Annotated in this window: 40 protein-coding genes and 4 pseudogenes (1 of these 44 only partly in view); 20 read left to right on the top strand and 24 right to left on the bottom strand. The window is 64.2% G+C overall.

Features of this window, described 5'->3' with window-relative positions; genetic code table 11:
• Positions 1–227, top strand: the 3' portion of a protein-coding gene (locus tag SB764_RS23720) for an MFS transporter (RefSeq protein WP_321892236.1). 1162 nt of this gene lie to the left of the window's left edge; only the last 227 of its 1389 coding nucleotides appear in the window; its start codon lies beyond the left edge, outside the window; the stop codon is at positions 225–227.
• Between the two features lie 119 nt (positions 228–346).
• Here the strand turns inward: SB764_RS23720 and SB764_RS23725 are convergent.
• Positions 347–591 (bottom strand): annotated as a pseudogene (locus tag SB764_RS23725) (helix-turn-helix domain-containing protein); the annotation flags it as partial.
• Positions 592–694: 103 nt separating this feature from the next.
• Here SB764_RS23725 and SB764_RS23730 point away from each other — a divergent pair.
• Positions 695–904 (top strand): annotated as a pseudogene (locus SB764_RS23730) (IS3 family transposase); the annotation flags it as partial.
• 35 nt (positions 905–939) lie between these two features.
• Here the strand turns inward: SB764_RS23730 and SB764_RS23735 are convergent.
• Both SB764_RS23735 and SB764_RS23740 read right to left on the bottom strand, forming a co-directional pair.
• Positions 940–1311 carry a BON domain-containing protein gene (locus tag SB764_RS23735; protein WP_183714966.1) on the bottom strand — a complete coding sequence of 124 codons (372 nt, stop codon included), beginning with the start codon at positions 1309–1311 and terminating at the stop codon, positions 940–942.
• A gap of 127 nt (positions 1312–1438) precedes the next feature.
• Entirely contained in the window at positions 1439–1603 is a 165-nt protein-coding gene (locus SB764_RS23740) for a hypothetical protein (protein WP_181440986.1), read from the bottom strand.
• A 207-nt stretch (positions 1604–1810) separates the two neighbouring features.
• Between SB764_RS23740 and SB764_RS23745 the strand changes: the two genes are divergently transcribed.
• The 5 genes from SB764_RS23745 to SB764_RS23765 all read left to right on the top strand — a co-directional run bounded on the left by SB764_RS23745 (position 1811) and on the right by SB764_RS23765 (position 8519).
• On the top strand, positions 1811–1939 hold the full coding sequence (locus SB764_RS23745) for a helix-turn-helix domain-containing protein (protein WP_181440985.1): 129 nt from the start codon (positions 1811–1813) through the stop codon (positions 1937–1939).
• A 166-nt stretch (positions 1940–2105) separates the two neighbouring features.
• Positions 2106–3086 (top strand): HlyD family secretion protein, encoded by a 981-nt coding sequence (locus SB764_RS23750; RefSeq protein ID WP_183714964.1) that lies wholly within the window; start codon positions 2106–2108, stop codon positions 3084–3086.
• Positions 3087–3089: 3 nt separating this feature from the next.
• Positions 3090–5894 (top strand): ribosome-associated ATPase/putative transporter RbbA, encoded by a 2805-nt coding sequence (gene rbbA / locus SB764_RS23755; protein WP_410865115.1) that lies wholly within the window; start codon positions 3090–3092, stop codon positions 5892–5894.
• Positions 5895–5897: 3 nt separating this feature from the next.
• A complete protein-coding gene (locus SB764_RS23760; protein ID WP_065058551.1) occupies positions 5898–7025 on the top strand; it encodes an ABC transporter permease in 1128 nt (375 codons plus the stop codon).
• A 39-nt stretch (positions 7026–7064) separates the two neighbouring features.
• Entirely contained in the window at positions 7065–8519 is a 1455-nt protein-coding gene (locus SB764_RS23765; RefSeq protein WP_410865117.1) for an efflux transporter outer membrane subunit, read from the top strand.
• A gap of 363 nt (positions 8520–8882) precedes the next feature.
• Here the strand turns inward: SB764_RS23765 and SB764_RS23770 are convergent.
• Together SB764_RS23770 and SB764_RS23775 are read right to left on the bottom strand one after the other, a co-directional pair.
• Positions 8883–9238: pseudogene (locus SB764_RS23770) on the bottom strand (IS3 family transposase); the annotation flags it as partial.
• 309 nt (positions 9239–9547) lie between these two features.
• The gene (locus SB764_RS23775; protein ID WP_065058554.1) at positions 9548–10717 is read right to left on the bottom strand and encodes a porin; all 1170 of its coding nucleotides are present in this window, start codon (positions 10715–10717) and stop codon (positions 9548–9550) included.
• 405 nt (positions 10718–11122) lie between these two features.
• Here SB764_RS23775 and SB764_RS23780 point away from each other — a divergent pair, with 405 nt between their 5' ends.
• The 6 genes from SB764_RS23780 to SB764_RS23805 all read left to right on the top strand — a co-directional run bounded on the left by SB764_RS23780 (position 11123) and on the right by SB764_RS23805 (position 16342).
• Positions 11123–11677, top strand: a complete 555-nt coding sequence (locus SB764_RS23780) for a hypothetical protein (RefSeq protein WP_176080083.1) — start codon at positions 11123–11125, stop codon at positions 11675–11677.
• 293 nt (positions 11678–11970) lie between these two features.
• On the top strand, positions 11971–12492 hold the full coding sequence (locus tag SB764_RS23785; protein WP_065058558.1) for a 2,4'-dihydroxyacetophenone dioxygenase family protein: 522 nt from the start codon (positions 11971–11973) through the stop codon (positions 12490–12492).
• On the top strand, positions 12489–13226 hold the full coding sequence (locus SB764_RS23790; protein WP_065058559.1) for an SDR family oxidoreductase: 738 nt from the start codon (positions 12489–12491) through the stop codon (positions 13224–13226). Before SB764_RS23785 ends, SB764_RS23790 begins: the two co-directional genes overlap by 4 nt.
• Positions 13227–13297: 71 nt before the next feature.
• Complete coding sequence (locus SB764_RS23795; RefSeq protein WP_065058560.1) at positions 13298–14599, top strand: MFS transporter; 1302 nt, start codon at positions 13298–13300, stop codon at positions 14597–14599.
• 46 nt (positions 14600–14645) lie between these two features.
• Positions 14646–15374 (top strand): SDR family NAD(P)-dependent oxidoreductase, encoded by a 729-nt coding sequence (locus tag SB764_RS23800; RefSeq protein ID WP_065058562.1) that lies wholly within the window; start codon positions 14646–14648, stop codon positions 15372–15374.
• Positions 15375–15514: 140 nt separating this feature from the next.
• Positions 15515–16342: an IclR family transcriptional regulator gene (locus SB764_RS23805; RefSeq protein WP_410865120.1), complete on the top strand. Its 828-nt coding sequence runs from the start codon at positions 15515–15517 to the stop codon at positions 16340–16342.
• A gap of 114 nt (positions 16343–16456) precedes the next feature.
• Here the strand turns inward: SB764_RS23805 and SB764_RS23810 are convergent, their stop codons facing one another.
• The 5 genes from SB764_RS23810 to SB764_RS23830 all read right to left on the bottom strand — a co-directional run bounded on the left by SB764_RS23810 (position 16457) and on the right by SB764_RS23830 (position 22063).
• Positions 16457–17797 carry an MFS transporter gene (locus tag SB764_RS23810; protein ID WP_110327359.1) on the bottom strand — a complete coding sequence of 447 codons (1341 nt, stop codon included), beginning with the start codon at positions 17795–17797 and terminating at the stop codon, positions 16457–16459.
• A gap of 103 nt (positions 17798–17900) precedes the next feature.
• A complete protein-coding gene (locus SB764_RS23815; protein WP_321901370.1) occupies positions 17901–18848 on the bottom strand; it encodes a sugar kinase in 948 nt (315 codons plus the stop codon).
• Positions 18835–19485 (bottom strand): RraA family protein, encoded by a 651-nt coding sequence (locus SB764_RS23820; RefSeq protein WP_065058568.1) that lies wholly within the window; start codon positions 19483–19485, stop codon positions 18835–18837. The genes SB764_RS23815 and SB764_RS23820 overlap by 14 nt, the downstream gene beginning before the upstream one ends.
• 134 nt (positions 19486–19619) lie before the next feature.
• Positions 19620–20624 carry a C-terminal binding protein gene (locus SB764_RS23825; protein WP_202035021.1) on the bottom strand — a complete coding sequence of 335 codons (1005 nt, stop codon included), beginning with the start codon at positions 20622–20624 and terminating at the stop codon, positions 19620–19622.
• Positions 20625–20791: 167 nt separating this feature from the next.
• Positions 20792–22063, bottom strand: a complete 1272-nt coding sequence (locus SB764_RS23830; RefSeq protein ID WP_244145650.1) for a major royal jelly family protein — start codon at positions 22061–22063, stop codon at positions 20792–20794.
• A gap of 274 nt (positions 22064–22337) precedes the next feature.
• Here SB764_RS23830 and SB764_RS23835 point away from each other — a divergent pair, with 274 nt between their 5' ends.
• The gene (locus SB764_RS23835; RefSeq protein ID WP_410865123.1) at positions 22338–23048 is read left to right on the top strand and encodes a GntR family transcriptional regulator; all 711 of its coding nucleotides are present in this window, start codon (positions 22338–22340) and stop codon (positions 23046–23048) included.
• Positions 23049–23256: 208 nt separating this feature from the next.
• On the opposite strand, the gene SB764_RS23840 is transcribed toward SB764_RS23835, so the two are convergent.
• The 11 genes from SB764_RS23840 to SB764_RS23890 all read right to left on the bottom strand — a co-directional run bounded on the left by SB764_RS23840 (position 23257) and on the right by SB764_RS23890 (position 32690).
• On the bottom strand, positions 23257–24225 hold the full coding sequence (locus SB764_RS23840) for a type II secretion system F family protein (protein WP_065058573.1): 969 nt from the start codon (positions 24223–24225) through the stop codon (positions 23257–23259).
• 74 nt (positions 24226–24299) lie between these two features.
• Entirely contained in the window at positions 24300–25268 is a 969-nt protein-coding gene (locus SB764_RS23845) for a type II secretion system F family protein (protein WP_183039771.1), read from the bottom strand.
• A 16-nt stretch (positions 25269–25284) separates the two neighbouring features.
• Positions 25285–26703 (bottom strand): CpaF family protein, encoded by a 1419-nt coding sequence (locus tag SB764_RS23850; RefSeq protein ID WP_410865126.1) that lies wholly within the window; start codon positions 26701–26703, stop codon positions 25285–25287.
• A gap of 12 nt (positions 26704–26715) precedes the next feature.
• Positions 26716–27924: a CpaE family protein gene (locus SB764_RS23855; RefSeq protein ID WP_176080089.1), complete on the bottom strand. Its 1209-nt coding sequence runs from the start codon at positions 27922–27924 to the stop codon at positions 26716–26718.
• 79 nt (positions 27925–28003) lie between these two features.
• Positions 28004–28300: a hypothetical protein gene (locus SB764_RS23860; protein ID WP_065058579.1), complete on the bottom strand. Its 297-nt coding sequence runs from the start codon at positions 28298–28300 to the stop codon at positions 28004–28006.
• 20 nt (positions 28301–28320) lie between these two features.
• Positions 28321–30156 carry a type II and III secretion system protein family protein gene (locus tag SB764_RS23865; protein WP_410865128.1) on the bottom strand — a complete coding sequence of 612 codons (1836 nt, stop codon included), beginning with the start codon at positions 30154–30156 and terminating at the stop codon, positions 28321–28323.
• Positions 30157–30269: 113 nt separating this feature from the next.
• Positions 30270–31118: a Flp pilus assembly protein CpaB gene (gene cpaB, locus SB764_RS23870; protein ID WP_065058582.1), complete on the bottom strand. Its 849-nt coding sequence runs from the start codon at positions 31116–31118 to the stop codon at positions 30270–30272.
• Positions 31119–31242: 124 nt separating this feature from the next.
• Positions 31243–31782 carry a prepilin peptidase gene (locus tag SB764_RS23875; RefSeq protein WP_408583063.1) on the bottom strand — a complete coding sequence of 180 codons (540 nt, stop codon included), beginning with the start codon at positions 31780–31782 and terminating at the stop codon, positions 31243–31245.
• Between the two features lie 214 nt (positions 31783–31996).
• Entirely contained in the window at positions 31997–32173 is a 177-nt protein-coding gene (locus SB764_RS23880; protein ID WP_074983745.1) for a Flp family type IVb pilin, read from the bottom strand.
• A gap of 82 nt (positions 32174–32255) precedes the next feature.
• A complete protein-coding gene (locus SB764_RS23885) occupies positions 32256–32432 on the bottom strand; it encodes a Flp family type IVb pilin (protein WP_074983745.1) in 177 nt (58 codons plus the stop codon).
• 81 nt (positions 32433–32513) lie between these two features.
• Positions 32514–32690: a Flp family type IVb pilin gene (locus tag SB764_RS23890; RefSeq protein ID WP_074983747.1), complete on the bottom strand. Its 177-nt coding sequence runs from the start codon at positions 32688–32690 to the stop codon at positions 32514–32516.
• 785 nt (positions 32691–33475) lie between these two features.
• Between SB764_RS23890 and SB764_RS23895 the strand changes: the two genes are divergently transcribed.
• The 3 genes from SB764_RS23895 to SB764_RS23905 all read left to right on the top strand — a co-directional run bounded on the left by SB764_RS23895 (position 33476) and on the right by SB764_RS23905 (position 36783).
• Positions 33476–34051 carry a TadE family protein gene (locus SB764_RS23895; protein WP_343665638.1) on the top strand — a complete coding sequence of 192 codons (576 nt, stop codon included), beginning with the start codon at positions 33476–33478 and terminating at the stop codon, positions 34049–34051.
• 34 nt (positions 34052–34085) lie between these two features.
• On the top strand, positions 34086–35261 hold the full coding sequence (locus tag SB764_RS23900; protein WP_176080091.1) for a pilus assembly protein TadG-related protein: 1176 nt from the start codon (positions 34086–34088) through the stop codon (positions 35259–35261).
• A 370-nt stretch (positions 35262–35631) separates the two neighbouring features.
• Positions 35632–36783: a porin gene (locus tag SB764_RS23905; protein ID WP_065058586.1), complete on the top strand. Its 1152-nt coding sequence runs from the start codon at positions 35632–35634 to the stop codon at positions 36781–36783.
• 66 nt (positions 36784–36849) lie between these two features.
• Here the strand turns inward: SB764_RS23905 and SB764_RS23910 are convergent, their stop codons facing one another.
• The 3 genes from SB764_RS23910 to SB764_RS23920 all read right to left on the bottom strand — a co-directional run bounded on the left by SB764_RS23910 (position 36850) and on the right by SB764_RS23920 (position 38404).
• Entirely contained in the window at positions 36850–37605 is a 756-nt protein-coding gene (locus SB764_RS23910; RefSeq protein ID WP_110327351.1) for a VacJ family lipoprotein, read from the bottom strand.
• Positions 37606–37720: 115 nt separating this feature from the next.
• On the bottom strand, positions 37721–38155 hold the full coding sequence (locus SB764_RS23915; RefSeq protein ID WP_065058588.1) for a DUF3331 domain-containing protein: 435 nt from the start codon (positions 38153–38155) through the stop codon (positions 37721–37723).
• 24 nt (positions 38156–38179) lie between these two features.
• Positions 38180–38404, bottom strand: a complete 225-nt coding sequence (locus SB764_RS23920; RefSeq protein ID WP_074983753.1) for a hypothetical protein — start codon at positions 38402–38404, stop codon at positions 38180–38182.
• A gap of 477 nt (positions 38405–38881) precedes the next feature.
• On the opposite strand from SB764_RS23920, the gene mqo reads away from it, so the two are divergent.
• The 3 genes and pseudogenes from mqo to SB764_RS23935 all read left to right on the top strand — a co-directional run.
• On the top strand, positions 38882–40531 hold the full coding sequence (mqo, locus tag SB764_RS23925; protein ID WP_080180493.1) for a malate dehydrogenase (quinone): 1650 nt from the start codon (positions 38882–38884) through the stop codon (positions 40529–40531).
• Positions 40532–40595: 64 nt separating this feature from the next.
• A complete protein-coding gene (locus SB764_RS23930) occupies positions 40596–40898 on the top strand; it encodes a DUF3579 domain-containing protein (RefSeq protein ID WP_065058617.1) in 303 nt (100 codons plus the stop codon).
• Positions 40899–40976: 78 nt separating this feature from the next.
• Positions 40977–41045: pseudogene (locus SB764_RS23935) on the top strand (succinate dehydrogenase, cytochrome b556 subunit); the annotation flags it as partial.

Genomic DNA, 41045 nt, shown 5'->3' on the forward strand with positions numbered 1-41045 from the left:
TGAACCTCGTCGTCATGCACGCGGCCCGCCCCGAGGACGCCAACCTCGCCGCCGCATCGCTCAATGCGAGCCGGCAGATCGGTTCGCTCGTCGGCGTCGCGATCGCATCGGTGATCCTGCATGCGTGCGTCGATCCGGGCCACGCCACCGCCGCCGGCTTCGCCGTCATCGCAGCAGCCTACGCGGGCGGCCTCGTCGTCGTGGCGAGAGCCATCGAGCGCGATTGAAATCACGTCGCCGGCACCGGCCGGCCCGCTTACCTTTCTTCTCCTGGCAGCGAGGGCATCATGATCACAGCGACTGGCCGAAAAGGCCTCATTCTGGCGCGCGGCTCCGGCACCTAGTGCTTTGCCGAGCGCCGCTCGCGATTCGGCCTTCGCGTATCCGCCAGAAGCCAAAGACGCAACGGCTCCATCATGAGTCGACAACGCTGCTGCTGTCTCGTTTCGGATACTTCGGCTCACCGATTGATGGAGGCTCACGCAACCATCGCCGTATGGTGTTGCGTGACAGGCCGGTACGCCGGGAGATGTCGCTCAGCGGGACGCCATCGCGGCAATGCATCCGCCGAACCTTTGCCAACATGCTCACCGTAATCACGCCGGTTCTCCTGCCTGGGCGTCCAGGCAGGTATTGAACATGTGGGTCAGTTTTCGATGCAAATTTCTAGCGCAAGTGGGTCAGTTTTGCACGCACCTCAACAGCGTGGGATAACGCTTCGACGGAGAGTTTCTTTAAGACGCTTAAAGTCGAAAGAATCTATCAGCTTCACTACGAAACAAGTGCCCAAGATCGCTTGGGCATCGTCGATTGGACCGAAGCCTGTTGCAATCGGCAACGCCTGCACACATCAATCGACTTCCATACGCCTGTCGACTGCGAGGCCGGATTGATCGCCGCATGACTTGCTGTACGTGGAAACGAGACAGGGTCACTCGATCAATGTCCGGCTTCGCGTATATGCAACATGTTAGTCAGCTTCACGACGCCCGGAACGGATTGGGCGACCTCGCCAGCCAGCTGGATCTGCGTTTCGTCCGGCAGCGAGCCCACCAACGAGACGTTGCCGCTCTTGGACAGCACATTAATCTGAGCCGTCTGCAAACCCTTCGTATGAGTGAGTGCTTCGCGAACCGCTCTCGCCAGCTTTCGGTCGGCTTGACGTTGAGCCTTGCGTTGGGCTTTCGTGAGGGACGCCGGTTGTGACGCAGCTTGCGGGGCTTGCGCACTGTTATCTTGAGCTTGCGCGTGGCTGCTCCAGGCAAAAACCGCAACCAGGCTTGCCGCACTGACTAAACCTCTGAGTTTCATTTTATGGTTCCTGCTCTTCTGAAATGACGTCGATGGTTTGCTGGCGCTACGCAAATTCGTGACGCGTCAATCGAACTACCGAATTCGATTTCCCTTTGAAAATCCCGCGATCAGCCAGAGAGATCATCTACGTGAGCGCCGACCGGATAAATGCGTGGCGCAGTAATTCACCTTTACGAAATCGCTGGCTATCCGTGCGGGCCACTTCGGCAATCGAACGATTCGGATCGTTCGATTCGGCAGCAACCGCTTGCAGAAACTCTTTCGCGACCGCGCAGGCGGCTTCCCCCATTGCTTGCGTACAGATTCCCGTCAAGGCTTTAGAGGCGAGACTCGAACGTGATTCACACCTGAACAGCGGCTTGTTGTGCAGACTATGCCATGAGCTGCGCTCGTCGCAGAGTCGCCGTTATCGTCTCCAGGCAGCATCCCGGCGCGCGGCGCGCGGGCGTCCTGTCGTGGGTCGAGCACGTGAGCGCGCAACCCGGCGGTGGCAAGGTTGACGATCGAAACGGTGAGCCGTGCGCTCAATGCGCTCGAAGCGGAAGGCGCGATTCCGGGCAGGGGCCCGCGCGCCATCGAACTCCTTGACGGCGGCACGCTGCGCGAGGCGGCGGGGCTGGTTTAGCTAGGCGGAGGGCGATCAATCGCACACCGAATGGCCATGCCTCTTGCGCCCTCTTGCGCCCTCTCGCGTCATAGCCGGCCATTCGCGCGCCGTGAAATCGGCGGCCAGCGTATATTCATGGCGCGAATGTCATGGGGCACATTCAACACGCTACGCAGGGTAGTTGATGAACAAGAAGCTTGTCTGGACGCTCGCAGCAGTCGCGAGTGTTGCGGCGATCGGTGCCGCCGTCGTCTGGCAGCGCAACCAGGGGCGGAGTCTACCTGATAACGTTGCGCAAGCGAACGGTCGGCTCGAACTCGCGCGCGTCGATGTGGCGGTGAAATACGGCGGCCGTATTGTCGACCTTCCGGTGCACGAGGGCGACGTGCTCGCAGCGGGCGCCGTCGTTGCCCGTCAGGACAACGACGAGCTGCGCGCCCAGCTCGACGCGGCGAAGGCCATCCGCGAACGCGCGGCGGACGCCGCGACCCGCGCCGCCGCCCAGCTCGACGCAAGCGGCGCTCAGGTGCGCCTCGCGCAGCTCGAATCTTCGCAGGCAATCAAACTGTTCGACGATGCGCAGATTTCGCCAGTCGAGCGCGATCGCCGCCGTCTCGCGCTGGAAGGCGCGCAGGCGGGCGAAAGCGCCGCGCGCGCGGCAAGCGCCGAAGCGCAGTCCGCCATAGCGGAGGCCGATGCCCAGGTCGCGCGGATGCAAGCCGTGCTCAACGACACGATCGTGCGCGCGCCGCTCGCGGGGCGCGTCGAATATCGCGTGGTCGAGGTGGGCACGGTGCTCCCGGCAGGCGGCCGCGTGGTGTCGATGCTCAATCCCGACGACATTTACTTCACGATTTTTCTGCCCGGCCCGCAGGCGGGCAAGCTAGCCATCGGCGCGGACGCCCGCATCGTGCTCGATGCGTTCCCTCGCGAGCCCATCGCCGCGCGCATCAGCTATGTGTCGGACGACGCGCAGTTCACGCCCAAGTATGTCGAAACCGATAGTGAGCGAGCGAAGCTCATGTACCGCGTGAAGCTCCAGTTGCCGCTCGACGTCGCGCGCAAGCTGGCCTCGCGCCTGAAAGGCGGCATGACCGGCGAAGGCTATGTGCGCGTCGATCCGTCGCGCCCGTGGCCCCAGGCGCTCGCCGTACGCGGGAGCTAGGCGATGGGGCTTGAGGGCGAAGTCACGGCGCTTCGTAAGGATGGCGAAGCGATCTGCATCGCCGGCGTATCGCACCAATACGGTGCGATACGCGCGCTTGACGGTGTCTCGCTGGTCCTGCCCGCGCGTACGACGATCGGCCTGATCGGCCCGGACGGCGTGGGCAAATCGACGCTGCTCGGTCTCATCGCTGGGGTCAAGCGCGTGCAGCACGGCGAAGTGAGCGCGCTCGGCACGGACCTGCGCGTACGAGATGCGCGGGAGCGCGTGCTGCCGCGCATTGCGTTCATGCCGCAGGGGCTCGGGCGCAATCTCTATCCAACGTTGTCGGTCTACGAAAACGTCGACTTCTTCGCGCGGCTGTTCGGACTCGCGGACGCCGAGCGCGCCCGTCGCATCGCCCGGCTGCTCGACGCGACGGGCCTTGCGCCCTTCCCCGACCGGCCCGCGGGCAAGCTGTCCGGCGGCATGAAGCAGAAGCTGGGCCTGTGCTGCGCGCTCGTGCACAACCCCGACCTGCTGATCCTCGACGAACCGACCACGGGCGTTGACCCGCTGTCGCGCCGGCAGTTCTGGACCCTCGTCGACGACCTGCGGCATGAGCACGCAGGCATGAGCGTGATCGTGGCGACTGCGTATATGGAAGAGGCCCAGCGCTTCGAGCATCTGGTCGCCATGGACGACGGCCGCGTGCTGGTGAGCGACAGCACCGAAGCGGTGCTGCGCCGCGCGGGGACGCCGAACCTGGAAGCCGCCTATGTCGCGCTCCTGCCAGAACAAAAGCGCGGGGATGCGGGCAAGCTGGTCATCGCGCCACGCGAGCAGATTGCGGGGCCGCCCGCAATCGAGGCCGTCGGGCTGACGCGGCGCTTCGGCTCGTTCGTCGCCGTCGATCACGTGAGCTTTCGCATCGAGCGAGCCGAAATCTTCGGCTTTCTCGGCTCGAATGGCTGCGGCAAGACGACCACGATGAAAATGCTGACTGGTCTGTTGGACGCCACCGAAGGCACGGCCACATTGCTCGGCAAGCCCGTGAAGGCCGCCGACATGAGCACGCGTATGAAAGTGGGCTACATGTCGCAGTCGTTCTCGCTGTACGAGGAATTGAGCGTGCGCCAGAACCTCGAACTGCACGCCAAGCTCTACCGCATGGAGGGCGAGCGCGCGAGGAGCGCGGTCACACGCTCGCTTAATGACTTCGAACTCGCGCCGTATGCCGACGACCGGCCAGCCAGCCTTTCGCTCGGCATCCGCCAGCGGCTGCAACTGGCCGCCGCCTGCCTGCACGGGCCGGAAGTGCTGATTCTCGACGAGCCCACTTCAGGCGTCGATCCCGGCGCGCGCGACATGTTCTGGCGGCATCTGGCCAGGTTGTCGCGCGAAGCGCACGTGACCATTTTCATCTCCACACACTTCATGAACGAAGCCGCACGCTGCGACCGCATCTCGTTCATGCATCGCGGGCGCGTGCTCGCAGTCGGCACGCCCGAGGCGCTGCGCGAAGCGCGCCACGCGGCGACGCTGGAAGACGCGTTCGTCGCCTGGCTCGAAGACGCGCATCGCGATGAGGCGCAATCCACCGGCACGGCGAAAGGCGCCGCTTCGGCAGCCCCGATCGCCGATGCAGGGAAGGCGGCAAAAGCGCCCCGCCGCGCGTCCAGGATGGCGGGCGCGCTTGCCGCCGTGCCGCAGCTCGCGCGCATCTGGGCATTCGCGCGCCGCGAAACGCTCGAACTCGCGCGCGACCGGCTGCGGCTCGCGTTCGCGCTGCTCGGCCCGATCGTGCTGCTGCTCGCCGCCGCATGGAGCGTCTCGTTCGACGTGGACAACGTGCGCTTCGCCACGCTAGACCGCGACCGCACCGTGGCGAGCCGCGAACTGATCGAGCAGTTCGCGGGCTCGCACTATTTCGTGCCATCCGGCGAGGCGCGCAGCGACGCCGCCGCCGGGCGACTCTTACAGACCGCCGACGCGCAACTGGTGGTGGAAATTCCACCTGACTTCGGCCGCGACCTGCTGGCCGGCCGCCGCCCGGAACTCGCCTTCTACGTGGACGGATCGAGCCCGTTTCCGGGCGCGACGATCGACACCTACGTGAACGCCGTGCTGCTGCAGTACGTGAGCACGCAGATGGCGCGCGCGCCCGTCGCGCAGCCCACGCTGCCGATGAGCGTGGAAACCCGTTTTGTCTACAACGAAACGTTCCGCAGCATCTACGCCATCACGCCGGGCATCATCATGCTCGCGCTGATCCTGATTCCCACCATGCTGACCGCGCTCGGCGTCGTGCGGGAAAAGGAAATGGGCTCGATCACGAACCTCTACGCTTCCCCAGCGAGTGTGGGCGAGTACCTGCTCGGCAAGCAAATACCGTATGCGGCGCTTGCGATGCTGAGCTATCTGATGCTCGTCATGCTGACAGTGACAGTGCTGCGTGTGCCGCTCAAGGGCTCGTTCGTTGCATTGTCCATCGGCGCGCTGCTGTTCGTTCTGGCGGCCACGGGGCTCGGCCTGCTCGTTTCGACGTTCGTTCGCTCGCAGGTCGCTGCGATCTTCGGCACAGCGATTCTCTGCCTCATTCCGTCCGTGAACTTCTCGGGGCTGCTCTACCCGGTTTCCACCCTCACCGGCACAAGCTACTGGGCTGGCATCGGTTTTCCCTCTTCGTGGTTCCAGCTCGTGAGCCTCGGCAGCTTCACGAAAGGGCTTGGCATGGAGAGCTTCGGCACAATGTATGTCGCGCTGCTCGGCTTTGCGCTCGCCTATCTGTTCGGCGCGTGGTGCCTGCTGCCGAAGCAGGAGGCATAGGCAATGCTGCAATGGTTCCGAAACGTCGCCCGCCTCGCGCACAAGGAGATCTTCAGCCTGTTCGGCGACGCCACGCTGATGGCGCTGATCGCGTTCGCCTTCACGTTTGCCGTGTACTCAGTCGCCAAAGGCATCAAGGCCGAAGTCTCGAATGCGTCGGTCGCCATCGTCGATGCCGACCATTCGGAGCTTTCGCGGCAACTGCGCGCGGCGATCCAGCCGCCCTACTTCAGGCCACCCGTGGACGTCGAGCTGCGCGACATCGACGCGGCGCTCGATCGCGGCACCTACATCTTCGCGATCGAGATTCCGCCGCGCTTCGAAGCCGACGTGCTCGCGGGCCGCGCGCCCAGCGTGCAGGTGCTCGTCGATGCGACGGCGATGACCCAGGCGGGACTCGGCACCGCTTATCTCCAGCAGATCTTCGTTGCCGAAACGCTCGCGTTCCTGCACGCGCGCAACGCTCAGGCGCAATTGCCCGCGCAAGCGGTGGTGCATGTGCTGTTCAACCCGAACACCGAATCGTACTGGTTCACCTCGAGCATGCAGATCGTCGTGAATATCACGGTGCTGTCGATCATTCTCGTGGGCGCGGCCGTGATCCGCGAGCGCGAGCACGGCACAATCGAGCACCTGCTTGTGATGCCCGTGCGCGCGAGCGAGATTGCTGTGGCGAAGATCCTCGCGAATGGACTCGTCATTTTTGTCGTCTCGCTGCTCTCGCTCGTGCTCGTCGTCAACCTGTGGCTGCGCGTACCGCTTGAGGGCTCGCTCGGGCTTTTCGCGCTCAGCACCGCGTTGTACCTCTTTTCCGTCACGGCGCTCGGCATGTGGCTCGCCACGCTCGCGCCCGCCATGCCCCAGTTCGGCCTGCTCGCGGTGCCGACCTACGCGGTCGCGTATCTGCTGTCCGGCGCGGCCACGCCGGTGCAAAGCATGCCGGTGGCGATGCAACCGTTCGTGAAGCTGCTGCCGACCACCCAGTTCGTGTCGTTGACCCAGGCCATCCTGTTTCGGGGCGCGGGCCTCGACATCGTGTGGCCTCAGCTCGCCGGCGTGAGTGCCGCAGGCGCTCTCTTTCTGCTGCTCGCACTCGCGCGCTTTCGCTCCATGCTCGCGCAACAAGGCTGAACCGCGATGATTCGTCCACGTTATCCCTCGCCCCCATCCATGACGCTGCGCGCCTGCGCGCTGTGCCTCGTGGCCGCGCTTGCGGGCTGCACCTCGCTCGTCAAGGTGGACGTGCCGCCGCAGCGCGAAGCTCCCGCCGCTTTCTCTCAAGTGCCTTCCGCGCACGCCGCCGCCGATCTCACGAACTGGTGGCGGACGTGGCAAGACCCCGAGTTGACGGGCTATGTCGAGGCCGCCCTGCGCTCGAACGACGACCTGCGCACAGCACAGGCACGCGTGCGCGAGGCGCGCGCGATCGCGTCGATGGCCGATGCGGTGCGCTACCCGTCGCTGTCCGCACAGGCGGGAGCCGCACACGGGTTTGGCAATCTGCGCGATCCGTCCGGCGCTCCCGACGATTCGCCTGACCTCGACGCCTGGGCGGGCGGGGTGAGCGCGACCTGGGAAGTCGACGTGTTCGGACGCCACGCGAGCGACGCCGAAGCCGCCTCCGCGATGGCCGATGCGGCGCAGGAGCAACTGCGCGGTGCGCACATCGCGGTCGCCGGGGAAGTTGCGCAAAACTACCTCTCGGCGCGCGGGCTGCAACGGCGGCTCGCGGTGCTCGACCGCACTCTCGACACGCTGCGCGCATTGCGAAACTACGCCGACGCACGCTTCGCGGCCGGTCAGGCAACGCGCTACGACCTGGGCCGCGTGGACGACCAGATTGCCCGCACGGAGGCGCAGCGGCCACTCCTCGTGAGCGAGATCGCCGTGCGCGAACGGCGCCTCGCGGTGCTCACGGGCCGCGCCGCGCAGGACGCCACGCCGCTTGGAGCGCCCGGCACGCTGGAAGTCCCGCCCGTGCCCGCGGGCGAAGTGCCCTCCTCCGTGCTCGAACGCCGTCCCGACGTGAGGGCGAGCGCCGCGCTCGTGCGCGCGCAGGCGGCCCGGCTCGGCAGCGCGAAGGCCGATCTCTTTCCGCGCTTCTATCTCACGTTCATCGGCCTCGACGGCCATGTGCATCTGGACGGATTGCCGGGCTTGTCAGGCACCGGCGGGCTCATCGGGGTTGGCGCGGACCTGCCGATCTTCAATGCGGGACGACTGCGCGCTAACGTCGCCGCAAACGATGCGCGCTTGCAGGCCGCGCTCGCGCAGCATGACAAGGCGCTGCTACAGACGCTTGAAGAAGTGGATAACGCGTACGGGCTACGTCACGGCTTCGATGCGCGCAGCGCGCGCCTCGAAGCCTCGCTCGACGTCGCCCGCCGCAACGCGCGGAGCGCCCGGCAATTGTACGAAGGCGGACAGCGCACGCTGGAGGATGCGCTCAACGCACGTATCGATGCGTTACAGCGCGAGGTCGAACTGGCGCTGGCGCAAACCGACGCCGCACTGGCAACGGTGAAGCTGTACCTCGCGCTGGGCGGTGGCTGGGCGGAAGGCGACGACGCAACTGCCGCCCAGCCACCGCCGACGCCAATGTGTTTGATTGATGCACGCACATGAGTCTGCGGGAACTGCGGGCAGGAAGCAAAACCGATGGCGTGCTCGAAGCATTGCCTTTGCCAATCATCCTCTTGCTTATCTTGGGAGAATCGCACTTCTCGTGCAGAAAATGCCAGTAGCAAGACGTGGATAAGCCTGTAACAGGGCGTCGCGCGACCGCGCATTTCGCACAATCGAACGCTTTGCACGTCATTTATCAATCGCCCCCTTCTCAGCCAAACCGCCAGAATTTGCGCGCGAAGTACTTCAAGGGCTTCCCCGCTAAGTGCAAGCACAATTGCGGATTTACTTTGGTGCTTTACCCGCGATCCGCTCATCCCGACGTCGTTGAGATTGTTGCCAACCGCGAGCACGACGTTGGGTGACGACGATGTCGACAGCCTCTTTCGTGAAATCGTCGACGACAGTCAGGCACTTCACGCGCCGGCCGTTGGCAAGTGCGTCCATCACGAAATCGATTGATCACACCTCGTTCGGCGCTTTCGGCAGCGCCAGTTGCGCGCGTTCAATCATTACGCCGTGGCGCCTGCGCCGCTGCCGCACAGTCAGCCTTGCTTCACCGTACAAGCGATAAATTCGCTTGTGATTGGCGTGTGTGCCTTCGCGTCCACCAGGGCGTGCAACCGGCGGTCGCCGAACCGATGACGTTCGTGCGCCAGCTCCACCAGACGCGCCGCTAGCACCTCGTTCTCGTGGTCCGGCTTTGTGTCGTAATGCAACTGCTGCGGGAAACCGCACAACACCCACCGGGCCGGCGACGGCGGCCACTGGATTGTCCGGGAAGAAAGCACGATGAACCCGTCCAACTGGATCGACCTGGGGTGCCGGCCGCCGCATTGGACACTCGCTGCGCTCATAATGGAGAACCAACCCCACGCAACACCATCCCGAAGATGCCAGGAATCAATATATTTTTATGATCCCAAAACCGCAACCCGCACAGTTCGTAAGTCTGCAACTCGCCGCACCCAAGCCCGACCAGCCAGCGAACCAGCCAGCCGAGCCCGAACACAGCCTCACCTAAACCATCAGAACTTATGCATGATCCCGACGCGGTACACCATCTGGTTCACGCCCGACGATGCACCGGCCGACGCATCGACAATCTGCGCCTCATCGAAGTCCGTACCCGTATGCGCGCTCACCACGTGCTGCCACGCGCCCTGAACATAAAGCGACGTACGCTTGCTCAGGTCATAGTCGAGCATGACGCTGATCTGGTGCCACTTGGGCACGTAGCTGCCGGCCGTCGACGAAAGATGCGCCATCGTGAACGTATACGCGGTTCCGAGCCACAACGTCGGCGTGAAGAAGTACTGCGAATTCAGTTCGAAGTTGTCGAACTTCCATGAATTCCAGTTCGCGCCGTTCGACAGACTCGTGTTGTTCAGCCACACGTTGCCGGTCGGATCGTAGACGTCGACATGGGACCACGCGGCGGCAACAGCGACCTTCGGGAAACGATAGCTCGCCGAGAGACCGATTGTCTGCTGCGACGCGCCGTCGAAGAGATCGCCGGTCGGAATCGCGCCGGTCGTCGTCAGGCCCGGATTGTTCATCTTCAGATACGAGGCCGCTGCCGTAAAGTTGCCGTTCTGATAGTTGAGCGTCGCGCCCCACATGCGGTTGTTGGCGAAACCGCCCGCCTCGTTGCTGAAGCCGTACATCGCTTCGCCCGTGAGGCCGCGCCACGTCGGCGACACGTATTTGACGGCGTTATTTACGCGGTAATCCCAATCCGCGTTGTCGTTGTCGAACGGATGCGCGGAGATGTCGCCGGCCCAGTTGCCCGCGGCGGTCAAGCTGGCGAAGCCGTAGTCGTCGACGCTCGTATCGTATTGGCGGCCCAGCGTGATTGTCCCGTAGTGGTCCGACGACAGCCCCACGTAGGCCTGACGCCCGAACATGCTGGAATCCTGCCCAAGCTTGCCCGTATTGATGTTGAAGCCGTTTTCCAGTTTGAAGATCGCTTTGTAGCCCCCGCCCAGATCTTCACTGCCTTTCAGGCCCCAGCGGCTGCCTGCGGTGTCGCCGCTCGACATCGCCCACGCCGAATGCCCGCCCGCATTGCTGGTGAAATTCAGACCTTCATCGATGAGGCCATAAAGCGTAATGCTGCTTTGAGCGTGCGCGGCGCTCGCGAGGAAAAAAAGCGGCATCACCGCTGCTACCGCCATAACGGTCTTCTTGATCTTCATCGATAACCTTCCAAACTGACTGAATTAATAAGAATGATTGCCGGCGTGCCGCTATGGCGGTCTTTACCGGTTCTGCAGCGCGACTCGGCAGCAGCAGAACGGGCAGTCTAGGTTTAATCAAAAGTCGCGAGAAATCAGGGATTGAAATTCACAATTGAAGAAATCGGAATTCATCGTGCATCAGCCGCAAAACGCGTCTGCGCGGGGCTTACGCGTCGACGTTTAATTTTCTGATTCAGATGAAACTGTTGGAATTTCACCAAAAAGCTAACGTTATTTCAGTCATGGCAAGCTGAATTCAGGCAAATGTAATCGTCGCAATGGCAGCGCCATTCAACGCGCAACGACTGGACTGATGCGCGCCAACGGCCTCAAAATGACGCCTCGTTCATCAGGATTCACCGCGTGACCGCCCTGCCATTCACCATCCTTTCGGCCACTTTCGCGGCCTTTGTCGCGACGAATATGGATTCGGCCGCGCTCATTCTGGCCTTCTCGGCTTCCGCGAGACCGTTCCGGTTATTCGCGGCATTCGTCGCGACCGGCGCAGGCGTGGTGGCGCTGAGCCTGCTGGTTTTCCTCGCGGCCAACTCGGTGGCGATCCCGTCGCGCTACTTCGGCGTCGTGCCCCTGACGATCGGTCTCGTGCAACTCGCACGCGGCTCGCGCCGTGACGCCGCGTCTTCTCAGCCTGTCGTTCCGCTTACGCTTTCGATGGGCGTGATGGTGTCGGCGTTTCTTTCCGTGAGCACCGACAATCTGCTGATCTATTCGGCCGTCCTCGCGCGAAACGGTACGGACATCGCGCCGTGGATCTGCACGATGCTCGTCGTGCTCTACGTGCTGATGGGTTGGCTCGGCGTGTGGGCGGGCAACCGGCTGGCGAACCTGACCGCCCGATTCCGCTCGCTCGCGCCCGTGATTACCGCCTGCGTCGGACTGACGACGCTGCTTGCCTGACGCCTGACGCCTGACGCCTGACGCCTGACACCTGACGCCTGACGCCTGACGCCTGACACCTGACGCCTGACGCCTGACGCCTGACACCCGATGCTTCGCGTGATGACAGCCGCCACCCAAATACTTCGGATGCCAAATTAAACTACTTGAACGGCGACACAAATGCTCTCGCGCCGCCGCTCGTCCTCTACGGGCATACCCTGGCATTGACCCGCTTCCTTGATCTAGCTCAAAATCAACCATATCGTGGACTGCGCGTCCATATTATGGACAAACAACAAGGAGCCCCCCGCATGTCGACCCAGGATTTTTCGCCGATGACGCCCTATCAGTTGCCGTTTCCGAAGGAAGCGCAACAGGAAATCGTCGTGCCTTCCGCCATTCCCACCGATGAACGCGTCTGGGTGCCGCAAGCCGAGAACGTGTGGTTCCGCCCGCTCTGTCTGAACGCCTCGCAGGGCTACTGGATGAACCTGCTGCGCGTGCGCAAGTCGGGCGTGCTGAGCCGCCATCGTCATCCGCAGGCGGTCCACGGCATGGTTCTCAAGGGCCGCTGGCGCTATCTCGAACACGACTGGGAAGCGACCGAGGGCAGCTACGTCTACGAACCGCCGGGCGAGACGCACACGCTCTACGTGCCGGACGACGTCGAGGAAATGATCACCTACTTCCAGGTGAACGGCGTGATGTTCTATTGCGATCCGTACGGAAACTACACGGGCTACGAAGACGTCTTCACGAAGATCGACATGTGCCGCAAGCACTACGCGTCGGTCGGTCTCGGCGAAGACTACGTGGACCAGTTCATCCGATGAGCGCGGCCCGCTACGACTTCAGCGGACGCGTGGCCGTGGTGACGGGCGCGGCGGGCGGCATCGGCCGCGCGATCTGCGACGCCTTCGCGAGCTTCGGCGCGCGCACCGTCAACTGGGATCGCGTCGCGGGCGACACGTCCGCGCTGCATGCGCCGCGTCACGTCGAAGTGGACGTCACGCGGGCGCAGACCGTCGACGCCGCGCTGGCCGCCACGCTCGCCGAATTCGGGCGCATCGATTTTCTGGTCAACAACGCGGGTTTCGCCGGATCGACCGTGCCACTCGACGCTTATTCGCCCGACGAATGGCAGCACATCGTCGACGTGAATCTGCTCGGCACGTATCACGTGTGCCGGCATGTCGTGCCGGCGATGCGCAACGCGGGCGCGGGCCGCATCGTCAACGTGGCCTCGCTCGCGGGCAAGGAAGGCACGCCGAATGCCTCGGCCTACAGCGCCGCGAAAGCCGGTGTGATCGCGCTGACCAAATCGCTCGGCAAGGAACTCGCGCAGACGGGCGTGCTCGTCAACGCGATCGCACCCGCCGCCGTGGACACGCCGCTGCTCGCACAGATGTCGCCCGCGCACGTGCAGACGATGATCGACAAGAGCCCGCTCGGCCGCCTCGGCACCGTGCAGGAAGTCGCCGATCTCGTGCTGTGGCTATGCTCCGATTCCTGCACGTTCAGCACCGGCGCCACCTTCGACCTATCCGGCGGACGCGCGACTTACTGAGTTCGACGCAGGTTTCGAACCCGCAACGCGCGATCCGACCGGCACTTATTACAATTTTCAGGAGACGAGCCATGCCGACCAAATCGCCCCGGCTCAAACGCATCCAGACGGTCGCCGTCGCTTTCCTCACGGTGGCCGGCATCGTCAATTATCTGGACCGCAGCACGCTGTCGATCGCCAATCATTCGGTCGCGCAGGAACTGCATCTGAACGCGTCGGAAATGGGCCTGCTGCTCTCGGCGTTTTCGCTTGCCTATGCGTTCGCGCAGTTGCCGGTGGGCGCTCTGCTCGACCGTTTTGGCTCGCGCGTGATGCTCGGGCTCGGCATGCTGGTCTGGTCGGTCGCGCAAGTCACGGGCGGCTTCATCCAGACACTCAATCACTTTCTCATCGCGCGCGTCGTGCTCGGCGTGGCCGAAGCGCCGCTCTTTCCCGCAGGCGCGAAAGTGATTCACGAGTGGTTCGCGGTGCGCGAGCGCGGCGGACCAACCGGCACCTTCATTTCCTCGTCGACGATTGCGCCGATGATCGCGCCGCCGCTGCTCACCGTGCTGATGCTGTCGTTCGGCTGGCGTCCGATGTTCGTCATCATGGGCGTGCTCGGCGTGCTGGTGTCGATCGGCTGGTATGCGGTCTATCGCAACCGCGATCAGGTCGCGCTGAGCGCCGACGAAACCGCGTGGCTCGAAGACGGCGCGAAAGAGCCGCCGCGCGCGAAAGGCATCAGCTTTGCCGAATGGGGCATGCTGCTCAAACTGCGCAACACGTGGGGCATGATTTTCGGCTTCATGGGCGTGATCTACATGGTCTGGCTCTACCTCACGTGGCTGCCGGGCTACCTGGAGAAAGAGCGCCACCTGAGCATCGCGCACACGGGCTGGCTGGTCGCGATTCCCTATGTGTTCGGCACGATCGGCATGGCGGGCAGCGGTTTTATCGCCGACTACCTGCTCAAGCGCGGCGTCGCGCCGATTCGCAGCCGCAAGTGGCCGGTGTGCGTCGGGCTGATCGGCGCGGCCGCGTTCACGGTGCCCGCCGCCTACACGCCGAGCACGGCGCTCGCCATCACCTACGTTTCGCTCGCGATGTTCTTCGTGAATCTCGCCAGCGGCAGCGCGTGGGCGCTCGTGAGCATCGCCGCGCCGCGTCATCTGGTGGCGTCGCTCGGCAGCATGCAGAACTTCGGCGGCTATCTCGGCGGCTCGTTCGCGCCCGTCATCACGGGCATCGTGGTCGATCAGACACACTCGTTCGTCAACGCGCTGCTCATCAGCGCCGCCATCGCGTTCGCTGCGGCCTTCGTCTATCTGTTCGTCGTGAAGGAAGTGAAACCCGACGACGCAACCCACGCCGCCGCCGCGCAAACCACCTGATTTCAGGCACTTTTCTCGAACATACCGATACACACCGGACATCATCATGACATTCCAGAGCAATCTTCTCGAAGGCAAAGTCGCGCTCGTCACGGGCGGCTTCTCCGGCATCGGCGCGGCGATTGCGAACCGCCTCGCGCAACTCGGCGCGCGCACGGTCGCGGCCGGCCTGCCGCCGCCCGCAGGCACGCCCGACGCGCTCGACGCCGGCGTGCAGCGCGCCAATCTCGACGTGCGTTCCTCCGACGACGTCGCCGCCCTGATCGGCACCTGCGATCGGCTCGACATCGTCGTGAACTGCGCGGGCGTCATCAGCCGCGTGGAAGAGCACGAAATCGAGGTGTTCGAGCGCGTGCTCGACATCAATCTGAACGGCACGATGCGCGTGTGTTCGAGCGCGCGTGCGTTGCTGAAGGCGTCGTCGGGCTGCATCGTCAATACGGCGTCGATGCTGAGTTTCTTCGGCGGCGGACTCGTGCCCGCCTATAGCGCGAGCAAGGGCGGCGTGGCGCAGCTCACGCGCTCGCTCGCGATTGCCTATGCGGCGGACTCGATTCGCGTCAACGCCATCGCGCCTGGCTGGATCGCAACGCCGCTCACGCAGGCCTTGCAGGACGACAGCAGCCGCTCGCAAGGCATTCTCGAACGCACGCCGATGAAGCGCTGGGGCCTGCCCGAAGAAGTCGCGAACGTGGCGGCGTTCCTGTGCTCGCCGGCCGCGTCGTTCATGACCGGCGCGATCGTGCCGATCGACGGCGGCTATCTCTGCGCGTGAGCGTGTGAACGCACGGGCATCGCGCGCGCATCGCGGCCCGGCGACGCGGATTTTCGCACGCCGGGTTTGCGGGCATAATGGCGCGACCCGTGGCCTCGCGGCCTGACTGATTGCCCGCATTTCCGCCTCCTCGTTCGCCGATGTCGAATTCCGAAAAGTCCGCTCCGCCCGCTTCATTCGCCGTGCCCTCTGCTGCCACGGCGGTGGCGGGCGCCGCCGCGTTTTCGAAGTTCATCGCGGTCCTGCAACTGATCGCGGACGCCGAAACGCCGCCCAATGTCGCGAAACTCGCGACGGCCAGCGGCTATCCGCGCCCGACCGTGCATCGCATCGTCGCGGCCTTGCAGGCCGAAGGGCTGGTGGTGGCGCATGGCGGCGGCAATACGTTCGGGCTCGGTCCGCGCCTCGTCAATCTCGCGAGCCGGGCCTGGGAGCGCTCCGATCTGCGTATCGCGGCCGTGGACGCGCTCATGGAGCTGCGCAACGCCACCTCGGAAACCGTGCATCTCGCGGTGCCGAGCGACGGCGAAATGGTCTACATCGAGAAGCTCGAAAGCCCGCACGCGGTGCGCATGGCTTCGCGCATCGGCACGCGCGTGTCGCTGACGTCGAGTTCGGTCGGCAAAGCGTGGCTCGCGACGCTCACGGCCGCCGAGCGCGAACCGCTGCTAGAACGCGCGCCGCGCACGCGCTTCACCGAACACACGATGACCGATCTCGACGCGATCCGCCACGAAATCGAACTCACGGCGCAACGCGGCTACGCGGAAGACCGCGAGGAAAACGAACAGTCGATCTGGTGCTATGGCGCGGCGATTCGCGGCGCGGACGGACGCGCGGCGGGCTGCATCAGCATCAGCATGCCGATGTTCCGCCGCGAGGCGGACGCGCAACGCCATTACATCGAGCCGCTGCTTGCGGCGTGCCGCACGATTGCCGCGCGGCTCGGACCGGTTGCGGCGCGCTGAGCGCTGAACGCGCACCTCTGCCGCCAGATCTTCCGCTCCGATCAAACAAAATAACGCCCGCTCCGCCGTGCTCCAAACGGCGTCGCGGGCGTTTTTATCATCCGTCGTTTATCGTCAATGACCGCGTGACGGGCGATGCGCGTGCGCGTCGATCTGGCCGTCGAAGGCCTCCGCTTCGTCGCTGCCCGAAGGACCGCGCGCGCACAGGCTGATCAGACCCGCGAGCAGCGCCGCGACGGCGAGCATCGCGAGACCGTAGCCGTAGCCGGAAGTCGTCGAGCGCACATAGCCGATCAGATAGGGCCCGGCGAAACCGCCCAGATTGCCGATCGAATTCGCCAGCGCGATACCGGCCGCCGCTGCCGTGCCCGAAAGGAACGTGGTGGGCAAGGCCCAGAATGCGGGCAGCGCGCCATAACCGCCTACCGCCGCGAGCACGAGGCCTGCGATCACCATGAGCGGTTGCGTCGACGATGCCGCGAGCGCCAGCCCCACCGCCGCGACCGTGCACGCACAGGCGAGGTCGATGCGGTATTTGCCGCGCCGGTCGGCGAGGCGTCCCCAAACCAGCATGGTGATCGCACCGACCACGAACGGAATCGCGTTCACGGGCCCGACCCAATGCTCGGCGAGACCGAGCGCCTTCATGATCTGCGGCTGCCAGAGCACGAGGCCGTTATTCGCCGTCACGATCAGGAAATAGATCAGGCCGAGCAGCAGCACATGCGGATTCATCAGCGTCTGGCCAAGCGAGAGCTTGTGCTTGCGCGCGCGTTCCGCCGCTTCGCTGCTGATCTGCCGATCGAGCCAGTCGCGCTCGTCGGCGTCGAGCCAGCGCGCCTTTGAAGGCGCATCGCTGAGATAGCGCAGCGTGATGAAACCCATCACCACCGAAGGCATGCCTTCGAGGATGAACAGCCACTGCCAGCCCGCCACGCCGAGCAAGCCGTCCATGCGTAGAATGAAACCGGAGACGATCGAGCCGAGCGCCGTCGATACCGGATTCGCGAGCATGAACAGCCCGATAATCTGCGCCCGATAACGCGAGGGAAACCAGAACGTCAGATAGAGAATCACGCCCGGAAAGAAGCCCGCTTCGGCCGCGCCCAGCACGAAACGCAGCGTCATGAAGCTGGCCGGTCCCTTGACAAGCGCGCCGCACGCCGAGACGATGCCCCACGTAATCATGATGCGCGCCAGCCAGATCCGCGCGCCCGTTTTGGCGAGCGCGAGATTACTTGGGACTTCGAACAGAAAATAACCGATGAAGAAAATGCCTGCGCCCCAGCCGAACAGCGAGGCGGTCAGGCCGAGATCGCGGTTCATCGTGAGCGCGGCAAAGCCGACGTTCACGCGATCGAGGAACGCGAAGAAGTACAGCAGGATCAGAAACGGCATCAGACGCCGCGTGACCTTGCTCATGGTGCGCTTTTCGAGCGCGATATCGGTGCTCATGGGTGTCTCCTCACCTCTGTCCAGCTTGTGACGCTGCTTTATTCGTTGACGAAATTGTGATTGGCGCGCGCCACGTTCGCAGCGCGCGCCGGTCATGCACCGTTCAGTTTTTCAGCTGCGCGGCAATGGCGTCCGGACGCGGAATCGGCGCCACCGCACCGAAGCCTTGCGTCGAGAGCGCCGCCGCCGCGTTGGCGTAACGCGCGGCGTCCTCGGGCGTGTCACCGGCCGCGAGACGCGCGACGAAGGCGCCATCGAAGCAATCGCCCGCGCCCGTTGCATCGACCACGTTCACCGCATGGCCCGCGATGCGCGTGCGCTGCTCGCCGCGCGCGACCAGCACGCCGTCGCCGCCCAGCTTCAGGCACACGACGCGCACGCCCAGCGCGAGGTAATGCGCGACGATCGCCTCGGCGTCGTTCAGGCCGGTAAGCGTTTGCGCGTCTTCGAGACTCGGCAACATATAGTCGACTTCGCGCGCCGTCGCTTCGATCACCGCGCGCGCCCGCGCCAGCGGCCAGAGCTTGAGCCGCACGTTCGGGTCGTAGCAGATCGCCGCGCCAGCCTGCCGCGCGACGGCGATCGCTTCGAACACGGCATCGCAGGCACTCGCGCTGATGGCCTGCGAAATGCCCGAGACGTGCAGGAAGCGCGTGCCCGCCAGCAGATCGCGCGGCAGCGTCTGCGGCGACATCCGGCTCGCCGCCGAATCCTTGCGCAGATAGCTGAACGCGTGGCCGCTCGCATCGTGCGTCACGAAATAGACGCCCGTGTGCGACTGCGCATCGCTCGCGACGCCCTGCACGTCCACGCCTTCGGCGCGCCACAGATGGAGGAACAGCTTGCCGAACGCGTCGTCGCCGAGGCGCGTGACGTAGCCGACGCTCGCGCCCTGGCGCGCCGCCGCCACGCAGAAGTTCGACGTGTCGCCGCCGAAGCCTTGCAGGAACTGACGCGCGTCGTCGGAGGCCGACTGGTTGAACTCGATCATCGGCTCGCCAAGCGCGAGGATCGCAGGCGTGTCGGCCGGCTTCACGTCAGATGCGGCCATATTTCGCGAGTCCCTTGCGCAGCGACTTTTCGCCGATGATCAGGCGCGCCTGCTCGAGTTCGCGCGCGTCGATCTCCTCGGACATCTTGAGCACGGCTTCCGCGTGCTCGCGCGGCACAACCACCACGCCGTCGATATCGGCCACGATGATGTCGCCCGCGTTGACCTTCACGCCGCCGCATTCCACTTCGATATTCGCCGCGAGTGTCGTGAAGCGGCCCACCGTCGTGCCCGGCGACACCGAGCGCGAATACACCGGGAAATCGTAGTCGCGGCGAATTTCCGTGATGTCGCGCACGCCGCCGTCGAGAATCGCGCCTGCATGGCGATTGGCCACCGCGCCTGCCGTCATCAGACCGCCCCACACGGCCACATTCGGCTCGCCATAGATGCCGATCACGATCACGCTGCCCTCCGGCGATTCGTCGATGGCGTCGAGCGCATGCTGCGGCGGGACTTTTTCGTGCGTGGGCGCTTCGAGGATCGTAACGGCGGGACCGACGATCTTGCGTTCGTTGATGCGCGGCTTGATCGCCTGATCCATAAAGCCGCGGCGGCCCGCGATCAGGTCCACCGCGTCGGCGACCGAGGCCGTCGCCACTTTTTCGAATCCGCTGATGAGCGCTTGCAGTTCCATAAACTTCACTCCTTGTTTCATACTTTCAATAGCATGACTAATTAACTGAATAACAGCCGCGCCTGAAAATCAGGTGCCGCCGTCTGCCTTCGTGGTGCGCGAATGCGCTTGAGTTGTGTGCTTGACGTGTACGCTTAAACAGCGCTCCACGGATTGACCCAGTGTTTCGGCTGATCGCCGCCCAGCACGCGCGCCACTTCCTGCGCGGCCTTGGTCTGCAATTCCGCCACCGAATCTTCGGAATACCAGCCGGTGTGATCGGAGAGCACGGCGTTTTCGCACGCAAACAGTGGATGATCGGCGCGCGGCGGCTCGTTTTCGAACACGTCGAGACCGGCGCCAAAGATCGCGCGGCGTTGCAGCGCGTCGATCAGCGCGGCTTCGTCGATCAGGCCGCCGCGCGCGGTGTTCACGAGTATCGTCGTCGGCTTCATACGCGCGAGACGCGCCGCGTTGATGAGCTTGCGCGTGTCCGGCGTGAGCGGCGAATGCAGCGAGATGTAATCGCTTTCCGCGCAGAGCGTGTCGAGATCCACGCATTCGACGCCCGGCGTTTTCGCGGGATCGAGAAACGGGTCATACACGAGCACGCGCGCCACGCCCATGCCGCGCATCTTGCGCTCGAACGCGCGCGCGATGCGCCCGTAACCCACGAGACCGAGCGTGCGACCGGCGATGCGATACATCTTCTGCTCGCGCGACACATTCCACGCGCCCGCCCGCACCGCGCCGTCGCGGCGCACCGTGTAACGCGCGACCGCCATCAGCAGCGCGAGCGCCTGATCGCTCACCTCTTCCACGCCGTAATCGGGCACGTTCGCCACGTAGATGCGCTTGTCGCGCGCGGCGTCGAGATCGACGTTATCGACGCCAATGCCATAACGCACGATCGCGCGGCAACGCTGCATCGCCGCGATCGCGGCAGCGTTCACGGGCGATTCGCGCACCAGCAGCGCGTCGGCGTCGGCGGCCACTTCGCGCACGCGCGCAGCGTCGCCGCGACATGGCAGCACCACGACGTCGGCATTCACCGCCGCCAGAATCCGTTGCTCCGTTTCATACGAACCGTAGCCATCGTCGATCACGACCACGCGTTTGCGCGGCGCGCCGCGATCCTCTTCGAGACTTCTGCTTTCCACCCTTGCCTGCCTCCACGACTGCGCGCGCCCGAAGCTGATTGAAGCCGATCAACGCCCGAACGCGCGCGAGTTTGCCTGGGCGCGCGCAACCGGAGTGCAGAACTCCGGCCGCGCGGCCCGCTTTACTGCGGTCACTGCAAATGCGTTACTGCGGCTTTGCTGCGTCTTTACTGCGCGCTATAGCTGCGGCCGTGCGCCTGCACCTTCCAGATGCGGAAATTCGGCACGGCGGGATGATCGAAATCCATCGCGTTGTCGACCCACAGATTCAGATGGCCCGCGACCACGTAGAGATTGCCGTCCGGACCCCAACTCATCGTGTCGGGCCAGACCATCTCGGGATGAATCACATAGGTCGAAATCTTGCCGGTCTTCGCATCGCGATACATGATGCCGTTCATTTCGAGCGCGGTCATATAGAGGTTGCCCGCGCGGTCGGCGATCATGCCGTCGGTGTTCGACGGCAGCGTGGCCACGCGTTTGACCGAGGTCCGCAGCGCCGACTCGCTGGTGCTGAAATCACGCAACAGCGCGGTGTCGAGCGAATACAGCGTGTGGCCGGACAGATTGGTCCAGTAGAGCGTTTTCTTGTCGCCGGACAGCGCGATGCCGTCCGCGCCCGTGCGCATCGGCGTCTTGCTCAGCACGTTCTGGTTGTCGATGCGGAACTGGAAGCCCGCTTCGTCCGTCGTGAAGACGGTCTGATCGAGCACGCGGCGCGCGCGATTGTGCTTGCGGTCGTAGACGATCAGGCCGCCGTGCAGGTGATCGCAGAAGATGCCCGAGTCGGTGATATAGGCGAAGTCGCGGTCGTTATCGACCACGACGTCGTTGAGGAACGAGCATTTCTTGTCGGAATCGGCGTCGCTAAAGTCGTAGCTCTGCAATTCGCGATTGGTCTTGAGGTCCCAGAGCACGAGTTTTTCCGCGCCCGGCGCCGAAGGCTGACCGGCAATATGGCCCTGGTCGAGAATCCACATCACGTCGTTGCGATCGATCTCGAAGCCCAGCACCGATTGCAGCGCCTGCGGGTCGCCGACCTTGTTCATCGCGAGGCTCGGGAACGGCTGCAGTTCCCACTGGCCGTCCTTCTTCACGAGCTTCGAGAGCGTGGCCGGCACTTCGGGGCCGCCCCAGCGCGCCGTGCTCACATACATATTGCCCTTCGAGTCGAGCTTGACGCCTTGCAGCAGCACCTTCTTGTAGGTCTGATTCGCGTCGTAGGCCTGCTCGGCTTTCGGGTCGCCGAGGTCGTAGGGCAAGCGGTTCCACTGCGCCACGACTTCGAGCTTCGGCACGGCGGGTTCCGCCTGTGCGCCCTGCCCGTCCGACGCGGCCTGCACGCCCGCCGCCGTCATCAGCGCCGCGCCGGCCAGCAGCGCGCTCATCCAGCGTCGGCTCGTCAACAGCCTCGCCGCTTTGTTGTTGATCTCCTGCATGAAGCATCTCCTCCGGTCTGTCTTTCTCGTTTGACTTCTTCGTTTGCTTTCTTCGGTCGCCGTGCGCGCCGCCTGCCGAACCCGGCCGGTTCGCGCTCCGGACAACTGATATCTTAGATTGCAGATCTCAATACGACAAGGGGGCGTGCTATATTTCGGATCATTGCGATGCGACGCCGGGTTTCGGCGGAACGCGACGCCCACGTCCCCGTCACGGCATCGGCGAGCAGCCTCCAGGCTGTCGCGCGCCGGTCCATACGCCCACTGGCTGACCATGAGTATCGAAAAACTGGGGGTGCGCCCGAAGTCCCTCACGGCTATTGCGAAAGAAAGCATCCGTCGCGCGATCGTCGACGGCCATCTGGCGTTCGGCAGCCAGCTGTCCGAGAACGTGCTTGCCGGGCAGCTCGGCGTGAGCAAGACGCCCGTGCGCGAGGCGCTGGTGCAACTGAAGCTCGAAGGGCTCGTGGAAGTGCAGCCGCAATCCGGCACCTACGTGTTCCAGCCGACCGTGGAGCAGGTGCGCGAGATTTGCCGCTTTCGCGAGATCGTCGAATCGTCGGCGCTGGAACTGGCAATGAAGGCCGATAGCGCCGCGCTCGCCGACGCGCTGGCGCAAGCGCTCGCGCCCGCGGGCGGCACGCAGGACGGACGCGCGCGCGATCACGACGCCGCGTTTCATGGCGCGATCGTCGCTGCATGCGGGAACGGTTATGTGCAGCAGGCGTATCAGCTCGTCGCCGACAAGATTCACGCGTTGCGCGCGCGCCTCTCGGTGGCCGACGAGACCGTCGATTCCTGCCAGGACACCCATGCGCACATCATGGAACTCGTGCGCGAGGGCAATGTGAAGAAGGCGTGCACGGAGTTGCGCACGCATATTCGCAGCACCGAGCATTCGTATATCCGCGCCAGTCTGGGCCAGACGCCCGCACCCGCGGACGCGCCGCAAGCGGCCCTGCACCACGCGATCGCGGGCCGTTAATCAGCGTTTATCAATCCGAGTGATTGACCGCTAGTCATGCCGCATCACGCATCTTCAGCGCTGCATCGCGGCGTGTCCAATCCGGATTGCTGATCAGCCCTATCACGCGCCCTGATAACAGAAAAAGATGCCGGCGCACGCGTCCTGATCGCGTGACGGCCGGCAAAGGGCACACTTCACATCACAACACAGCACACCGCTGCAAGCCTCAGCCTCCCCCGAGGCTCGGCGACAGCGCACGAAAGATGTGGATGAACGCCGGGCCCATCAGCACGGCGAGCAGCGTGGGGAAGATGCAGAACATCAGCGGAAACAGCAGCTTCAGCGCGATCTTCGCGGCCGATTCCTCGGCGCGCATGCGCCGCCGCGTGCGCAGCGTATCGGACAGCACGCGCAGCGAGGTGCCGATGCTGGTGCCGAAGCGCTCGGCCTGAATCAGCATGGTCGCGAAGCCGTCGATGTCCTCCACGCCGGTGCGCATCGCGAAGTTGCGCAGCGCCTGCTCCTTCGAAAAGCCGGAGCGCATTTCGAGCAGCATCAGGTCGAGTTCGGTGGCGACGACGGGGCTGCGCGGCCGGATTTCCTCGGCCACTTTCATCATCGCCGCGTCGAGGCCAAGACCGGCTTCCACGCACACCGTCATCAGATCGATCGCATCCGGAAAGTCTTCGAAAATCTGCCGGCGACGCCGCGCGATGCAGCGCCTGAGCACGAATCCCGGCAGGTAATAACCGAGTCCCGCGAGCGCTACGAGCGAGAGCGGCAGCACCGCCGTGTTCGGGCGCAACGTCGTGCCGACGAGCGAGAGCGAAGCCGCCAGCGGCAGCGCGAGCGCGAGCGCCGTGCGCGCGCCGAGGAACACCGCGACCGCGCCCGGCGAGCGCCAGCCGGCGTTCATCAGGCGCACGCGCAGCGCCGAGACGTCGCCGTTTTCGTCGGGCGCGGAAAGCTTCGAGAGCGGCGCGGACATCTGCGCGAAGCGCTCGACCCACACCGGCTTGTCGCGTTGCTCGCCCGCGTCGGCGGCATTGCCCGCGAAGCGTGCGCCCGCCGCCTGCTCCGCGCGCCGCTGCAACGTGCGCGGCATGAAGACGAACAGCGCGCTCAGCGTGAGCGCGAACACGCCGCCGAACAGCCCGATCAACACGAGCCATTGTTTGAGTTCGAGCGATTGCATGGTGATCCCCCGTCTTGATCGGTGATTGATATGGGCGATTGCTGGTGATGTGCGATCCGGCCTGCGCCCCGCGCTCACACGCGAATACGCACGATGCGGCGAATCCAGACGGCCCCGCAGATCATCGAGATCACGATGCCGTCGAGCAGCCGGACACCCACCGGGTCGTTCCAGAACACATCGAGAAACGTCGGATTGACAATGCTGATGAGCACCGCCGAGCCGATCGGCAGCATCCCGAGCACCCACGCCGAAAGCCGCCCTTCGGCCGACAGCACGCGCACCTTGTCGAACAGCTTGAAGCGCTCGCGGATCAGCCACGCGATGCTGTCGAACAGTTCGGCGAGATTGCCGCCGGTCTCGCGCTGGATCAGCACCGCGATCACGAGGTAGCGCAGATCGCGCACCGGCATGCGCGTCGCGAGACCGGCCAGCGCGTCGTTGAGCGAGACGCCGTAATTGATCTCGTCGAAGGTGATGCGGAATTCGCCGCCCGCCGGTTCGGCGAACTCGGTGCCTGCCATGTCGATCGCGCTGGAGAACGCATGGCCCGCGCGCAGCGCGCGCGCCAGCATGTCGCAGATATCGGGCAACTGACGCTCGAAGTGACGCAGGCGGCGGGCGCGATGGCGGCGCACGTAGAGCAGCGGCAGCAGTGCGCCCGCCAGCGCCGCGCCGAACGCGCCCGCGAGCGGCACACGCGCGAGCGACGCGCCCAGCATCGCGATCAGCGCGAAGGCGGCGCAGGTCGCGCCGAGGCGCCCGAGCGACCACGGCAGGCCCGACTGCATGAGCCACGCGTCGAGCGAGCGCAGGAACGGCAGCGCGCGTGCGAGCGGCGTGGCCGCGCCGAGGCGGCGCGCCTTGAGGATCGACAGCGCTTCGCGGCGCGACGTGCTGCCCGCCGTCAACGCTTCGAGGCGCGCGGCGAGCCGTTTCGCGGCTGCGCCGTGGCGGCCGTTCCACCAGACCCAGGCGCTCTGGCAACTCATGACCACCGCGACGAACAGCAACACGGCGGCGGTGAGGAACGTAGTGTTCATAGCGTTCTCCTCGCGCTCAGGCCACGTCGAAACGGCGGCCCGGATCGAACACCGCATCCGGCAGATTCACGCCGAACGCCGCCAGCCGGTCGCTAAAGCGCGGCCGCACGCCGGTCGCGCAGAAGTGGCCCTGCACGTTGCCCGCCCCGTCGACGCCGGTACGCTTGAACGTGAAGATTTCCTGCATGTTGACGACGTCGCCTTCCATGCCGGTGATCTCCGAAATGCTCATGAGGCGGCGACGCCCGTCGGTCAGGCGCGCGACCTGCACGACCACCGAAATCGCCGAGGCGATCTGCTGGCGCATCGTGCGCGGCGGCAATGCGAGCCCGCCGAGATTGATCATATTTTCGAGCCGCGTAAGCGCGTCGCGCGGCGTGTTCGCGTGGATCGTCGCGAGCGAGCCTTCGTGACCGGTGTTCATCGCGTTGAGCATGTCGAGCGCTTCCGCGCCGCGCACTTCGCCGAGGATGATGCGGTCGGGCCGCATGCGCAGCGCGTTGCGCACGAGCGAGCGTTGCGTGATCTCGCCGCGTCCTTCGATATTGGGCGGACGCGTTTCGAGCCGCAGCACGTGGGTCTGGTGCAGTTGCAGTTCGGCGGCGTCCTCGATCGTGACGATGCGCTCGTCGTCGGGAATGAAGGCCGAGAGCACGTTGAGCAGCGTGGTCTTGCCACTGCCCGTTCCGCCCGAGACGAGCATGTTGATCTTCGCGCGCGCGAGCCCGTTGAGCACGTCGGCCATCGGCGGCGTCAGCGTTTGCAGCGCGACCAGGTCCTCGATCATGAGCGGCTTGACGGCGAAGCGGCGGATCGAAACGAGCGGCCCGTCGACCGCGAGCGGCGGAATGATCGCGTTCACGCGCGAGCCGTCCGGCAGGCGCGCATCGACCATCGGGCTCGATTCGTCGATCCGGCGGCCCACGCGCGAGACGATCTTCTCGATCACCTTCATCAGATGGGCATCGTCGTAGAACGTAACGTCGGTGAGTTCGAGGCGCCCCTTGCGCTCGACATAGGTCTGGCGCGCGGTGTTGACGAGAATGTCCGAGACGCCCGGATCGCGCAGCAGCACCTCGATCGGGCCGAAGCCGAACATCTCGTCGTAGACGTCGATGGCGAGCTGGCGGCGTTCGAGATCGCTGGCGGGCGCCTTCTGCTCTTCGAGCATGCGCGCGATCAGCGTGGCGATCTCCTGGCGGATCTGATCCTGCGGCAGGCGCGTGAGCCGTTCGAGCTCGACACGTTCGAGCACCGCCTGATGCATCTCGTACTTGAGCTTGCGATAGGCGTCCGACTTGATCGAGGCAGCCGCTGCGGCTGCGGCGACCGCCGCCGAGGCGGCCGATGCGGTGGCGACGCCCGCGCCGCTTTTCGCCGTCTCGGCGAGCGCCGGTTCGATGCGCTGGGAAAAAATCTGTTCACGAAGCGACATGACGGGTCTCCGTTAAAGGGTGCCGAGCTTCGGCGTGCCCTGGCGGCCGACGAAGCGGGCGAGCATCGACTCGCGCTTGACGCGTGCGCCGCCGTTCGCGCGCTGCGGCATGACGATGTCGGCGGCGAGCGTTTGCAGGCTGCGCGTGACGGTGCTGCTGCGCGCGGCTTCGGCAATCGGCACGCCGTGGTTGATGGCTTCGCTGACCGCGCGCGCGTCGTCGGCGATCGTCAGTTGCGGCTTGATGCCGAGCACGTCGGGCGCGGCCTCGCGCGCGGCGTCGTCGTAACGCGTGAGGCGGTTGAGCACGAGATGCAGGCTGTCCTGCGCATAGCCGAGTGCGTGCAGGATGTCGAGCAGACGCCGTCCCGCGCGCAGATGCGGCATGCTCGCCTGCAAGACAACATGAATCTCGCTGCTGCGATCGAGCGCCAGCATCGACACCGGATTGATGCTCGGCCCGAGATCGAGAATCACGAAGTCGTAGCGCGGCATGGCCACGCCGAGAATCCATTCCAGCCGTTCCGCGCGAATTTCGGCCGCCTTCACCGGATCGCCCGCGCCCGCGAGAATGTCGAAGCGCGGGCCGGCGTGCGTGACGCTCGCCTCGAAGAACGCGACGTCCATGCGATCGACCTGCGCGCTCAGTTGTTCGAGCGTCGACGGCGGCGTTTCGCCGGTGACGAGAAACGCGGCGTCGCCGTAAAGCTGGTTCAGGTCGATCAGCAACGCGCGCTGCTGATGCGCACTCGCGATCAGATGCGCGACATTGGCCGCGATGAAGCTCGCGCCCACGCCACCTTTGCACGAAACGAAGGAAATCACGCGCGTGGCATGCGCGCCGGCCGCGCTGCGCTGCTCGCCCGCGCGCTGCAGCGCGTCGCCGATGGCACGGCGCTCCGGCTCGCCCGTGAGCACGTCGCGAAAGCCGGCGCGCATGGCGGCGAGCAGCGCCTCGGGCGACGCTTCGGGAATCAGCAGGATGCAGGTGAGGCGCTCGTGGCGGCGCGTGAGGTCCGCCACGGCGGCGAGGTCGGCGTCGTGCAGCGTGCGCGCGTCGACAATCAACACGTCGAAGGCGTCGAGTGTATCGGCGCGGCCCGCAAGCTGACCGGGCCGCACCGCCGCGCGCGTCGTGCGGTACGCGCCGCACTCGCCGACCAGCCGCACGAGGCTGCTCAGGCGCGCTTCGTCCGTCGAGGTAATGAGTAAATCGATCATGATCGTGTGGCTCCGCTGAGGGCCGCGTTCAGGCGGCCCGTGGCTTCATCGCGCTGTCCGGCTCACGTGCCGCGTGGGGTCAGTGAGTCGTGCCGTTCGTCACGCCCATCGTGAAGGCGTTGTCGGACACGGGCGGCTTCTCGTACGACTCGGTGTAGCGCTTGATCGACGCCGCCGCGGCCTTGCCGTCGATGCCCGGCGACACGTCCACGTGCTGCGCCGCATCCGGATCGATGATCTGCGCGCGCATGGACGTGCGTACCGCTTCGCCGAAGTGCGCTTCCCAGATCGGCGAGCTGGTCATGCAACCGCCGAGCGCGGCGCCGGCCACGCTCATCGCCAGCAGGCGGCCAATGTGTGCGTAAAGTGTTTTCATGGCGTTCCCCTATCCCTGGATCACTGTGCGCCGGCGGCATGCGCCGCGTCGGCGGGTTCGTCGCTTCCCGTACCGGCCGCCGATGCCAGGCGCCGCGCGGACTGGCTGCTGTTCGCCGCGTCGGGCGTCGCCGCCGATGTTGCGGGCGTCGTGGGCGTCGCAGGCGCTCCCGGCACCGGACCGGGAGAACCCGGTAACTGAGCGGGCATCTGAGTGGGCATCTGGGCGGGCGTTTGCGGCGCAGGCAGCAGGTTGTCGTTGTGCGGCGCATTGGCGGGCGCAGCCGGTGCGGCAGGCGTCGCGAAGCGTCCCGTATTGCGTGCGGCGCGGCCTTCCATGTTGCCGGTGGCGTAGACATCGGCTTCGTTCGGCTGCGAGAAGCTGTCGGTCGGCATCGGCAATTGCGCGAGCGACTTCACGGGCTTCACCAGATGCGGCGTGATGATGAAGATGAGTTCCGATCGGTCCTGCTGGAACGAGGTGCTGCGCAGCAGCGCGCCGAGCACGGGAATCTCGCCGAGCCCCGGCATCGCCTTGAGCGAGCCCGTGATGTTGTTGCGGATCAGCCCGCCGATCGCGAACGACTCGCCATCGGACATCTGCACCGTGGTCGAGGCGCGCCGCGTGGTGATGAGCGGCAGGATCGTCGCGCCGCTCACGTTGGCCGCCGTCAGCGTCACGCCCGTGGGCGACAGCTCCGACACTTCCGGCGCGACCCGCAGGTTGATGTGGCCGTTGCTGAGAACCGTGGGCGTGAACTTGAGCCCCACGCCGAACTCCTGCTGCTGCAGCGTGATCGCCGTCGCGCCCGTGCCCGAGCTGCTCTGCGGCACCGGGATGAACACTTCGCCGCCCGCGAGGAAGGTGGCTTCCTGACCGCTGATGGTGACGAGATTCGGCTCGGCGAGAATCTTCACGAGCTGGTCGGTCTTCTGCGCGTCCATGGCGAGCTTGAATGGCCGGTTATTCGCCTTCGACACGCCGAACACGCTCGACGCGCCCGCGAGCAGATTGCTCACGAGCGCGCCCTGCCATGAGCCGAAGCCCCCCTGGATGTTGACGGCCGCGCCGAGTTCGTCGAGCAGCGTCTTGTCCACTTCGGCCACCTTCACCTCCAGCATCACCTGCTGCGGCGTATCGACGGAGAGCATGTTGAGCACGCCGCCGTTTTTCTGGGCGTTGTTGCCCGACTGGTTCACGCCGAACACCTTGGCGATCTCCACGGCCTGCGCCGCCGCCTGCGCGCTCGACACATGGCCCGCGAGCACGAGATTGTCGGCGGCCGTCGACACGCGGATATCGCGCTCCTCGGGCATCAACTGGGCGAGCGCGGCTTGCAGGCCGCCCGCGTCCGCGCTCACGATCACGTCGATCACCTGACACGCGCCGCTGCGTCCCTGCACGATCATGTTGGTCGTGCCCACCGCCTGGCCGACGAGATAAAGCGTCTGCGGCGAGACCATCGTTGCCTGCGCGATCTCCGGATTGCCGAGCGTGCGGTTGCGCACCGGTTCGTCGACCGGCACCAGCATCGACTTGCCGAGCGGCACGATCACATTGCGCTCCGCACGGATCGAGCCGACGCAGTTCGGTCCGCGCAGCGGCCCCGCGACGGCCTTCGGCGCACCGGCCGCCGGCGTGGGCGCCATGCTGATGGTCATCTGCATCGGACCCTTGCCCATCGGCGCGGGCGCGGTGAGTGCGCCCCTGGAAAGCGCCGCGCCTTCGGCCAGTTCCTGCGCCACGCCGGGCGTACCGGCGAGCAGTCCCGAGCAGACCATCAAGGCCGTGGCGGCGAGCGCCGGAGCGCGGTCTCGCCCTTGCGCGCTAGCCGCGCGTTTGCTGTGCTTGTTCATGGCTTAACACCCCGTATCGAATCTTGTGGTTCGCGGGCCGCCTTGCGGGACTCGCGTCTGTGCGCCTTGCGCAATCGCGCGGCGCTTTACCGCTCGTACTCAACAACGCGCGCTCAGAAACACTCCTGACTGCCGGTCACGCCCGAGAGCACGCCGATGCAATCGCGTTTCGCTTCCTGATGCGCGGCGTACTTCACGTGCACCACCTTCGGCGCGGCGGGCGCGGGCGCATTGACCGGCGCGGGCGTCTTTTCGTCGAGCAGCGTCTGCTTGGTCGCGCCACCCGTGCTGCCGGTATCGCGATCGACCTGATTGCGCAGCACCAGCGACAAGGTGCCGACGCTGCGCGCGAGATCGAGCTTTTCGGCCTGTTCGGGCGTCACTTCGAGCGTCACCGCGTTGACCACCTTGGGCGCGGTGTCGTCGCGATTCACCTGCTGCGCGACAGCCAGCACGAGAATCTTTTCGAGCACGATCTTCGAAATGCTTTCCTGGTTGTCGGCGCGCTTGACGGCGCCGTCGGTCTGCTGCGTATTCACGATCACGTCGACGAAATTGCCCGGCAGCGCGAAACCCGCCACGCCGACCACGTCGTTGACGCGCACCGTGATCGCACGGCGCCCTTCGCCGATCACCGCCGACAAACCGCCCTTGGTGCCGACCGGCGCGAGCTTCGCCTCCAGCACGGGTTCGCCGTGCGTGAGACCGACGCGCACCACGCGGCCGTCGAGCGACCTGGGCGTGGCGAACGCGCCGGGCGGCACGCTGTCACGCGGCCAGTTGACGGTGCGCACCATCGCTTCGTTGAGTGGCTCGCCGAGATTGATGTCGTTGGCCGCGACCGCGACGGGCACGGTCGCGCCCGACGATGTCTGCACGAGCCAGCGCGACGCGAACACCACGGCGGCGAGGCCGGCCAGCATGGCGATCGCCAGCATGGCAAGAGCACGGCTGTTTTTCATGGTTGACTCCTCGTCAAAAACGCGTCGTCCGGCAGGGGGCCTCGCGCCGCTTGCATGCGGTCCGTCCACGCTGGCCGGACACACTCGAAAAAACGATGTCTGGAACCCGCTCGATGAAAGCCGGTTATGGGATGGAATGGCTGAGCACGATGAGCGTGCCGGCGGCAATCGCACCCGCGTAGGGAATCGTGCCCACCGAACCGCCCGGCAGATGCTCCAGCGAGCCGCGCCCGCGCGTGCCGTGCAGCATGGAGCCCAGCAGCCAGGCGACGTTCGCGCACAGCGCGCGCACGCGCCGTCGGGCAATCACCAGGGCGAGCGCCCAGCCGCCGCCGATCAGCCCCGCGAACAGCGCGACATCGAGCGTGGCGTCGGCGCCCAGCCAGCCGCCTACGAGCATGAGGAGCTTGACGTCGCCTGCCGCCATGCCGCCGAGCAGATACACCGGAAAGAGCAGCGCGAAGCCCGTGAGCACGCCTGCGAGCCAGTGAAGGCCGCCGCTCTGCGCGCCGTCGAGCCAGAGCTGCGCCGCCAGCGAGGCGACAAGGCCCGCCGCGATGAGCCGATTCGGCACGCGCCGCGCCGTGAGGTCCGTGCTCGCCGCCAGGATGACCGACAAGGTCACGCCGAGCGGAATCGGCTGCACCGAAAAATGCGAGATGATCATGATGTACCCCGTTTCGATTGTTTTTGTTCGAGCGCTTTTGCGCCTTTCTTTGCGCCGTTTTTCGATCTGTTCTGCCCGCGATCGCGGCGCCTGGTCTGTGCACGTGAAGCCGTTTCCGGTTCCGTATCGTCCGGCTGATCTTGCGCCGGAATTTGATTCGTTATCCGAATCAGGGTGGGCGTTCGTGGCGCCCACCCGCATCACTTTCCCGTTACTTCGGCAGCGCGTTCGAGATCTTGGTGAACGCGGTGTTGATCTGCGTGCCGAGCGTCGTGACGATCGTCACGATCACCGCTGCGATCAGTGCGACGATCATGCCGTACTCGACGGCCGTCGCGCCGCGTTCGTCCTTGATGAAACCGTTTGCCGTAGCGATAAGCTTTTTCATGATGAACCCCGTTAATGTGGACATTGATTCGTTATCCGAAACCCGTTGGACGTTCGTGACGCCCACCGGTATCACGCCCGCGTTACTTCGGCAGCGCGTTCGAGATCTTGGTGAACGCAGTGTTGATCTGCGTGCCGAGCGTCGTGACGATCGTCACGATCACCGCCGCGATCAGCGCGACGATCATGCCGTACTCGACGGCCGTCGCACCGCGTTCGTCTTTGATGAAACCGTTTGCCGTGGCGATAAGCTTTTTCATGATGTACCCCGTAAAAGTGAACTTTGATTCGGTATCCGAAACCCGGTGAACGCTCGCGGCGCTCACCCGTGTTGCTTCCCGTTACTTCGGCAGCGCGTTCGAGATCGCGGTGAACGCGTTGTTGATCTGCGTGCCGAGCGTCGTGACCACCGTCACGATCACGGCCGCAATCAGCGCGACGATCATGCCGTACTCGACAGCCGTCGCTCCGCGTTCATCCTTGATAAAACCCTTTGCCGTAGCACTAAGCGTTTGCATGATTAACTCCATTGAGTTTGGTTGATACCCCCCGAATTGCCTGCGCGTTCCTGGCCGATTGCACTGTGTATTTGATTGCATCGTTCAGGCGATTCCGTTTTACGCGCCGCGCCATTCGTCTAATGTTCGATTTCGCACGTTAATCTCGATTTACGCGATTAAATCGGGTTTTCCATTAAAACCCAACTGCACTTTCGCACACTGAATTGATATTGATAGTGATTATCATCCGCAAACCGATGATGACGGATAAAAACATCGGGAATTCCCCGATTATTTACCCCAATCTGTTGCCGATAACCTGCCCTCGCCCTCAGGTCTCATGGCGCCGCACCCCAAGCCACACGAGCCTTCCGAGGCCACCAGGGCGTCTGACACAGTTGCACTGAATCGGATTTAATGGCGTGACCGTCATAGCATCGCTTATATAACGACACTCAATAGTATGATTATTTCAACATTTGATTATAAAAACATCGTACAAACCCGAACAAAAGCACACGCTCACGAATGACTTTTTCCAAAATGGCACGCCTTAAAAACTCACTTAAAATAAAACATCAAACCTTACAATTTAATTATATTCAATATATCAGCACCATCGGACGACTCTATAAAACCACCCCCTTAAAATCCGCGATTGGTTTGATGGCGCACGCAAGACGCTGGCATTTCGTAATAGATTGGCTCCGACTGACAGCCGTGCGCCCCCAGACCAGGCGGCGATGCCGGAAAACGGCAAGCCACAGCGCGTGCTTTCAGCCCAACAAGAAAGGAGACCTATCATGCACAAGCCCATGAGTGCAGCGGCGTTCAGCAAGGTTGCGGACCGGCGGGGGAACAGCGTGAACGGCGCGCGCAATCGAGCGCGGCCCGGAGAACGAATCAGTCGGGGACGACGGAGGCAGCGCGGATCGGCCATCGTCGAATTCGCGCTCGTCCTGCCGCTGTTGCTGACACTGCTATTCGGCATCGTCGAACTGGGCTTCGTGCTCTACGACAAGACCGTCATCACCAGTGCGAGCCGCGCAGCCGTGCGGCAAGGCGTGGCGTTCGGCGAGACTTCCACGGGCACGCCCTACTATATGTCCGCCACGTCGGTCGGGCAGATCGCCACCGGCGGCCTGTCGACCATGCTGATCAACTTCAGCTCCACGAATCAGCCCAGCGTCACGCTCACCAGTTGCACGGCGTCCAACAGCTGCACGACGGGCGCCGGATGCAGCGCCGGCAATTCGCTGACCGTGACCGTCAGCTACACGTTTCAGGGACTGCTGCTCGGCGCGGCGCTCAGCCCGTTTCCGGCCGCGTTCAACAACATCCTCACGCTGACCTCGTCGACGATGATGAGTTGCGAATAACGGCACGCGAGCCCGCTTTTCAGGAGTTCACAGCATGAACAAGATCTTTACGGGCCGCCGCGCACGCCGCCAACGCGGCGCGGTCGCCGTCCAGGTGGCGTTGCTTCTGATCACACTGCTCGGCAGCGCCGCGATGGCGATCGATATCGGACGCTGGGTCGTCGTGCGTCACCAGTTGCAGAACGCCGCCGATGCGGCCGCGCTCGCGGGCGTGCGCGCGTTGCCGGGTCAACTGGCCGCGAGCGCTGTGCCCGCGGTCTGGACAACGGCCTCGACAGCCGCGAGCGCGGCCGCCACGCAATATGCCTCGGCAAACACCGCCGACGGACAGGCCGCCGCCGCGAAAACCATCAGCGTCGGTTACTGGGACGTGGCCAACGTGCCATCGAGCGTCCCCGCTTCACTGCCGCAGACGATCACCTCGGCGACGGTCAAGCCCGCGGTGATCGTTACCGTGGGCCTCGCGGACGGCGCGAACCTGCCGCTCGTGCTCGGCGCACTGGTCGGCGTGCCATCGCTCTCCGCAAGCGCGACGGCGGTGGCGGTCGTATCCGCGCCGGGCGTGGCGCTGCCGGGCGCGCTTTTCCCGATCGCGCTGAACCAGTGCGTCTATCAGAATGCGGCGTACTGGAAAAACGGCCAGCCGATTAGCGGCGTCGAAATCGAAATCGGCAACGGTGCGCCGTCGAACTGCATCGGCGCCGCCGCGCAATGGACCGCGCTGACGCTCGACTCCAATTCGAGCGCCTATGGGCCGTGTTCGGGCATGAGTCCGAGCAGCGTGACGGCCGCCAAATGCCTGATGACCTCGGGCAACGGACCCGCGCTCTCGACCGGCGCGAAAATCTCGATCCAGCCCGGCGTGGAATCGTCGATCTACAACAACTTCCCGTTGACGCCGCCGCTGCTGGTGACGGTGCCCGTGGTGGGCGACAGCAGCATCATGAGCGGAAGCGGCAGCGGCGGCGACACGCCTGTCGTCGGTTTTGCCTCGCTTCAAATCGACTACGTGATTGGTGCGAATGGCAAGTCCACGCCCGCGTGCAACAACGCCGCCGCGTGCTCCGGGCCGCCCTGCAAGAAGTGCGTGATCGCGCATCTGATCGCGGCGCGCGCCGGCAGCACCACCGCGGGCGGCACGACCTCGTCATACTATGGCGCGCTCACGCCGCCGGTGCTCGCGGCGTTGCCGTCAAGCGCGTGGTACTGAAGCCATGTTTTAAAGCCGTGTTTTCAAGCGGTTTTTGAAACGGCCATGGGCGCGCCTGCGTTCATGGCCATCACTCACCGAACGGCGTTCGTCAAGTGCATGTGCAGGAAAAGTCCCTTGCCGCGCCACGCATGAATACCGTTCGCTGAGTGCGCCGGCCCGGCGGCGCGCCGCGATTCCTCGCTTTCTCCCTCGCCGCGCCATTCTTCCGAGAAGTGCAACGCACTTCTTCGCGTGGCGCAATTTCTCGCACCTGGCCGAACCACTATGCTGCGTCCGCTCGTTTGCGCGAGCCGATCGATACGTCGATCGATACGACGATTGCTACGTTCGCAACGTTCGGTTTTGGACCTCACACCGTACTCAAACAATGAAAAATGTCGTCATTTCAGGGGCGATTGGCACGCTGACCGCCATCGCGGGCGCCTCGTCGGCCCATGCACAAAGCTCGGTAACCTTGTACGGCATCGTCGATACGGCGCTGCGCTATCAAACCAATGCCGCCGCCGACGGCAAGGACCTGATGAGCATGGCCGTCGGTCCAGAAACCCATAGCCGCTGGGGCCTGCGCGGCAGCGAGGATCTGGGCGGCGGCGTGTCCGCCATCTTTCGCCTCGAGAATGGTTTCGAGTTGAATAGCGGCGAAATGCACGTCGCCAATACGCTATTCAGCCGTCAGGCCTACGTGGGCCTGTCGAGCGAACGCTACGGCACGGTCACCCTCGGCAATCAATATGCGCCGCTCTACGACACGATGGGCGACATATTCGACCCGCTCACCGTGGGTAATTACTGGCAGGACAGCTGGATGTGGAACGGCATCGGCCCGTATCTGACGATCAACAACAGCGTCAAATACAAGCTGAGCAGCAACGGGCTGACCATCGACGCGATTTACGGCTTCGGCAATCACGCCGGATCGGTAGGCCTCGGCAGCAGCTATGGCGTCGAATTGAGCTATGCGCGCGGCCCGGCGATGCTCGGTGCAGGCTTTCAGCAGACCTCAGTCAGCAGCGCGTCGGGCAGCACCATTAATGGCGCGAAGATCAATCTGCTGCACGTCAGCGGCGCGTATCAGATCACGCCTGCCGTGCGTCTGCTCGCCGGCTGGATCCGCGCTCAGGATCAGACCGGCACGACCGACACCAACATGCAGCAATCGGGCGCGCCCAAACTGCCCGGCAGCAGCCCGAATCGTATCGACAACACGTTCTATATCGGCGCGAACTGGCAAGCGACGCGGCCGTTGCTGATTACCGTGGCCGGGTATTACGGCCGCACGCGCAACGCCGAACTGCTCGACGGCAAGCTCGGCTCGGGCGTCAACTATTCGGCGACCGTGCTGGCGGAATATTCGCTGTCGAAGCATACGGAGATCTACGGCACGGCGGACTTCTCGCGCGGCACAGGCGCGTTCGCCGCCGATTATCCGGGCACGACCGACACGCTCACGGGCACCGTCGACAAGCTCGGGCGCAGCAACAACGTCGGCGCGGCGATTGGCATTCGCAAGATTTTCTGATCGATGCATAGACGCGCGGCGCGGATCCGTTTTCGAATCCGCGCCGCGCAGTGCTTGACCGAAGCGCTATTTCGACACCTGCGACTGGCCGCCGCCCTGTGCGGAAGGGTCGTCGTAATCGGGCAGCGCCTTGCGCTCGTCGAGCGCATTCGCGCGACTCTGCAAATAGCCGTCACGCACGAAACTGTATTTGTCGAGCGCCGCCATCTCCAGCAGATCGGTGGCGCCGAGCATATGCGAGCGCGTGCTCACCACGTTCACGCCGAAAAGCGGCGTACTCGCCACGAACGGCATGAACGTCGTCGGGTTGACCGCGCTCGACACCAGCAGACCGCCCGCATCGCGAACCGAACTCGGGCCGAACAGCGGCAACACCAGATACGGTCCGGACGGCACGCCGTAATGCCCGAGCGTGAGGCCAAAGTCCTGATGATGTTTGGGCAGACCGGCGGGCGTCGCCCAGTCGAGCAGGCCGCCGATACCGAAAGTCGAATTCATCGCGAAGCGCATCAGATCTTCGGTGGCGTCGGTGACTTTCAGCTGCATCAGGTCGTTGACGAAGTTGCCGACATCGCCAAGATTTGAAAAGAGATTGCCCACAGCCGTTTGCAGCGGCTCCGGCATTACGTGTGCGTAGGCGCTGGCAACGGGCTTCGCCACATCGCGGTCGAGGCCCTCGTTGAACGAGAACATCGCGCGATTCATCGGTTCGAGCGGATCGTCGGCTTCGCGGCGACCGGTCGTGGCGCACGCGCTCAATACCATCAGCGCGGCGAGACTCAAGGTCCGCGCGGCACGGCGCACGAGGGTGTTTGACTTCATAAACAGCTTGATAGGTGGAGACTCAGGCGGGTAAAACGCCCTTCCCTTTGTTGTTATCGGTACACAATATTGATGCGCAATATCGAGCGCAACAACCATGCGGATGCGTGCAACGCTAGCTGATACCGCCCGGCACGCCGTCCACCATGAACGCCAGCACGACTTCCTCGCAATTCACCGAACGCTGACCGCGCGTGCAAGGCCGATACACGATATCGCCGCGCCGCACGCGCAGGCCGCTCAGAACACACAGCGTCGAGCGCCGCGCCACGCCCCGGACCCACAGTTGCTCGGCGTAATGTCCGAGCGTGGCATCGCACCAGCAGATCAGAATCGAGCGATCGGAGACGCGATCGACAATCGTAAAGCTCGACGTATGCGGATTGCGCACGCCATGTCGGGCCGCCGCGCTCTTCTTCCACGCCTCCCAGCGCTGGTGCTGCCCGGAGAGAATGGCTCGCGCCAGTTCGTCGTCCGGCGACGAGATTCTTCCAAGCAGCGCAACAGTGCTTTCCCAAACGAGGTGGGTATTCGCGTCGTTCAAACTCATTCTCCGAAACGGGGAAAAAGCGAATCAGCTTCCGAAGTAGATATTGCAGAACGACACCGGACCGACGCATTCGTCTTTCTTGTCGCCTTGCTTGTGGTGTTCGACGCGGCCAAAACCATGATCGGACGACGCGTCCTGATTCACGGCGGCGTTTTCGGCAGCAGCGGACGGCTGCGCATGATTGCCCTGAGCATGGGCGGTAGCGGCGCACAACGAAACGGCAATCACGAGGCAATGCAGAACTTTCACGACTTTTCTCCTTACTGGCGGCGTCACAGTGCCGCAACAGTGCGAACTATAGTTCGGTGTTCTGCACCGATTAAGCCTGCCTGAAGCAAGGGTCCGTTCCATGCATTCCGCTGGCGAAACGCGTAAAACCAATGTTTTCGCCAGCGCACGATCGGCAATACAGCACTGCGCAAACCGAAAAAATAACAACGTGAAAGCCAGGGCTATTCGCAGATAACCCGTAAAGGTCCATTTCCACACCGCGACTATATGTAGCAGGGTCGAGGCCGTAACATCGCTTCCGGCTAGACAGACGACACAGCGTGCTCGTCATATCTATTGAGCGGTTCTCACCGAATTCAGCGTCTTTGCGCGTTCCATTGCGTGTTATCGCCGACCGCGAAGCATGGATTCGATGAGATCAGGCAATGCGACGCTTCAGCGACTCGATGCCGTTGAAGCAATTGTGGAAATCATCTTGCGCTTAGGCGCCGGCGAATGACCATCTTGGAAAATTCACAACGTGACGCGCTAACGCGACCGGAACAGTCCGCACACTCGCGCGGCAAATCCGGAAACGACTTCGACAAGGTCGACGTTCTCTTCATTGGCGGCGGCATCATGAGCGCGACGCTCGGCGTGCTGCTGCACGAACTCGAACCCGGCTGGTCGATGACCATGGTCGAACGGCTCGACGACGTGGCCGCCGAAAGTTCGAATGGCTGGAATAACGCAGGCACGGGCCACACGGCGCTGGCGGAACTGAACTATACGCCACGCACCGCGTCCGGTTCGATCGACATCGCCAAGGCCGTGCGTATCAACGAGGACTTTCAGGTCTCGCGGCAATTCTGGGCGTGGGGCGTGAGCCGCGGCATTCTCAAACAACCGCGTTCGTTCATCAATTCCACGCCCCATATGAGCTTCGTCTGGGGCGACGAGAACGTGCGTTTCCTGAAAGCGCGCCATGAAGCGCTGCAAACCAATGCGCTGTTCCAGAGCATGCAGTATTCGGAATCGCATCGCGAGATCGCGCAATGGGCGCCGCTCATGATGGAGGGCCGCGACCGGCGCCAGAAAGTGGCGGCTACGTGGTCGTCGATTGGCACCGATGTGAATTTCGGCGAAATCACCCATCAATTCGTGCGCTATCTGGAAAGCCAGTCGAATTTCAATCTGCTGCTTAATAGCGACGTCCGGCAGATCTCGCGCAACGACGACGGCAGTTGGCGCGTGACCGTGGGCAATCATCAATCGCATGCGCAAACGCGCCGTATCGACGCGCGTTTCGTGTTCGTGGGCGCAGGCGGCGGTTCGCTGCCGCTGCTCCAGGAAGCCGGCATTCCCGAAGCGAAGGAATATGGCGGCTTTCCGGTGGGCGGCTCGTTTCTCGTCACCGAAAACAGCGACATCACGAGCCGGCATTTCGCCAAGGCTTATGGCAAGGCGTCGGTCGGTTCGCCGCCGATGTCGGTGCCGCATCTGGACACGCGCATTCTCGACGGCAAAAAGGCACTCCTGTTCGGGCCGTTCGCCACCTTCTCCACCAAGTTTCTCAAGAACGGCTCGTATAGCGATCTGCTCGCGAGCACGCGCATGAACAATATCGTGCCGATGGTGCGCGTGGGCCTCTCCGAGTTTTCGCTGATCAAATATCTCGCCGGTCAACTGATGCTGTCCGATGCCGATCGCCTGAAGACGCTGCAGGAATATCTGCCGCGCGCGCAACAACAGGATTGGCGTCTCTGGCAAGCGGGCCAGCGCGTGCAAATCATCAAGCGCGACAAGGTCAAGGGCGGCGTGCTCAAACTCGGCACCGAAATCGTCTGTTCGAAGGACGGCAGTATGGCGGGTTTGCTCGGCGCTTCGCCGGGTGCTTCCACGGCCGCACCGATCATGCTGAATCTGCTCGACATGGCGTTCAAGGAGCGGCTGCGTTCGCCCGCATGGCAGGCGAAGATCCGCCAGATCATTCCGGGCTACGGCACGCAGCTCTCGGCGAATCCGCGCAAGGCGCTCGAATCGTTGAATGCGACCAGCGAGGCGCTGCAATTGAGCGCGCCGCCGATGTGGACGCCAAAGGGCCGCGAAGCCGCGCATGCCGCAAACACGGCCAGCGCCGCCGCTTCTCAACGCTCGCTGGCTTGATAGCCGCGTGCCCGTTTCACCGCGAAGTCCGAACTCCATGAGCGAATTGCAGAGGGAATTGCAGATGAATAGCGCGCAGCCTGCCGCTTACGTCATCCAGGGCGTGACCCACAAAGGCAAGACTTTCCGGCCGAGCGACTGGTCGGAACGCCTCGCCGGTGCAATGTCGAGTTTCGGTCCGCCCGCGCGCGGCGTGAGAAAGGAAGACACGCACCTGCGTTACTCGCCCTACGTGTGCCCGATGATTATCGGCAACCTGAAATGCGTGGTGCTCGACGCCCGGTTGCGCGACGTCGCGCCCTACGCGTTTGATTTCGTGCTGCGGTTCGCGAAAGACAACGATCTCGTGGTGGAGAGACAGGGCTAGCAACATTCCATCGAGGATTCCCCACAATCCCGCCGTTTTCAACATAGAAGTCGATTTTCAAGCTGCGAGAGGTCTAGCATGGCAGAAGCCGCAAAAAAACCGAGGCCGGAATACCGGAACATCGGGATTGGGCAGATATTGTTCGCA

It is taken from the genome of Paraburkholderia sp. SIMBA_027 (genome assembly GCF_046535315.1).
Lineage (GTDB): Bacteria > Pseudomonadota > Gammaproteobacteria > Burkholderiales > Burkholderiaceae > Paraburkholderia > Paraburkholderia tropica.

Coding starts and splice junctions, on each gene's coding strand:
- SB764_RS23735 (WP_183714966.1), bottom strand. CDS start 1,311: ATGAAACTCAGAGGTTTAGTCAGTGCGGCAAGCCTGGTTGCGGTTTTT.
- SB764_RS23740 (WP_181440986.1), bottom strand. CDS start 1,603: ATGGGGGAAGCCGCCTGCGCGGTCGCGAAAGAGTTTCTGCAAGCGGTT.
- SB764_RS23750 (WP_183714964.1), top strand. CDS start 2,106: ATGAACAAGAAGCTTGTCTGGACGCTCGCAGCAGTCGCGAGTGTTGCG.
- rbbA (WP_410865115.1), top strand. CDS start 3,090: ATGGGGCTTGAGGGCGAAGTCACGGCGCTTCGTAAGGATGGCGAAGCG.
- SB764_RS23760 (WP_065058551.1), top strand. CDS start 5,898: ATGCTGCAATGGTTCCGAAACGTCGCCCGCCTCGCGCACAAGGAGATC.
- SB764_RS23765 (WP_410865117.1), top strand. CDS start 7,065: ATGACGCTGCGCGCCTGCGCGCTGTGCCTCGTGGCCGCGCTTGCGGGC.
- SB764_RS23775 (WP_065058554.1), bottom strand. CDS start 10,717: ATGAAGATCAAGAAGACCGTTATGGCGGTAGCAGCGGTGATGCCGCTT.
- SB764_RS23785 (WP_065058558.1), top strand. CDS start 11,971: ATGTCGACCCAGGATTTTTCGCCGATGACGCCCTATCAGTTGCCGTTT.
- SB764_RS23790 (WP_065058559.1), top strand. CDS start 12,489: ATGAGCGCGGCCCGCTACGACTTCAGCGGACGCGTGGCCGTGGTGACG.
- SB764_RS23795 (WP_065058560.1), top strand. CDS start 13,298: ATGCCGACCAAATCGCCCCGGCTCAAACGCATCCAGACGGTCGCCGTC.
- SB764_RS23800 (WP_065058562.1), top strand. CDS start 14,646: ATGACATTCCAGAGCAATCTTCTCGAAGGCAAAGTCGCGCTCGTCACG.
- SB764_RS23805 (WP_410865120.1), top strand. CDS start 15,515: ATGTCGAATTCCGAAAAGTCCGCTCCGCCCGCTTCATTCGCCGTGCCC.
- SB764_RS23810 (WP_110327359.1), bottom strand. CDS start 17,797: ATGAGCACCGATATCGCGCTCGAAAAGCGCACCATGAGCAAGGTCACG.
- SB764_RS23815 (WP_321901370.1), bottom strand. CDS start 18,848: ATGGCCGCATCTGACGTGAAGCCGGCCGACACGCCTGCGATCCTCGCG.
- SB764_RS23820 (WP_065058568.1), bottom strand. CDS start 19,485: ATGGAACTGCAAGCGCTCATCAGCGGATTCGAAAAAGTGGCGACGGCC.
- SB764_RS23830 (WP_244145650.1), bottom strand. CDS start 22,063: ATGCAGGAGATCAACAACAAAGCGGCGAGGCTGTTGACGAGCCGACGC.
- SB764_RS23835 (WP_410865123.1), top strand. CDS start 22,338: ATGAGTATCGAAAAACTGGGGGTGCGCCCGAAGTCCCTCACGGCTATT.
- SB764_RS23840 (WP_065058573.1), bottom strand. CDS start 24,225: ATGCAATCGCTCGAACTCAAACAATGGCTCGTGTTGATCGGGCTGTTC.
- SB764_RS23845 (WP_183039771.1), bottom strand. CDS start 25,268: ATGAACACTACGTTCCTCACCGCCGCCGTGTTGCTGTTCGTCGCGGTG.
- SB764_RS23850 (WP_410865126.1), bottom strand. CDS start 26,703: ATGTCGCTTCGTGAACAGATTTTTTCCCAGCGCATCGAACCGGCGCTC.
- SB764_RS23855 (WP_176080089.1), bottom strand. CDS start 27,924: ATGATCGATTTACTCATTACCTCGACGGACGAAGCGCGCCTGAGCAGC.
- SB764_RS23860 (WP_065058579.1), bottom strand. CDS start 28,300: ATGAAAACACTTTACGCACACATTGGCCGCCTGCTGGCGATGAGCGTG.
- SB764_RS23865 (WP_410865128.1), bottom strand. CDS start 30,156: ATGAACAAGCACAGCAAACGCGCGGCTAGCGCGCAAGGGCGAGACCGC.
- cpaB (WP_065058582.1), bottom strand. CDS start 31,118: ATGAAAAACAGCCGTGCTCTTGCCATGCTGGCGATCGCCATGCTGGCC.
- SB764_RS23880 (WP_074983745.1), bottom strand. CDS start 32,173: ATGAAAAAGCTTATCGCTACGGCAAACGGTTTCATCAAGGACGAACGC.
- SB764_RS23885 (WP_074983745.1), bottom strand. CDS start 32,432: ATGAAAAAGCTTATCGCCACGGCAAACGGTTTCATCAAAGACGAACGC.
- SB764_RS23890 (WP_074983747.1), bottom strand. CDS start 32,690: ATGCAAACGCTTAGTGCTACGGCAAAGGGTTTTATCAAGGATGAACGC.
- SB764_RS23895 (WP_343665638.1), top strand. CDS start 33,476: ATGCACAAGCCCATGAGTGCAGCGGCGTTCAGCAAGGTTGCGGACCGG.
- SB764_RS23900 (WP_176080091.1), top strand. CDS start 34,086: ATGAACAAGATCTTTACGGGCCGCCGCGCACGCCGCCAACGCGGCGCG.
- SB764_RS23905 (WP_065058586.1), top strand. CDS start 35,632: ATGAAAAATGTCGTCATTTCAGGGGCGATTGGCACGCTGACCGCCATC.
- SB764_RS23910 (WP_110327351.1), bottom strand. CDS start 37,605: ATGAAGTCAAACACCCTCGTGCGCCGTGCCGCGCGGACCTTGAGTCTC.
- SB764_RS23915 (WP_065058588.1), bottom strand. CDS start 38,155: ATGAGTTTGAACGACGCGAATACCCACCTCGTTTGGGAAAGCACTGTT.
- mqo (WP_080180493.1), top strand. CDS start 38,882: ATGACCATCTTGGAAAATTCACAACGTGACGCGCTAACGCGACCGGAA.
- SB764_RS23930 (WP_065058617.1), top strand. CDS start 40,596: ATGAATAGCGCGCAGCCTGCCGCTTACGTCATCCAGGGCGTGACCCAC.